Consider the following 46336-nt stretch of genomic DNA (forward strand, 5'->3'; position numbering starts at 1 on the left):
AAGGGGAATGAAGGGGCTGCCGACGGCAGCCCCTTCATTCCCCCCTTAAAATGATTATCATTCTTGTTAATGGAATAGTTTATTTTCTGGAAGTCCCTTACTGCGGTTTTTGACTTTTTTTTACACGATAGAAGAAGTCGGCAGAAAGTTACAAAGAATGGCTGCCATGCTCCATCATACTCAGTAATCCCAACTTATACTCGTTAAAATACTGGCTATAATTTCCCTGAAAAATCTGCTTTTGTAACTCTCATCGGAAATTTCGGGAATTTTTTTAGTAGAATTAAACAGATTCGTTCAGTATAAAATTTTCCGATTAGCTAGTCTGAAAATCAGTTTGCGGACAGTGAAGTAGTTACACAAGTTCACTAGATTATCAGAAAATTATGAGAACTTTATTGCAAGTTGAAGATTTCAATGGTCGTAGCTCGCGCTCTAGAGAAAGTATTCGCGAATACGTAGAAGTTTTAGTTGTTGGTCAGCCATTGCAAGTATCTTTACAAAATCTCGCTCCGGCTAACACTAAATTTGTGAATTTAGAAACTCGCGGAGAAATTGAAATTTCATCTCATGGACAGTCTGAAATAGCAATTAAAACCCTGATTCCTCTAGAACAAATTCCCGAAATTACTCTGAACGCCAGAACTTTTAGCGATGTATTAGAAGACCGTTCTTTACAAATCACCTTTCAAGATGATGCTGGTCGTTTGTTGGGTCAAGTTCTCTTCAAGCTAACTTGTCTGCGGATTTGTTTAGATGTGGATGCAGATCGAGATGGCATTATTGAAGAAAATCATCCCCATAAAGGAGATTGGCAATGGGGAATTAACGGTCATGGTGCAGTTTTATTAGTGAATAGCGATCGCGATACGGTTCATGCTGATGAACAGCACGATAGCGAAGAAAACTATATCAGAGGACTGCTGGATCTCAAAGATTTTAGCTTTGCGATCGTTCGGAAAGTTGGTTTAAAAAATTTGCCTTCTGATTACGAACTTTATTTGTCAGTTAACCGAGATACTGCTCAACGTATTCGCATTTATGACGAATTAGATAGAGATGGTTATGAGTTAATTGGGCCGGGACGAACAAAGGCCAAAATTAGGAATACAGACCGCGATATTATCCTGGCTGTTGAGGGGTTGAGTTATCCCGATTACGATTTTGATGGCATAGTTGAGATTAGTTTAAATCTCTTGAAAGAAGGAAAAACTGTCTACAGCGATCGCGTAGTTTTTCGCGTCGCTCCTTGGATCATGACTCCTAATACTTTACCCCCAAAAACTGTGTATGTTTCGCGCTTATCTAAAGGATTTAACGCAGAATTTATTGAGGAGTTAAGAAAAGTTGTCGCCCAAGCTAACGCCCAACTAGATATTGTTCCTTATGAGTTTCATCAGGACGATCCTTGGATGCAAGACGAAATTGAAATTGGTTACGCTCAAGCACCAGGACACCTGATGCATGTAGTATTTGATTCACCACGCGATCGCGGATTAGTTCATTTTCCCAAACGCAAACTTTTAGGAATTGACTTTGGTTATGTCACGCGCAAAAGCCAGCGCGAAGCCACAAAATTAGACTCTTTTGGGAATTTAGAAGTTTCTCCCCCAGTCACAGTCAAAGGCGTTCATTATCCTTTTGGTCGCATGATATTTGGCGGAACTCGTAAAGAAATAATCCACGAACAACCGCGACGGATGTTAAAAGTTTTGCGAGACTTTCTCTATGGTCAAAAAATTCAAGCACCATTGGAAATTTTTTCTGACTGGCTAAGTGTCGGACACATTGATGAATTTATGACTTTTGTACCTGCACCTACCCAGAAAGGATTTAAGCTACTTTTAGCCAGTCCTGACAAATGTTATGAAATTCTCAACCGCCTACGCAATGAAGGACATTCTCAGGTATTGTTGCGCCAAGGAAAACAACTTTTTAATCAGCCTGCTGATATTAGCGTGGCAGCTATTCTCGATAATCAAGAATTAACTAGTCAGAACCAGCGATTTCAAGAATACATTAATTGGAATCGAGAAGTTTTGCAAGAGCAATTAGAGTTAGGCGATGAAGACATTATCCACATCCCAGGTTTATTTGCAGATGATGGCTATGGGCGAGCAGAAACTTTTTTCCCCAACATGGTAAACGCCATCGTGCTCAATCAACATCTGGGTATTCCCAAACCATTTGGCCCCAAAGTCAATCAAGAATGTCAATTTGAAGCTTATGTCAAAGGTCTTTTAGAACCCTTGGGTTTAGTTTGTCACTTTATCGATGATTGGAATCCTTATTTTCGCGCTAGAGGAGAAATTCATTGCGGTACCAATACCCGCAGACAACCTTTTGCTCAAAAATGGTGGGAGATTGAGCCAATAGAATCTTAATTAAGCTAATGCGCGTCTAGATTGCATAATTACTAATAAGGGCTGTTAACTGTTGACAGTTGACTGTTGACTGTTAATTGTCATTTGTCAACAGCCCTCACAATGGATTGTGCAACTTACAGCGAATTGCAAGTTGGTGAGGTACAGATAATCGTTAATTGTAGGGGCATTGGCACTGCCATGCCCCGAAGCGCTCATTTACCTGAAATATGCTGTAAAAGCAGAATAGCTTATCAACAGCAGACGAGGTGGTAGCCCACAAATCTGCATTTCCAGCCGGAGAATGGAAACCTCTTTCCTTCTGCCTTGTCATAACAACAATTTTTAACACCAAGCTACTTAAATATACGGAAAAGAGAAAGCAAACTCCAGTTTGAGAAAGCAATATCAGCTTTTACTTGCTAAATATACCGAAATGAGAAAGCAAACTCCAGTTTGAGAAAGCAATATCAGCTTTTACTTGCTAAATATACCGAAATGAGAAAGCAAACTCCAGTTTGAGAAAGCAATATTAGCTTTTGCTTGCTAAATATACCGAAATGAGAAAGCAAACCTCAGTTTGAGAAAACAAATTGCGGTTTGAGAACTAAATTCCCGTTAGCAGAAAGTTTTTTGTGTTTGAGATTGCCTTTACGGTTGAATATCCGTTGTGCCAGAATGCGATGGCGGAACGCCTGCTTTCGGCATTCGCCCTTTGGCGGCTTCTTGAGAATATCGCCTTCCTATTTATATATATGAATTTTTCTAAACGCAGTCCCACAGAAAACTTTGCCAGAGCAACTATTATTCTACTTTTGATTTCCGTTGTCGGTGCTATTTTGTTTAATTGGCCAGACGAAATCAAAAAGGGGTTACTAGGTTTGTGGATTATTGTTCCACCTACATGGTTGTGGTTTGAATTTTGTTTCTTATTTGAGAAGGGAAAAGCCCCATTTTCTAATGATTTTGAGAAGTTCAAGTACGCTCAAGAACTTTCAAAGAACTTATGGTTGTCAATCTCAGCAATTCTGTTACTGATATATTTCGGTAAGCTACCAGGTGTTTAGTATTTTTTCTAGCGACTGGATGCCCTATACTCGCGAAATCGCAGTTCTTTTAGGGATGGGGCGAGTTTAAAGGGACTTCCAACTAAAAAAATATGCCATCGCTATTTAGGCAGGGGGTAGGGGAGCGATCGCATCTGGTGGTGTACGCCTGTCTCAATTATAACCTCTTTCCTTCTGCCTTCTGCCCTCTGCCTTCTGCCTTGTCATAATGACAATTTTTAACACCGAGCTACTTATTTAGATATGATTGCCCTATAGAGCGTGTTAGACTCGCTTTCTTCAATCTTTAGGCTTGCAGGTTGATCGAGAAATGTGAAATAGTGCTTGTACTTCAGAGGTAGGTAAATGCCATAGTAACTCTGGCTTCCATGTATCTGGGTCAAAGTTGGAGTTATGACCGCGTTTGTAAGCTGTTTGTAGTCTCTGCCAATCGCACTGTTGTAGATTTGGCATTTGTTTCCTCATCATTCGCAACAGTCCCAACCCTAGCAGCAGGTTAAATACATTAAACTTAGCTCCTAATAAAAATGCCTGTACTTCTAACTCACCTATGGAATCTGTACCATAGCCTGTCAGGGTATGAACGCCGTCATGCAATTGTTTACGGCGGGAGCCAGTGGTGAAAGGTTGCAAATTGTGTTCGTTAAGAAACTCTACCCAAGTTCTACCAAAAGTACCTGGAGGTAAAGTCCGCAATTTTTCTATATCAACAATTTGGGGAACACTCAGCCCTTGTGCGTCACTAATGCGATCTATCAAATTCAAAAACTGTTGTAAACGAGGAGCAGGATTTGAAGAATTACTAGCAGCTTGCATCATATTACAAATAGTTAAAATTCTAAATAAGCTTGATTGGCTTCTGGTTTGCTCTGTTGAGGTATCACAATTTTAAACAGCAATTCTTCCAAGCCGGATGTAGAGAAAGTCATGATTTTATCCATGACTTTCGTCTGATTGATTTTTGTACCTCATGTTTGCTCTATCAAGCGATCGCTAACTATCTAGAATCGTAAGTAATTCCACTACGTAAAGTTAAGCGATTGTTGACTACATTGAGAATGCGCAGATTTTCGGGAACAGTGAACTCTGCGTTCCCTTACACTTCTTTGGTATGAGAATAAGTATTTCTGCTAATAAATCTTTCTTTTTGATGAGGAATTATATTGCTGAGTACATTAACCTTCAAAAAGACAGATTAGTCTGGAGAATAACTGCATGACACAAGATATTGTTGAGTTATCAGCACCACCAATTAACTCAATAGTGGGACATTTAGTAGAATTGGGAGAAGATCCATTAGGTTTTCTGACTCGTTGCCGCGATTATGGTGATATTGTACCGTTACGCTTAGGATTAACACCTTGTTGTTTACTCACCAATCCTGAATATATTGAAGAAGTTCTCAAAAATCGCGAAACTTTTATTAAAAGTCGAGGCTTTCGGGTATTAAAAACTCTACTAGGTGAAGGGTTGTTAACCGCAGAAGGAGAATCTTGGTTATCGCAGCGTCGTCTAGCTCAACCCGTATTTCACCAAAGGCGGATTAATGAATATGGGGAAACAATGGTAGAGTACACCAACCGCATGTTGCAGACTTGGCAAGATGGCGAAGTTCACGATATTCATGCAGATATGATGCGGCTGACTTTGGCGATTGTGATGAAGTGTATTTTTAACACCGATGTCGATGCTGGTGAAACTAAAGTTGTTGCTAATGCTTTAGATGTAGCAATGCACTGGTTTGAAAGCAAGCGACGACAGAATTTTTTAGTTTGGGAATGGTTCCCCAGGCCGGAAAACATCCGCTATCGTGATGCTGTGGCGCAAATGGATGCAGCTATTTATCAACTAATTAGCGATCGCCGTCAGAGTGGTGAAAAAACTAACGATTTGCTTTCTATGCTGATGGAAGCACGGGATGAAGAAACCCAGGAACAAATGGACGACAAGCTGCTGCGAGATGAAGTAGCAACCTTAATGCTGGCAGGTCATGAAACCACCGCTAATACTTTATCCTGGACATGGATGCTGTTATCGCAACATCCAGAAGTTCAAGAAAAACTCTTAGCAGAGTTAAACCAAGTTCTCCAAGGAAACTTACCCACGATCCAAGATTTATCTCGCTTACCTTACACCCAGCAAGTAATTAAAGAATCTATGCGGTTGTATCCTCCAGTTTCCCTCATAGGACGAGAAGCTGTGCAAGATACCACAATTGGCGACTATGAAATTGCCCAGGGAACAACAATTATGATTAGTCAGTGGGTAATGCATCGCCATCCTCAATACTTTCCCGATCCCGAAGTTTTTCAACCAGAACGGTGGACAGAAGAATTTGAGAAGCAATTACCCAGAGGTGTATATTTTCCTTTTGGTGATGGCCCCCGTATTTGTATTGGTAAGGGGTTTGCACAAATGGAAGCTGCTTTATTATTAGCTACCATCGCCCAACGCTTCCAAATTGAATTAGTCCCAGGGTTCCCAATTATCCCCCAACCCTCAATTACACTCCGCCCAGAATACGGGATTAAGGTCAAGATTAAGCAAATTAGCAATTAATACTATTGTTGACGGTTAACGGTTGATGGTTGACGGTTGACGGTTGACGGTTGACGGTTGACGGTTGACGGTTGACGGTTGACGGTTGACGGTTAACTGTTAACTACTTGAAATTCCAGAAGAATCTTTTGATAGATTACTTTTCAACCACAGAAGCACAAAAGAAAGTTACGCGGGTTTCCCAAGTTGTAGTAACTGGCGTGAAGCAGAGAGAAAAAACAAATTTTCTGGTTTATTGGGAAAGATTTGATAACTTTTAAAACATCCTCTATTAACCGTTAACAGTCAACAGCAAACAGCTAAAACCGATATTTTTCACAACCGAAATATGATTGCCATATTAGCAATATTTGACATTATATTTTATTTTATTAACCATTTATTTTATACCTCTTAACCTAAGATATTTAAGTTAAAGCTGATGCATCAAATCTCTCAACATCATTCCTACTAATCTTAGGAGTATTATTCGATGAAATCAGCTAAAAACTTAGTTGTTGCTACTATGGCAACCGCTATATCTATTGTTGCTATTGGCGCTGCTCAACCAACACAAGCTGCAATTATTAATTACAAGTTCAAAGTAGATGCTACATCAGGAAATAATCCTGGTAGATATTTTGGGTCTTTTCGTTATGATGACTCAACTTTAACCAATACAGGTCTGGAAACTATCGGAGTGGAAAACGGATTAGCTCTGAATTTTAATTATTTGGGTAAGAATTATACAGAAAAAGATGATTTTGATTTTGACTCTTTCCCCATTCTTACTTTTAACAATGGTGCGCTTCAGGGATTAAGCTATTTTGTGGCTGACAAGTTTGCGATCGCATCTGATAATCTCAATAACCCCAATGAAGGTGGAAACAGATTTTATCTGCTGAACCAATCTGTCAATGCAACACAGGTAGGTACAGTTAGCTATCAAGTACCCGAACCACTGACTGTTGGCGGAACTGCGATCGCAACTTTAATGGGATTATGGATGAAACGCAAAAAAAAAGCTACAAAACTTGCAGCTTAGTTATCTAGAGAAATTCGAGAATATCTCGTTTTTAACTCAAAGCAAAATCCCCGTCTAGTTATAGAACGGGGATTTTCGCTAATTTTTGTTACATTCCACCAATCACACCACCATCATTGCGAGTAATCACCACAGTTGCAGAACGTGGTCTACCGGATGGGCCATAACCTTGACTAGCTGGCCAATCACTAGTTTTGGTGGGGTTCAAGGTATCCCCACTATCACCTGGATGCTGAATATTAATGAACATCGCTTTTCCGTCAGGGGTGCTAGTTATACCTGTGACTTCACAATCTGTAGGACTGGTTAAGAAGCGTCTAACCTGTTTGGTGTTGGGGTCAGCACAAGACATTGTATTGCTACCAATATTTACCAAATCACCAGTACCATCACCTGCGTGGTCGGTCTGAATCCATAAGCGACCGAAGTCATCAAACCACAAACCATCTGGTGAACTTAAGTCATCGCCTTTAATATTTCCTTGAAGATTGGATTCTGTGCGAGTTTTATCACCGGCTTCAAAGAAAATATCCCATGTGAAAGTTGTCGCTGTGACAGTACGTCCGTCTTCACGCCAACGAATGATGTGACCGTAACGGTTGTCAGGACGAGGGTTAGCATTATCCACAGGGGGACGCGCACTACCTGCGCCTGTTGATCCATCGGCATTGTTGACGGAGACTGGAGTTGTACCCCGACGGGTATTGTTGGTCAATGTACAGTAAACTTCAATCTCTTTATACCCACCAATGCGAGGGCGTACTGCTGTCCATTCTGGTCTATCCATCATGGTTGCACCGACTCGATCCGCAGCCTCACGAGTTTTGATCAGGACTTCAGCTTGGTTTTTAAAACCATTTTCGGCTCTCAGACCTGGTTGACCATGTACTAAAGGAATCCATTGGCCAGTACCGTTATCGTTAAACTTGGCAACGTATAACACCCCATTGTCAAGTAAATCGCGGTTAGCATTACGATTTCCTGGATTCAAACGCTGGGAACAAACGAACTTATAGATATATTCGTTGCGTTCGTCGTCTCCCATATAAAAAGCCACATTATTTCTGTCATCGACCACAACCTGAGCGCTTTCATGCTTGAATCTACCAAGGGCAGTACGCTTAACTGGTTTGCTTTGTGGATCGTAAGGATCAATTTCTACTACCCAGCCAAATGAATGGGATTCGAGGGGGTTGGTGCGGTTGTTGAAACGTGGATCGGCTTGATACCATTTATAGCCAGCACCAGAGGCGGAAAGACCGTAACGATTCTGTCCTGCAAGAACCTCTGCGTCTGGGATTCCGGGAGTAGAAACTAAGGCCTCTCCATTGTTTCCAAAATAGCCATTCCAATTCTCTTCACAGGTTAAATAAGTACCCCAAGGTGTGTAACCATTAGCGCAGTTATTAACTGTACCGTAGGCGGTGTAACCGTCGTTAAATCTGCCGGTGTCAACAGAACCATCAGGTCTAATATTAAACTTTTTCGATTTCAACAGTGGATCGCCAGCCGCAGGGCCAGAAATTCGCATTTCGGTGTTAGCAGTGATGCGGCGACCATAGGGTGAATTCGGATTATATTTCCATTCCTTACCTTGCCGAGAAATTTCTACAACCGATACACCATGAGCCGCCTGAGATTTCCGCACCTTAGCAATTGAGACTGGATCTAGACCATCACTATGGAGAATTGATTCTTGGGTGTACTCATGGTTGACACACAACAAACCATTATTAATTTGTTGGTTGATAAAGCCTCTTAAGGATCTGGCTTGTGAACTGACTGTACGACCTACAACGTTTCCTGGAGAGAGGGGGAAATAGTGCATACCATCGGCGTGCATCCCAAACTGTTTTTCCTGTGCAGCTGCATCTTGGGAAGCATTAGCTAGCCAAGTCGGGCCGCCAGAAGCAATGGGATCTCCCCAAGCTACGAGTACTTTAGCTGTATAACCACGAGGAACGCTGACGAGATCCTTTTCTAGCTTGTCACCAACACGCAGATTTGGTGGAATACTCTTGAAGCCAATACCAGCAAATCCTTTACTTTTGCGAATGTTCGAGGCTTCGACGGTTTGGATTAAGCCACCAATAGATATATCACCGACGACGGTTAAGGCGGCTGTGCTGGCGGCTGTTATGAGGAAGCGCCGACGGCTGACACTCATCCGATCGATGACATCACGAATTGATTCGTTAGTGGAAGGGTTGAGGCTGACATTATTTTTTGGGTGAAAGCGTCCTTTCATTACTTATTCTCCATGTTTAAGTTATTGCCGATAAATTGAGCAATTAGTTCAGAAAAACTGCATATATTTAACTCAGTCTTGTTTTTTGTACAGCTAATAACTGTTAATTAATGGCGCGTTAAACTTCATATAATCTGCTTGTCAATGCATAAAACATCATGAATATATATTTATGTGACAAACATTAACGCAAGTTTATTTAATGATTAAAATGAACTATTTATTGAGATTTCAGTGAGGAGTTGGTGGGGATCTAGGAAAGCAGCAAAATAAATAGAACAAAGCACTAAGCTATGCTTAAATTAACTTTGACAATGACATCGTTAAAATCGCCATCACCGCCATTGGCTAAGTCCTCAAATCCAAAGATATTATTTCCTAACAGGCGAATATGGTCATATTTGTCAGAATTAGCGCCTAAGAATGGGAAGTAAACGGTAGGATTATTATTCGGATTATTATCAATTACTGCATCGGGTCTGCCATTAATAATAATGAATGGCACGAATATATAACCAGGCTGAAAAATGCCGTTATAAGTTGCTGTACTTTGATTATTAGCTGTCAAGTTAATTCCAGCGACACGTCCGCGCACTGCTGCTTGAGCGTAACCCGCTTGTCCAGGCATGATATCTGCTGTACCATCGTTATTAATATCAATGCCACCATTTGCATCAATTGCTTGATAAAAGCCAACAAAGTTATCAAAAGCGGCTTCGCGATTAACTATAAATTCAGCTTTGACTTGTTGGGTCACTCCTCGTAAATCAATCAATTCTCCTTGGGTTTGGCTTTGCAGACTTGTCCCTAAAGATAATGGATTATTTGTTGTCTTAATCTTCACTACTAAATCTTGGAAACTATTGCTATTATTACCAGAACTATCTCGCCAATTTAGAGAGAAACCATCAGCACCCAAATCTGTAATTTGTTGGGTTGTAGGACTGGAAAGAAGTACATTATTTATAGAAGATATTCCTGATTTTACAGCGTCAATGGTGCTGTTTTTGACTAAGAAAAATCTCAAGTTTTCACCTGAGTTGAATTCCAGGAAACTTTGAATATTGTTAGTAGTGAAACCGTTGGGAATTTTGGCGATCGCAGAAAAAATTACCCTAGCACGTTCTAATGCAGCTTGTGCATACCCCGTAGCACCGGGAGGAATACCGTTGATTGTACCTTGAGCATCATCAACTACATATACTCCCAGTTCATTGACTAGTTGAGAACTATGTCCGGTGAGAGTAATTTGTAATCTGGCGCGATCGCTTTCACCTTTAATCGTGAAAACATCCCCACTCTTCGTCAAGGGAACATCATTATCGGTAATGCTGACACTTACAGGGTTAATCGCTATGTTGTCATAGTTAGCATCGCTACTGAACGCTGTATGTTCGATAGTTTCGTTGCGATCGCTCTCTACAATTGCATTATCTACCGCGATTACCGTTACTTCTTGTGTCAGATTCCAGTTTTCTGGGGTAAAGGTGAGACTGTTGACGCTGGTTTTAATTTGCTTTCCGTTTGTAATTGCAATTGTCACATCAGCTTGGGGTTTGCTGTTGAGTACTACAGAATAGCGATCGCCTAAACCACCCTCGCTAACTTTCGTACTACCATCTGTCTGGATGATGGTAATCCCTGCATTACTATTATCTGTACCGTCAGTGACATCAGGAAAGTCAAAGTCATCTGGTGTGAGACTATCAGCTTTGACGTTTCTTAAAATCCCTAATTCTTTTAATTCGCCATTGATAACAGCTTTAATCGATGTATCCGGCCCTGGTTGACCATTAACTAAGATTTGCTCTATTTTTAAATCCTGGAATCTCTTAACTTCTGGGATACCAGCAACGATGACTTTATCTTGGGTTTTAGTAAAATCGAATACTTCTACAGGTACATCAGGAACCCCACCACTAGTTAAATAAAAGCGGTCTAAACCAGTACCACCTGTAAATTGGCTACCGTTTATACCTGCAAATAAGGAATCATCACCAGCACCACCAAATAAGCGATCGCTATTTAATCCGCCAATTAGCAGATCGTCCCCTTCCCCACCCTCTAAGGTGTTGTTACCTGTGGAGTTGGATGCATTGAGGAAATCATTACCAGCACCACCATTGAGTAGGTTATGACTACCCTCGACAACAAAAAGGCGATCGCTATCTTCTTCACCAAAAAGGGTGTTAAAACCTAAATCGCCTACAGCAAATAAATTATCTTTGCCAATTCCACCTCTTAAGGTATCGTAATTGTTAGCAAAAAGTTGGTCATTACCAGAACCACCATCCAGTAAATTATTTCCTTGACCGTTAGAACTATCTATAATATCGTCACCCTCAAAACCAAATATTTGCTCGTTTGTTGTGGCGGATAACTCGTCTTGATTAGCAGTACCGTTAATAATCATGATGATGTGGAAATCTCAGTTAATTCAGAATTGAGGATTAATTTAATTAACAATTAAAAAATCTATAGTGCCCAGAATTAAGGCACTAAATTTAGCACCTTAATTTTGAGTGATTTTATTGAATAATTACAGGAAAAACCTGTATAGCAATGTATTGATAATTGCAGTTACATGGTTAGTTTATAATACTTGATTTTGTAAAATTATAAAATTTTTAATAAGAAATCACGAATTTAAATTTATTAACTATAGCAAATAACATCTATTATGCGACTAGTTAAAAAATAATTATTTCTAGGTTATGAGAATATTAAACTTAGGCAATTATATTTAATTCTTGACAGAACCACTAGCTATATAAATGCGATTTGATTGGGTAAACAAATATCCGTATCTGTAGATTGGGCATTACCCACCCTACTACATATAATATTTCAAAAATGAAGTATCAATCCTTTATTGCTGTCTATAAATCTCCTGTAAACAATCGCTTTATGCTAGACACAACAAAGTTTGTACTTAATTACTATGAATATTAAAGGCTGGTTAACAAAAAATGAAATATTCATATATAAAAAAGCATAATTTATTCAAACTCATCTAAAAAGACAAATGACAAGCCAAACGCAATAAAAAAGTGAGGGATAGTTACTCCCTCACATAAGACAATTAGTACAGCCTAAACAAATTCTAACTAATTTTGCTGATGAAATTTCAGCAAAATTCTATGCAAAAACAAAATTATTATCAGTTAGACTGCTAGCGGTAATTCCTAAGAATGAAACTACCTCTGTATTGCCAATTTTCACTAAAGTATCGCTACCTTGTTGTAAGAGGGTCAAGTCACTGAACTGAGTTACTCCAATACCACCTAATCCAATTACATCAATTCCTGATGTAAAGTCAGTCACGATATTTTTGTTAGTAGGAAGGCTACTATTAGCAATCCAGAATTGGTCAGCACCAGCGCCACCAGTCAAGCGATTACCACCACCAGAACCAGCAAATAACATATCATCACCATCACCACCCACTAAGGTGTCATTGCTGTTAGAGAAGAGTTTGTCATCGCCGGAACCACCATAAAGTCGGTTATTGCTACCGTTACTCGTGATGGTATCGTTACCCGAACCACCAAACAAGAATTGACGGGAACCTTCAACTACTTGCAAAGTATCAGAACCTGCGCCACCAAACAGGTTATTGCTACCACTAGCTTCAACTACGGTGATTTCATCGTTACCTGCGCCAGCATCAGCATTGGTATTGCTAACAGAATTATTAGCACCAATTACTATTTGATCGCTACCCTCACCAGTAGAAACAGCAGAGTCGCTACCCGCTAATACAGTGTCATCTCCATTACCAGTTTGAACTGTATTACCTTGATTCCCCTCAACAAAATCTGCGCCATCGCCTGTAAATACAGTTTGATTTGGCTGAGTGGTAATATCATCGCTAGCAGTAGAACCAAAATTGATATCTAATGCTGCGGGTTGACCAACACCAGGCGCAAGGTTTAGAGGTTTCTCCAACTTCAGCAGCAGAATTTCGTTGTTGTCGATTTGGGGATTTTGCGGATCGTTTCCTGGACGACCGGTGGAGAAAGGATAGTTGTTGTCGTTAGCTACCAAAATGGTATCTTTGTCAATCACTAAGACATTTTCAATGGTGACAAAGGGGAAATCAAAGGTTGTCTTACCATCACCATTTAAGTCATTGGGGTCTTGGATATTCAACAAATCGGCAATTTCTATCTTTTCTACATAGCCATCAGCATTAGTCTTCGACAAGTCTACTTTATAGACGCGCTTGAATTTAGCTGTGTCTCCTTGACCGCCATCTCTTTCAACAACGAGGTATTCATTGTCATTCACAACGGTGAAATCGCCGATCGCATTTGCGGGATTATCTAGTTTGTAGTACAGCTTTTTCTCAGTGTATTCACGGTTTTTGATGTCAAATTCATTAATCCGTAAATCACCAGGGCGATCGCCATTAACTGTACCTTCTAACAGCATATACAGCTTGGTTTTGCTGGCGTTGATTGTTCCACCTTCAAAGCCTTTCGAGCCGCCTAAGTTAGCAAATGCTTGACCAGCAAGCACATCAGGATTTTGCGGAGAGCGGACTAAATTATTCTCAGGATTGCTCAGGAAATCTCTGACTTTATCTCCTGTAATCGGGAAGTCTGTAAAGAAAGCATCAACACCAAGTTGGATGAACTGCTGAAACTCTAATTCTGGATTACCTTTGTAATCGGCGGCGAGGTATAAATCTTCATCGCGGAAGGTGTAGGGGTGAACCTGTAAACCTGCTGCATGAGCATCTTGGATTAAGGTTGTCGGTGGTAAAGTTGTTCTGTCAGCATCATTAACTGCACCATCCCCATTCACATCATCCGCCCTACCATCATTATTAGCATCAGTCCCTTTGACACTAACAATCATCCGTTTCCAAGGGCCAATACCATCAGCATATTTAGCAATTTCCGCCAAACCTTCTGGGGTGCGTAAATCGCCATAGGTGCGTTCGTCACCACTAACTTGGAAATCGTATGGCTGATTTTCAATCAGTTTACCGTTAATGTCAATGCCATCAGCATCAAAAAGTTGTACCAGTGGGATATCTACACCAGCAGCAGGCATGATGATATCATGCAATTCTTTGAGATTGCCGACTTCAAAAGACTGGATGAAAATGCGACTAGGATCGGTGAAGTTTTCAGCTTTGAGGGTATCGATGAGTATCTGACCCAAATTGCGGTTAATCTTGGTGTCAGTCCCCACATAGGTAGCTTCGCTAGCAGTATAGGTAGGATGCTTGGTTTCTGGATAAATCCCAATCTTTTTACCTGTCTGCGCTTCTACATCTTTAACTAAGTCAATGATTTCCGTTAAAGTCGGAATTTCAAATTGACCATTGTAAGATTGATCGCGGAAAGATAAACGTTCAATAGCGCGTAATTCTTTGATTTCCGCTAAGGTGAAATCTTCAGCAAACCATCCTGTAACTGTGGTTCCGTCTAAATTGACTGTTTTTTTGCGATCGCTAAATTTGGCAATCTCAGCTACATTTGTGGTTGTATTGCTAGTATTTAAAGTGCCATCAGCATTTAAAATCGCTAAAGCAGGTTCATGACGAGCAATCAATACACCATCTTTGGTCACTACCAAATCAGGTTCAATAAAATCTGCACCTTGCTCAATTGCTAGTTTATAAGCTTCGATGGTATGCTCTGGACGAAAGCCGCTTGCACCTCTATGACCAAGAACTTTTGGTGCTTTACCGTCTAAAGTCTTGAATTCGTCGGGTGTGGCGATGGGAGCTTCTAATAATTTACCAGTGCGATCAAAATGTAAGAGGTAGGGGCCAAACTCTTCCCCAATCCAGAAGCTACCGTCTTTATCAAGAATTAACGACTCAACATCAAAGTCTGCACCGGTGAGGAATCTTTCACTAGTTCCTTCATTAGTAATTTTGAAAGGAACCTTTTTATCTGGGTCAGATAGTTGAATGTAGTCTAAAACTTTGACAGTACCGTCGCCGTTTTCTGTTCCCTTGAAATTGGGATCTAAACGTTGGATACGTAGCAGAAAATCAGCACTATTATTTTTGCTACCGTAACCATTATCTGAGAGGAAATAGAAAGAATTACTGTTAGCAAATTGGACACCACTGAAACCTTGTATCGGTTGTCCGGGGAAAGGCCCAGTTCTACCATTGGCGGAAATTCCTTCACCAGATGCAGGCCCCTCACCATAGGTATCAGCCGGAAGAGAAGCAAAACCGACTAACTCAACTTTAGGAACAGCATTCGGCGCAATCAGGAAACCGAGTTGACCGCCTTCTACTAAGTTATCTGTGCGTTCAACAGTCCCATCACCATCGGTATCAATACCAGGAACAGTAATAATTGAGCCATCCCGAATGCTGTGTGCTTGGACATTAAACAGTAGCAGTTCGCCGGGATCGTAGTCAAACAGATGGGAAACATCAAGGACACCAGAAGATTCCCAGTTACCAATATCTGTAGGGCTAGAGTCAGTTTGACCGGAAGGTACAGCCGTGCGATCGATTTGCGCTATGCGGGTTGCTGTGGTTTCTGGGTTGGTAGCACTGGGATCGATGCGCCAGATGGAAGCTTCTTCTTTAGAAGTAGCACCAAACAGGTCAGCACCGATGGCGCGGTCTTCTTGGATGTAGATTTTACCATCATCAGCCCAATCTAAGTTATCAGGACTGCGTAACCCGAAATCTTTGTTACCCTCGTCATTACCATCGTAGAGAATGTTGAGGCTAGCTGTAATTTGGTTGCTGCTGAAATCAACATCAATTTTGTAAGTTGTACCCCAGGTATCAGCATTATCAAACAAACCGGTGCGACCAGTAGAAGCTAATACAGCTTGTGTACCATCTGCTGGGTTGGTGGCGACATCTTCAGGACGAGAGAACAAGAAAGCTTTAACTTCGTTAGCTAAAGCATCTTGTTGGGCTTGGGTAGCAAAACCTTGGGCATCATAACCCAATTCATTTTGAATGCTAGTATCAGCATCTGTACCATCTACGGCTGTACCGGCTAAGTCAGGGCGATAGTGCTGAATCTCGACAAACTTACCAGCGCGACTGTTACCACTACCTTGGAAATCTCTAGGATCTAGTTCAATGGAATCAGAGTTATCTGTGGGATCGTCAGCTACCCAAACGTAAAGCTTTCCTTGCGCCAAGCCATTGCGATCGAGGAAACTGCCGTCACCCTTAGCGTTTTTGTCACCGACATATAAAATTAAGGGAGCTGGGCCGCGATCGTCGCCGATTAATAAAGCTACTTTATCAGTGCTACCTGTGTTGATCTCGGTGACACTTTCCCAAGCAGCACGACCCATCCAAGGTACAGCCCAGAGTTGATTAGTGGTAGTATCTAAGGCAAACTGTGTACCACCATCGCTTTCTTCGCCTGTGAAGTAAATGCGATCGCTAAATCCAATCCCCGCGCCAAAGTGGTTAGCTTCCATCAAATTTGCCGAACAAAAACGATTAAGTCCAGCAAATTCTAAGTCAGAAGCCGCATCGACAACTTCACCAGCGCGGTTGTAAATTGTGTCAAAAGCTAAACCAGAATCAACTATTTTTAAACTGCGTTTATCAATATCAAAATAGCTAATTCTCGCACCGGGAAGAGAAGCCCCACTTTTGAGGGTGTAATTATAGCCGACATTGTTAGCGACTTCGTGGTTAACTAACAATCTCACAGTGGTGTCATTGAGTTTAAAAGCACCTGTACCATCGAGAATTCCCGGTGGCGCATAATCATCAATTTTCTCACCCACAGTAAATATAGGGTTAACAGTATAACCGCCTAAACCCTTTACTTGTGCAGGCTGATTTGTATCGAATGGTGTATTAGCCATGCCAAAATTCCCTCAATTGTGATTAGCAATATTTGTTAAGCAAACAGTTTTCTAGCAGTAGTCAAAAAAGCCAACTAATTTTTGTCTACAGCAATATAACTGAGTAGTTGGATACAACTTACAACAAGCCTGTGATACGTACTTTCTCAATTACCATAGATAGATGAGGATATTTGGTGTTAATCGCCATCAGTTTTTACTAGTTAGTTTGGTTCACTGGGAATTACTTGATAAATCATGAAAACCTTTTTAATCTAGAAACTAGAGTTAAGGGATACTCACAAATTTGGACATAATTTACATATTGCAGTTAGGTTTAATGCCAATTTTGAGTTTTTGAAGAATACATTAAACAAAACGCAATTCTCCCTGATGATGGAATTCGTCGATTTGATGATACTAACAGCTAGTTTCCAGAACATAAGGATGAAACTTCAAATTCCAAGGTTGTCGATATTGCGAACCCATGAGATTGACAAAAAGCTTCAGCGTAGATTGGCAATTCTTAACCTACGTAAGTATGAGTCATTCAGGAATTATTTAGGGATGCTATATCCGTATGGACTAACTAAACTAGTATCAGTAATATTTCCCTTGCAAGATTAAGAACAAAATAAGTTAGCTCAAACAAATCGTTAAAATATACACAACTAAAATAGTCTGGATAAAATTTTCACTATTAGGTTAAGTCAAAAATAAGATGTAGATAATAAAAGATTAAGTATTGTAGAACGTTCTAGATTGCGCCTAAGAAGATGTTTTCCTAGCTCCTTCTGCTCCCTGTCTCCTTCTCTTCTGCTTCTTCGATGACATAGTAAATCATTGATGTATTGCTTTAAAACACACCAAATTCAAAAAAGCCCAGTCATCATTTTGACTGGGCTTTTATATTAGCTATGGGGTTGCTCTAAAGCTAGCAATTACGCAGCAGGTTGTTCCAGATTTACTTTAACAACTTTGTTCTTAGCTTGCTCAGTTTTAGGCAAGGTCAAATTCAAGATACCATCTTTATAATCTGCTGTGACGTTAGTATTTTGCACTGGCGCAGGTAGAGGAATTACACGTTGGAATTTACCGTAGTTAAATTCACTTCTGGTAACACCTTTTTCTTCAGTTTTGGTTTCTGATTTGCGCTCGCCACTAACATATACAGCTTTTTCGGTAACTTGAATATCCAAGTCTTTAGCTTCTAATCCTGGTAGTTCAAGTTTGAGATGAATGGCTGTTTCAGTTTCTTGCAATTCAGCAGCCGGAACTCTCATCAAACCTTGAGAAAAAACTGTAGCTGGTACTCTTGTTTCTGCAAATAGGCTATTAAGTTGACGTTGAATAGTGTTTAATTCTTGCCAGGGGTTGTAACGAACTAACATATTGATTTCCTTTTTAGCAGTAGTCTTTGAACGTTTGAAGAATTAAAGCTTTAATTGCTTCCTTTGATTCTTATATTAGGGTTGAATAAATATCATCTAGTTCGGTTAATATCACTCAATTTAATGATGATTACCGCACTGAAATCACCCTAAAATATTGAGTGTAGAAAACCGCTATTTATGAGTTCGGTAAACTCACTAACTTGAGGCTAGGGGCTAGGGAAGTGAGATTTTTTCCTGATTAGCTGACTTGAAAAAGCAGGGGAGCAGGGAACAAGGGGGATTAATCAATTTTTCATTTGTTTTAGTGTACGCAGTTCATGACGGCTACTTAGGCTGTACTTGAAAATATACAAACCTAGCATTTATCACGCTTACCGAACTAGGGATATTATTAGTAATTAATAATACAAATAATATAAGTCTACGGTACAAAAGTTTACACTTACAAAATTTTTGATTGTTGTCTATTTATGCTTATTACGTATAGTATAAATACTGGAGTTTTAAATGATGCGTAATACCAATTTAAATAGTGTTGGCGGCACATCAATCTATTCTAGAGGTCATGGCACTGCCATACCTCTACCATCTGTCCCATTCTTTTTTCAAATTGGTGTCACAAGTTTTGATGGGCTATGCCCAATATACAGAAAGTACAGATACTTAAATGGCTGTAAATAAATATCTTCTTGCTAACAAGAATATTTTGCCAATCTAATATAGATAGAATACTAAGTTTATGGCCTTAGATTTACTGAAGTTCTTTCAAGCTACCGATCCTAGCCGCACTTTGTTTATTAATAATGAAGTGGATGCTAAGTACTATATAGATTTTTCCGGGGTGCGGGGCGGTGATATTATTAACAAGCTGCAACAAAAGATTACATTTTTCAAACCGAATGAACCGACCTGTACTTTATTTACTGGACATATTGGTTGCGGAAAATCGACGGAGTTATTAAGGTTACAGGCGGAACTGGAAAAGCAAAGCTTTCATGTTGTGTATTTTGAGTCTAGCGAAGACTTAGAAATGACCGATGTTGATATTGCTGATGTATTATTAGCGATCGCGCGCCGTGTTAGTCAAAGTCTCGATAAAATTACTCTGGCGGAAACCAGCAAGTTTAATGAATTGCTGCAAGGTGCTTGGCGAGTCTTAAACTCTGAGATTACAGGAGTTAAAGCCAAGTCTCCCCTGGGGGATGTGGGTTACTCGACAGATAAGGAAAAGGTGTCTTTATCCTTTGGGATTGGCGAAATTACCACCAAAATCAAAAACGATCCCACATTGCGGGAAAAACTCAATCAATATTTAGGGCCGCAGAAAACCCAGTTACTCGAAGCCATTAACCGCGAACTGTTAGAACCTGCGATCGCTAAACTCAAACAACAAGGTAAAAAAGGTTTAGTGGTAATTGTCGATAACCTCGACCGCATCGACAACCGCGTCAAATCTTGGGGTCGTCCGCAACAGGAATATCTGTTTGTCGATCAGGGAGAATTTTTAACTAAGTTAAATTGTCACTTAGTTTATACAATGCCCCTATCGCTGAAATTTTCTAATGATTATGGCACTTTAACCCAGCGATTCCCCGAAGACCCGAAAGTTTTGCCGATGGTTCCCGTACTGTGGCCTGATGGTAGCATCCACGAAAAGGGAATGGAATTAATGCAGCAGATGGTATTAGCCAGAGCTTTTCCTTATTTGTTACCAGCAGAGCGTTTAAGTAATATTACAGAAATATTTGACGATATTAGTAGCTTAGACCGCTTATGTCAGATGAGTGGCGGTCATGTCCGCGACTTGCTGCGACTGCTGAACACCTGGATTATGGAAGAAATGGCGCTTCCCTTATCTCGTGACACCTTAGAACAGGTAATACGTTCTCGCCGCAACGAAATGACAATGCCAATTTCTGATGATGAATGGCAATTATTACGTCATGTCAAGCAGAGAAAACGAGTTAGCGACGATCAAGGATATCAAAAATTAATTCGCAGTCGCTTTGTTTTTGAATATCGCGATCGCGGCGAGTCTTGGTTTGATGTTAACCCGATTTTGACCGAAGCCAGAGAATTAACCTCCTAACCCGTAAGCATTGCCCACCATATTATAGTTTTGGTAGGCAATGCCCAATGCCCCATGCCCAATGCCCCATACCCCATGACAAATGACCAAATAAACCACGATCGCTCTTTGCAACAACTAGCTTGGGCTATACAAGCTTCTGTAGGGCAGTTTAAGCTGATTTTGGCAAAGTGTAATTATGTGCAACAGCGCGATCGCTTAATTGCCAAATTACAAGAAATTTCTTCTGTCCAGATTAGCGTTTTAACTCTCAAACCATCCCAAAGGACGCTTTACACCGCCATTCGCGAGGAATTTGGGGATAATGTCGAAGCTTTAACGATTGTGGGGTTAGATAAATTGCACGACTTACCCCAAATGTTGATTGCGGCGAATCAGGTGCGAGAAGAATTTCGCAAAAGTTTTCCTTTCCCGATTGTGATGTGGATTAACGATGAAATTCACAAACAATTAATGCAAATTGCGCCAGATTTAGAGAGTTGGACAACTACGAAAAATTTTGCGATCGCTGTTGATGATTTAACTCAGTTTCTCCAAAATACAGCAGCGCAATTATTTGCTAATGTTTTAAATATAAATTTACAAAATATCACAGAAATTCAATCTGCTTGGCAAGAATTACAAAATCAGGGACAAGATTTAGCACCAGAGTTAAAAGCTAACTGTGATTTTGTCTTGGGATTGGTTGAATATATTCATAAAAATCTTGATGGGGCGATTGAGTATTACCATCAAAGTTTAGATTATTGGCAGACTGTTAATAATTATGAATATCAAGGAAAAATACTCGCGCAAATTACTATTTGCTATTACGAAAAAGCGAGAGCAGACGAAAGAAATCGCCCGATAAATCGCCCGCAGGCTAGAAGCCTGGGGCTATCGGAACAAAGCCTGCCTTCGCAGGCTCAAAATATTAAAGCGGATGATGGGGAAAATCGCCCGCAGGCTAGAAGCCTGGGGCTAAAAGAACAAAGCCTGCCTTCGCAGGCTGGAGATATTGAGGCTGCGAAGGCAGCCTTCGTTGATGTAGCCGCACCCTTTAGGGTGTCGGCGGTTAATCGGGAGACAATTACCAATTATCTCCAACAAGCTATAACTGCATTTCAAACCGCCCAATGCCCGGATTTAATTGCCAATTCCCTTGAGCAATTCGGGATTATCCTCAGCTATTTAGAAGATTGGCAACAACTCAAAACCCTAGCCCAACAAGCTTTAACTGTCCATGAAGCGGAGAATAATCCTTTAAAAATATCCCAGGATTATGGTTTTTTAGCAGAAACAGAATTAGCACAAAATAACTGGCAACAAGCACAAGAATTTGCACAAACAGCATTAAAATTTATCGCCGCCACTCATCAGCTAGTACGGCCCGAATTATCCCAGTTAAATATCATTGCTCACCGCCAGAAATTATTATTAATAATCGCCCAAGCCCAAGAAAATTTAGCACAACAGCCAGCAGCGATTAATTATTTAGAACAAGCTAGAGAATTAAGTATCGCAGACAACGATCCCCAGATTTATTTGATTATTCTTGATAAATTAAAAAGTTTATATTTTCAACAAAAACAATATATCCAAGCATTTGATGCCAAACTAGAAGCACGTTCCATTGAGCAGCAATTTGGTTTGCGGGCGTTTATTGGTGCAGGGAGATTACAAGCCACAAAACAGTTAGATACCCAAGTTTTAACAGCAGTACCAGGAGATAATCAAGGTAATATTGCTCCAGAAATCGCCGCATCTGGTCGTCAATTGGATGTAGAACGGTTAATAGAACGTATTGGTCGCCCAGATTATAAATTAATCGTTATTCATGGGCAATCGGGTGTGGGTAAAAGTTCCTTAGTTAATGCGGGATTAGTCCCAGCTTTGAAACAAAAAGCCATTGGCGTGCAAGATAATTTAGTTGTTTGCACTCGCGTATATACCAATTGGGTAGAAGAGTTGGGGCGCGTGTTGCTGGGAGAGAGGCAGGGGGCAGGGGGCAGGGAGCAGGGGGAGTTAAGAAGTGACAATTCTGCTTTTTTACTGGACAATTCGAGTTCTGAAGGCAACAATTCGAGCTTTTTACTCGACAATTCGAGTTCCGAACACAATAATCCGAGCTTTTTACTCGACAGTTCGAGTTCTGAAGGCAACAATTCGAGCTTTTTACTCGACAATTCGAGTTCTGAAGGCAACAATTCGAGCTTTTTACTCGACAGTTCGAGTTCCGAACACAATAATCCGAGCTTTTTACTCGACAATCCTAGTTCCGAACATAATAATCCGAGCTTTTTACTCGACAATCCTAGTTCCGAACACGATAATCCGAGTTCCGAAGGCGAAAATTCCACCTTTTCACCCGACAATCCAAGTTCCAAACCAAACAATCCAACCTCACAACCGCCCCTTGTCCCCCCACCCCCTGCCCCCTGCCCCTCACCCCTCGCCCTTCTCACTCAATTGCGAGAAAATGAACAACGCAACCTGCGAACTGTAATAATTTTTGACCAATTTGAAGAATTTTTCTTCGTTTACCCAGAACCAAAGCAAAGACGGCAGTTTTTTGAGTTCCTAGGAGAATGTCTTAACATCCTCTCTGTCAAAGTGATTTTGTCACTGCGGATAGATTACTTGCATTATTTACTAGAATGCAATCGCCTTGAGAGTCTGAAGATTATTGGCAATGATATTCTCAGCAATAATGTGCTTTATGAGTTGGGGAATTTTTCGCCCAGTGATACTAAGTCAATTATTCAGCGCTTAACCCAGAATACTAGCTTTTATTTAGAACCTGAGTTAATTGACCAACTAGTTCAAGATTTAGCCGGGGAACTGGGAGAAGTGCGCCCAATTGAGTTGCAGGTGGTAGGGGCGCAACTGCAAACTGAGAATATTACAACTTTGGCGAAGTACCAAGAATTAGGGGGTAACGCTAAAGAAGAATTGGTGAAGCGTTACTTAGCAGAAGTGGTTAATGACTGCGGTGCAGAAAATCAGCAAGCGGCGGAATTGTTGCTGTATTTGCTGACTGATGAAAAAGGAACTCGCCCCCTGAAGACTCGCGTTGAAATAGAAAGGGATTTGCAGCCATATTTCTCGTTTAGTGAGGATCAGCTTGAGGAGATCCCCCCAACCCCCCTTAAAAAGGGGGGCTATATTTCTTCTGCGATCCTGAAGCGGGGCAATAATATGATCGCTCCTTCTACCCCCTTATTAAGGGGGTCAACCCAGGCGGGGGGATCGAATTATCAAGTTTTAAACGCCAGTCGATTAAATTTAATATTAGAGATTTTTGTTAAATCTGGCTTAGTAGTTTTATTACCAGAAAAACCAGCAGACCGTTATCAATTGGTGCATGATTATTTAGCCGCCTTTATCCGTCAGCAACAAGAACCGAAGTTAAAGCAGGTGATGGCGGAACTGGAAGCAGAAAGAAAACAAAGAAAAATTAGTGAAGCCAAACTTAATAGCTTTCTCAAACGCGCCTTGATGGGTTCAGTTGCAGCCGGATTGGTATTGGCTGGGTTAGCAGTTACCGCCTGGGATGCAGCGCGTAGGGCAGAAGAGCAAAGAAAACAAGCAGATGTTAGTGAAATTAACGCCCTGACAAATTCTAGTGAAGCGTTTTTTCTTTCAGAGCAAAACTTTGATGCCCTCATAGAAGGCTTAAAGGCAGGAGGAAACCTAAAAGATGCCGAATTGGCAACCCCAAGCACCCGAAGACAGACAATTGCCGCGTTAAGACAGGCGGTGTACTTACAACCAGACGAAAATAAATTTAGAGAACTTAACAGGTTAGAAGAGCATAGCAGTGGTGTTTCTAGTGTACATTTCAGTCCCGACGACAAGACCATTGCTACTGCAAGTTATGACAGCACAGTCAAACTCTGGGACATCTCTGGCAAACTACTCAAAACTCTCCAGGGACATAGCGGTTATGTCTTAAGTGTGAGTTTTAGTACCGACGGCAAAACCATTGCCACAGCAAGTGCTGACAGCACAATCAAACTCTGGAATATCTCTGGCAAACTACTCAAAACTCTCAAGGGGCATAGCAGTTATGTCTTAAGTGTAAGTTTTAGTCCCGACGGCAAAACCATTGCCACAGCAAGTGCTGACAACACAGTCAAACTCTGGGACATCTCTGGCAAATTACTCAAAACTTTCAAGGGGCATAGCAGTAATGTCTTTAGTTTGAGTTTCAGTCCCGACGGTAAAACCATTGCCTCTGCAAGTGCTGACAACACAGTCAAACTCTGGGACATATCTGGCAAACTACTCAAAACTTTCAAGGGGCATAGCGATTGGGTCAGGGGTGTGAGTTTCAGTGCCGACGGCAAGACCATTGCTACTGCAAGTGATGACCGCACAGTCAAACTCTGGGACATCTCTGGCAAACTACTCAATACTCTCAAGGGGCATAGCAGTAATGTCTTTAGTGTGATTTTCAGTCCCAACGGCAAGACTATTGCCACTGCAAGTGCTGACAGTACAGTCAAACTCTGGGATATCTCTGGCAAACTACTCAAAACTCTCAAGGGGCATAACAGTTATGTCTTGGGTCTGAGTTTCAGTGCCGACGGCAAAACCATTGCCTCTGCAAGTTATGACAGCACAGTTAAACTCTGGGACATCTCCGGCAAACTACTCAAAATACTCAAGGGGCATAGCCGTGGTGTCAATAGTGTGAGTTTCAATCCCGACGGTAAAACCATTGCCACAGCCAGTGATGACACAACAGTCAAACTCTGGAACATCTCTGGCAAACTACTCAATACTCTCAAAGGCCATAGCGGTTCTGTTTTGGGTGTGAGTTTTAGTGCCGATGGTAAAACCATTGCCTCTGCCAGTCATGACAGGACAGTCAAACTCTGGGACATCTCCGGCAAACTACTCAAAACTTTCAAGGGGCATAGCCGTGGTGTCAATAGTGTGAGTTTCAGTGCCGACGGCAAAACCATTGCCTCTGCAAGTTATGACAGCACAGTCAAACTCTGGGACATCTCCGGCAAACTACTCAAAACTCTCAAGGGGCATAGCGGTTCTGTCTGGGGTGTAAGTTTCAGTGCCGACGGCAAGACCATTGCCACAGCAAGTGATGACAGCACAGTCAAGCTCTGGGATATCTCTGGCAAACTACTCAAAACTCTCAAGGGGCATAGCAGTGGTGTCTCTAGTTTGAGCTTCAGTGCCGACGGCAAAACCATTGCCTCTGCCAGTCATGACAGCACAGTCAAACTCTGGGACATCTCTGGCAAACTACTCAAAACTCTCAAGGGGCATAGCGATTGGGTCAGGGGTGTGAGTTTTAGTTCCGACGGCAAGACCATTGCCTCCGTCAGTTCTGACCGCACAATCAAACTCTGGGACATCTCTGGCAAACCACCCAAAACTCTCAAGGGGCATAGGGATGCTGTCAGGGGTGTGAGTTTTAGTCCCGATGGCAAAACCATTGCCTCTGCCAGTCAAGACAGCACAGTAATTTTATGGGATTTTGATTTAGATAATTTATTAGCCAGTGGTTGTCAACGGCTGAATAATTACCTAGCTATCCATCCAGATGTACTGCAAAACCTTAAAGCCTGCCAAACTCCAGCTATTAAAAAAGCAGCAGCACCAGCATTAGTTACCCAAGGTGAAGAATTAGCCCGGAATCAAGATATTAATCTTGCTATTGCCAAGTTCCGCCAAGCATTAGAATGGAATCCCAGCTTAAAATTTGACCCCCAAGCAAGAGCAAAACAATTGGCAAATGCTTCAGTCTTAGTGGAAAAAGGTGAGAGCCTAGTACAAGCAGGCAATCTTGACGGTGCAATTGCTAATTTTCAGCAAGCATTACAACTAGACTCCAGTTTAGACTTTAAACCAAAGACAAAAGTAGCTTCTATTTTAGTTGAGCAAGGAGCAAGCCTGATCAGAGAAGATAAGTTTAAGGAAGCATTAGCAGCTTATACCAAAGCTCAACAGTTAGATCCAAAAGTCGAAATCTCTGCTGATGATTGGGATAAATTATGCCGCAAAGGTAGTTTGCAAAAACAAGCAGCAGATGTGATGTTTGCTTGTAACCAAGCCGTGAAGCTTGCGCCAAGCCACGGCGATATTCGCGATCGCCGTGGCTTGGCGCGCGCTTTAACAGGCGACTATCAAGGCGCAATTGCTGACTTTGAAGCCTACATCGCCTGGACTGACGATAAAGATATCAAAACACAAAGGCAAAGCTGGGTTAAAGACCTCAAGGCTGGGAAGAATCCTATTACAGATGACATGCTGAAAAAATTGCAGGATTCGTAGTTCAAAAATGCGATCGCTTTTCCAGCTTAATTCAAAAAGTGCGATCGCTTTTTCACTACACCAATTTTCAAATGCGATCGCCATGAAAATGAATGCATTGATTGTGTAGCAACTTCAGGGTTCCCATTTCCGTGTTTTGCATACCCTGAATCAACTTCAGGGTTCTTGCAATGACTGTCAAGGTTAATGTTTAAGTGTTTTCCTCAGACATTAAAAAATGTAGCGACTGCAAAACAATCTCTACAGATTATAGGGTTGCATGAGTATAAGTAAGTCGGCGGGAAAATTTATAAGTATGTAACGAAAGGTTAACTAGACCGATTGGAGTTAAATTTAACACGTTGTGTACTGTAGTTGCCTCTTTCTCCTCTAGCTTGAACCTTTCCAAAGTGGGAATGATATTAAAAAAATGTGATAATTAATACAAACAAAATTCTACAGTGAATTATTAGTCAATAGGCGTACACATCAATAGTATGTTTCTCAAAGTTTATTTTGTTACTACATTTTTACTTGATTTTTGAGCCTCGATAAATTCGCTCCACTTGCTCTGGAGAAAGTTCTGTCATGGGAAAACGTTCAGATTCTGAATTAGAGATTTCCTGGGGTAATTGCAAAACCTGTGGTTGAATTTTATGTAAATGTACATCCTCATTATTAGTTACATTTGAATTCAGTAAATGCTCATCTATTACTGATGGAGAAAGCTGAGTTTGAGGCAAGACATAGGCATGTTTGTAGGGATCGTATGCCAAAATTTCTCCTGTCTCAATTTGATAAATCCAAGCATAAATATGGAGTTGTCCTTGATGGAGTTTAGAACGAATTACTGGATAAGTTCTGAGATTTTCGATTTGGGTGAGTACATTCTCAGCAATAATAATTTCTAAAAGTTCTTCCCCTTCGTATTGGCTGTAGTTGTCTTTTACTAATCTTCGAGTTGCTTCTGCGTACTTGAGCCATTCATATACAAGGGGCATTTCTACCCGCAAGCTGTCTAACTTCATTAACCCTTTCATAGCACCACAGTGTGAGTGACCACAGACAATAATTTGTTGAATATCTAATGCTTGAATCGCATATTCGATTGTTGCTCCTTCACCACCATTAGTAGCACCAAATGGTGGAATAATATTACCTGCATTACGAATCACAAACAATTCACCTAACCCAGCTTGGGTTATTAAGTTGGGATCGATACGTGAATCTGAGCAAGTAATAAATAGTACTCTAGGCTTTTGACCGTGCGAAAGTTGTTCAAACAATTCTTCATGTGCTTGAACGTAGCTACTTTTAAATTGGCGCAAACCTCGAATCAATTTTTTCATATGAATGCCTAATTAATCAGTAATCCTGGAAATTTCAGGAAAAATTCTTTACTTGAAAACTACTAGATACTATTAACCAAAATTTTTAACTAAATTGAGTTAGCAATATGTCTAACATATTGATGCAATTATTCGGCTTTGCCATCACACCACAGATTGAGTCAATGGGTGAATTTATTATTGTATTGTTGAAGCAATCTCACCAAGCTACTCTCTGTGGTTGCATTTTTCAGATTAAATTATTTTCGGTTAGTCAAAAAAGCTACCCACCAACAGAGTCATCATTCCCGGTTCACTGTTGTTAAAGCCGTAAAACGAAAATTTTCTTCCGCCAAAATCAAAATATCCAAAGCGATTTCCTTTTATCTATTAAGCCAGAGCTTTCTTGGATTGAGACTTTTTAGGATGGTATTGCGAGGATAAACATGACAGGTAAATGGTTGCAAAATATTGGTTTTGATATTTCTAATATTCCGATTATTGACTACTACTTTGAAGGTAGGAAATGGGGTTATATTCGCTCTCCAATACCATAAAATATTAGCGATCGCTCTGGTGGCTCTATTTTGATTTTCGTCTTGCTGACTTGGGTGGTGTTCGATGTGCGCCAAAATATTTCTCACTGCGATAGCGCAGCCATACCCGCAACACTTGTGGTATCTGCTGTTTTTCTTCTTTTGTTAATGTGTTGTAAAGTGCCAATGCGCGATCGCGCTCACCTCGACAAGCAGCGTTATTATGAGCATCCCAATAGCTGCGGGCTACTCGAATCCGACGGCAAACTTCTTTAATCAACGCTTCCCCAGTGAGTGGAGTTTCCTGCTGTGCCATAGTTTTATATGGGATAAATTCTCATTCTATCAACAAAATTTATACCAATTCAATATAAAAATGTATATAATCTAGTCTGAATTCACAGAGAATTGGTATGAGATTGCTATTAACAATTGTAGCTAAAACTCATCTCACAATTCATTTATTGAACAATTTCTTACCTACATATTCAATGCCATAATAGCCATGTCTTGGTTGTATTTTGGATGATTAACTATTGCTATACGTTTAAAACCATATCTTTGATATAAACTCTCTAATGCTGGATTAGCCATTACACAGTCTAAATATATTTGTGTAATCTGATGCTGAATAGCAGTTTTAATGATTTGGGGTATGACTTTTCTGCCAATCAGGCTAGTTTGTTGTAAATTAGTACATAAACTTTTAACCAGCCACATCTTATCATCTTTAGTTAATGATGCAGGATAATAGTCAGGCAGTAATTTACTAACTGTAAAAGTACATAGTAAAATTCCAGATTCATTTCTAACTATATAAGTCTCTCCTTGATTAATATGGTGAAATATTTTGCCTAAATCGTAATCTTTATCCCATTGTTTAATACCTTTATTTTTATAATATTCAACAGCAAATACAAATATCTGACATATTTCAGAAAAATCAGAAAATGTTGCTCGAACTGCGAATTCTCTAAAAGGATTTGCAGAATTCGGTTTTGTGATGAAACTTTCGCGATCGCTGAAGATTTTCATGCGACTGTTATAAAATCAGAGTTTTCCCAACTAGGGCTAAGGGACTTCCAAGTAAAAAAATATTCCATTGCTATTGTTCACTGTTGATGGTTGACTGTTAACTGTGAACCGTCAACTGTCAACAGTCAACGTTTAACGGAATAATTTATTTTTTGGAGTTCCCTTACTTTAAGTTTTCCCTTGGTGGTGGATGATCTAACAGCCTGGAGATGTTGAAACACCAGTTATTTCTTGCTGATAACGCTTGGGAGTTATATGCAGCATTCGTTGAAATACAGATGTCATGTGACTCTGGTTACCAAATCCGGCTTCCGCTGCGACTTGTACTAGTGAAAGCTGCTGATTGCGTAACAGTTGTTGAGCAAATTCTAATCGACACCGCAGCACATATTGATAAGGTGACATTCCAGTTGTGACTTTAAAGGCGCGTGCAAAATGATAAGGACTAAATCCAATTATGGCGGCAATTTCGTTTAGCTTAAGTTCTTGAGATAGATGCGCTCTAATATATTCGAGAACAACTTTGAGCAAGTTGGGATCTAAAAATTCTGGGGGACGTTTGAATCGCCCTGATAGGTTGGAACGTCGGTAAACGATCTGTGCCAAAACAGATGTGGCGACTGATTCTAAGTAAAATGCACCGCCAATTTGTCCATTATCAAAAAATTCTTGAATGGCGATCGCTGCACTCAAACCCCAATGAGTTTTGAGAATTTGTCCCGGCTGTAATTCAATTGTCTGTCCTTCGGCTTCAACTTTGACTATGCGCTCAAGAAAAGACTGGGAATATCCAAACACCAGGAAATTTGCAGCATCTTCCACTGAACTATAAGTAGTACCATTGGGCACAATATCAAAACCTCCTGGTAGTGCTTGGTAAGGTTGCAGGCGATCGCTATTAAAAGCAGCAATTCCCTGAGCCTCTCCAAAACTCGTAACCACAAGGTTTAGGGGTGAACGAATATTCACTTCTAAATGTCCCGGCGGAATCATGGCTACCATCATCTCTGGTGTTTCTAGCCAATGTCCCCACTGAGGTAGGGTTTCTAGGGGCGGGCGATCTAGGGGAATTTTGCATTCTGGGGGATTGAACACAAACTCTTTGAGCAAATTCATGGGTACAGACAAGCAAGCTGGAAATATTTAACCCTTATTGTCTCAAAAGCAGATTTTGATATTTCGCAAGAATTGAAAAGACAGCCACAATTGCAGCCAAGTATTTTCAAAATAAAGATTTTGCAAGCAGTAATTGTCAATGCTGGTTTTAATTCCTATTTCCACCTTTTTTATTGGCTCTCATGGGCTACTTGCTTTAGGTTTATCCTATCGAGTCGCAATTGAACGCACCCGTACTCGGATTTGGCATGGTGCATCGCCAGCAGAGGTAGCCTCGCAACCCAATTATCTCAAGCATCCTAATGCTTGGGCACAGTTTGTTGAAAAAATTACACAACAATCTATTATCACGAATAATACGGAAGATGGAGTATTACAGCGTACCATCCGAGCGCATGGTAACTTTACAGAATACGTACCTCTTGGTCTGATGTTCCTAATTGCCCTAGAGTTGATGCAGGCTGACAAAGGGCTGTTGTGGATGCTAGGTACTGTATTAATCATTGCTCGGATTGCTCACGCCTGGGGATTAATACAGACTTATGGCCCGTCACCTGGTAGAGCGATCGGTTTTTTTGGAACGTGGCTAGTTTATATAGTGGGTAGTTTGGCTTGTTTTTACTACAGCGTGCAGCAATTTTAATCATCCAGAGGCGATTTTTACTCAAAAATTATCATGATCAGAGCAATTGATACTGACCTTTGGGTTGCGGAACAACCCCTAAAATATTTTGGCTTGGAAGTAGGAACGAGGATGACTATAATTCGTCTGAGTGGCAATCAATTAATGGTGATTTCTCCGATTAAGATGGATAACGCAAATATCAACTATCTCAATCAATTAGGTGAAGTAATTTATATTATTGTTCCTAACTTATATCATCATTTATTTGTAGCCGAATTCCAGCATTATTATCCCCATGCAAAATTATGGGCAGTCTCTGGATTGGAACGCAAACGACCAGATTTACAAATTGACAAAATTATTAGCAATAATAGCATTAATCGCATTGATGGAGTTGAGTATATATTAGTAGCAGGATTCAATACCTTTGACTTGCAAGGATATTCAGCACTGAATGAATGTGTATTTTTTCATGCTAAAAGCCAGACTTTGATTGTCACGGATATAGTATTTCATTTTGATGAAAAATCTCCGCCAAAGACTAAGTTATTAGCTAAAATGTTAGGCGCTTACAACCAACTTCGTCCATCATTATTAGAGAAATTTGCAACCACAGATAAAACTAAAGTTAAAGGTTCAATGCAACAGGTTTTTAGTTGGAATTTTGAACGAATAATTATGGCACATGGCAGCATAATTGAGCAACATGGTAAATCTCAATTAAAAGCAGGTTATGAGTGGTTTTTAGAAGTAAATTTGTAACCATAGATAATTTTTAAAATGAATATGTAGATAAAAAATGCCAATATCTATTATCAGATTTTAGTTTGATTATTGATAAAGTTAGATGATTAATTACTGAGCCAAAATATGTAGCTTTACCAATTATATTATTTTGTAAAAGTTAAGTAAGTGGGTGGGAAAAAATATAATTAATCCTTATGGTGCGTTGCGCTAGATAACAACGCACCTAAAATTTAAATAATTACTTGTAACTACGCTTTAGCGAAGCGATCGCGATCGTGCTGTTCCTCAAAATTGACGATTGGCCCCTTGGGTACAATACGATTGGGATTAATATCGGTCATACTCATAAAATACGCACCTTTGGTATAGTCGAGATTGCAAGTCGCTTTGAACTCAGGACGCTGATATAGATTCTTGAGATAATTCCAGAGGTTTGGATAGTCAATAATTCGCCGCAAATTACACTTAAAGAGAAGGTAATAGACTGAATCGAAGCGATACAGGGTTGTAAATAGACAAATATCAGCTTCGGTGAGGCGATCGCCACATAAATAGCGTTGCTTACTGAGAATAATTTCCCAGCGATCCAAATTCTCGAAGAGTTCAGTTACAGCATTTTCATAAACTGTTTGCTCCTGCGCAAAACCAGCACGATATACACCAGCATTGATGGGTAGAATTGCATCAATGGTTTGATCAATTTGCTGTTGCAGATCCCTTGGGTATAAGTCGATTTTCTGCGTTGCGAAAGCAGCAAAATCTACGTCAAACATGCGCATGATTTCGCGAGATTCGTTGTTGACAATGGTTTGAGTTTGCCGATCCCACAACACCGGGACTGTAACTCTTCCCGTATATCTGGGATGAGCTTTGAGATAAATCTCTTGCAAATATCGAGCATGATTTACCGAGTCTGGTGTTTGGGAAAACATCCACCCGCGATCGCTCATAATCATATCAGCATTAGCAACTGAGATAACATTATGCAATCCTTTAAGTTCTCGCATAATTAAGGTGCGATGCGCCCAAGGACAAGCTAAAGAAACATAGAGGTGATAGCGTCCTGGTTCGGCTTTAAACCCGCTAGATCCATCTGCACTCACGCGATCGCGGAATGTTGTGGGGATATCATGTAAATCTTGGTTGCCTTCTTCCCCATAAATTATCCATTTACCTGCAACCATCATTCCAGATGCCATTATTTTCTCCTAATTGTGATAGCTGTAGGGGCACGGCACCAGTAAAATTATCGTATGTACCAAAAGATTGTCGGTGCCGTGCCCCTACTTTGTTGACTGCAAAGATCAGGTAATAAATGTAATCCCTGGAGTTGTCGCCGTTAAATTCACATCCTCAGCCACAGCAATTACATCACCGAAAGCAGGCGCACCATAGAAAATGACTGTATCTAAAGTAGATGAGTTATTAGTTAAAGTACCAGTTGTAAACTTTTGCTGCACAAACGTGTAATCGCTAGCTACACCGCGCAGAATTAGTTTTTCGCCATCGATGACAGAGAAGTCTGTGATAATTGCATGACCGGCTTGTTTATAGGAATCATTAATAGAGAAGGTATCAACAGATTGAACTCCGTTTAATGCAGAACCGCCAGATAAGGTATCTATCTCTCCGGTATTAAAGCCACCGCTACCAAGCAGGGTATCATTACCCACACCACCAGACAAGCGGTCATTGCCAAAATGGCCATCTAAGCGATCGTTACCTGCACCACCATCGAGATTATCATTGCCTAATCCACCGGATAGCATATCGTTACCGCTACCGCCTATGAGAACATCATTGCCATCGCGACCATTAAGAATAACATCTTGCTTGGCGCGATTAGCATCAAGTCGATTGCCGCTATTTCCTCCGTGAATTTCCACGGTTTCAATGCCTTCTAGGGTATCAGTACCTGTGGCTGAGTCATCTAGGTTTGTACCTATGGCAAACTTACCACCTTTGAGTTGGCTTTTACTTGGCTCATTAACAAATGAGAACAGCTCAAAGTTATTATCACCATCTATGAATAGATAATCATCTCCTGCACCGCCAATGTAGCGATCGTCACCTGCTCCATCAAAAGCACTATCGACAAAAGTATCTCTACCTGTTCCACCTTGAACTAAGTCATTTCCCGCGCCACCTTCTAAATTATTATTGTCATTCCCGCCTATGAGAGTGTCATTACCATCGTTACCGCGTAGGAAATTAAATCCTGCACCACCGACGATGCTGTCGTTACCGCTACCACCGTAAATCTGGTCAAGACCGCGACTACCAATAATGGTATCGTTACCTTCATTACCAAATAAAAATGTTCGGTCTGTCAACAAAGCTTGAGAGGCGTTAATTACATCGTTACCAGAAGTACCAGTTAACCTAACTCTCTCAATCTCAGAAAATTGATGGGCTAAATTACCCACAAATAGCTGATTACTAGTCAAGAAATAATTAGTTGCTCCGGTGACACGCAACTCATCACTACCAGCACCGCCAATTAAGGTATCGCCAACATCACCTATACCGGGAGATTGTCCGTTTTGGGCGATGAGAATATCGTTACCAGCACCACCATTGACAAGATTGTTTCCAGTTCCACCAGAAAGGGTATCGTTATCATCGCCACCGTTGAGAGTGTCGTTACCCGCGCCACCATCAAGGGTGTCTCTGTTGAATCCGCCATCAAGGGAATCGTTACCCAATCCCCCTAATAAAGAATCATTGCCAAAATTGCCAATAAGAGTGTCGTTACCTCCACCACCATTAACAGTATCGTTACCAGCTAAAGCGTCAATTATATCGTTAGCTGCATCAGCAACAATTTTATCGTCGGCTGGGGTAATACTTCCACTAATAATCGCCATAATGTTTTATTTCCTTGAGTTTGCTTAAAATATGTCTCTAACTTTTTTGGAGTTTGGATATTATTAGATTGGCTCTGGCTCAATAAAAGGTAAATGTGGATAATTTAAGGAGTTTGATTATCGAAGATTAAAGACTAAAAAATATTAAGTAAGGTTAATTAACAATATTTAAGGAGACTCATCTGTGGAAAAATAGGTAACGTCTGGATTTCAGCTATTTAAATATGGTTGAGGAAAAAATCTGGAAAGTTAAAAATTCGAGTTGTAGCTAAATAAGCAAATAGTTGTAATTCATCCCTGAGCAATGGACTTTGAAACAGCATTCAAAATTTTAGATGCAGCGGTTGTTGCCCAGACTAAAAGACATCTCAAAGATATTGAAGTGGCAATACTTCGTAGTTCTTGGCAAGGGAAGAAATATGATGAGATTGCCCAAACTCATGGCTACACAACCGAGTACCTACAACATGACGTAGGCCCTAAGCTATGGCAGATGTTGTCAGAAGCATTTGGCGAGAAGGTCAGTAAAAAGAATTTTCAAACAGCAGTGGAGCGACAAAGACTTTTACGCAATGGGGCAGTAACAAAGCAGTTAGAGATAGTTACACAATCTGATATAATGTTATCTTCACAGTTAACAGTGGAGAAACCGACATCAAATTATTTAGATTCTCCCAGCAATGCACCAGAATTAATAGCTGTAAGTAGCAATGCAGAAACCCAATTAAATCCAGAGCTAGAATTTCCAGCAGGGCAAGTACCTTTAGCTTCTAAATTTTATATTGAACGCCCTCCTATTGAAGAACGTTGTTATCAAGAAATTTTCCAACCAGGGGCTTTAGTTCGCATCAAAGCACCGGGACAGATGGGCAAAACTTCCCTGATGGCGAGGATGTTAGATGAAGCGAGAAAGCACGGCTATCAAACAGTATCTTTAAGCTTTCATTTAGCAGATAAAGCAGTTTTTACCAACTTAGATATATTTTTACGCTGGTTTTGTGAAAGCGTGGGACGGAAATTAAAGCGATTGCAGCAATTAGATGATTATTGGAGTATTTATGGCAGTAAAGATAAAGCCACCGCTTATTTTGAAGAATGTTTGTTAGAAGAAATTGATAGCCCCTTAGTTATTAGTTTAGATGGTGTCGATCGCATTTTTCCCCATCGCGACATAGCCGAAGACTTTTTTAGCTTGTTACGCGCTTGGTATGAGTATGCTAAATATGGCGATCGCAGTAGCGAACTCTGGCAAAAACTCCGCTTAGTTTTGGTACATTCTAAGGAAGTATATATCCCCTTAAATATCAATCAATCGCCGTTTAACGTCGGCTTGAGCGTGGAATTACCAGAATTTACTCCTGAACAGGTAAAAATTTTAGTTGAGCGGCATCAGAGGCTAAATTGGACGGATGCCCAAGTGACAAAACTGATGGAAATGGTAGGCGGACATCCTTATTTAGTCAGGCTAGCCCTTTATCACCTGCAACAGCAAGACATTACCCTGGAACAATTGTTACAAACAGCCCCAACAGAAGCAGGAATTTATAGCGATCATTTGCGATCGCATTTATGCAATCTTGAACCCCATCCCAATTTAGCCACAGCCTTTAACCAAGTTGTTAACAGTTCGTTACCAATGGAACTAGATTCAGAATCAGCCTTTAAATTGCATAGTATGGGTTTGGTAGTATATTCTCATGAAAATAAAGTCATACCAAGTTGCGACTTGTACCGCCAGTATTTTCAGAATCGACTCAGTTAGTTAGGGGCAGAGTAGGCAGGGGTGCAGGGAGAAGGAGAAGGGGGACAAGGAGGACAAGGGGGATATAAAATACCAATGCCCAATGCCCTATGCCCTATGCCCAATCCAGAAAACTCAGCTTATAAATATCAAGTTGGTGGGAGTTTACAAATTGATGCTCCCAGTTATGTGCAGCGCCAAGCGGATCGGGATTTTTATGCAGCGCTGAAGGCTGGGGAATTTTGTTATGTGTTTAATTCGCGCCAGATGGGTAAGTCTAGTCTGCGCGTGCAAACAATGCGCAAGTTGCAAGCAGAAGGTGTGGCTTGTGGTGTGATAGATATTACAGCTATCGGCAGTCAGGATATTACTCAATCTGAGTGGTATTTAGGGGTGTTGCGGCGACTGGCGCGGAGTTTTATTCCGAAATTTAAAGTATTAAATTGGTGGAGCGATCGCACTGGACTTTCACCAATAGAGTGCTTAAGTGAATTTATCGAGTCGGTGCTGTTGGTGGAAGTTGCGCAAAATATTGTGATTTTTGTAGACGAAATCGATAGCATTCTCCAAATCAGCTTTAAAGATGATTTTTTAGCTTTGATTCGCGCTTGTTATAACAAACGCGCCGATCATCCTGCTTACCAACGCCTGACTTTTGCTTTGTTAGGGGTAACTACCCCCTACGATTTAATTCAAGATAAACACCGCACACCTTTTAATATTGGACGCGCAATTGAACTCAACGGTTTTCAATTTTCGGAAGCACAACCATTAGTTAAGGGATTAGCGGGTAAATTTGCTAGTCCTGAGAGGATTTTACAAGAAATTTTAGCTTGGACTGGCGGTCAACCTTTTTTGACGCAAAAGCTGTGTCAATTAGCGATTGCATCTCCTGGGATGATTCCCCTAGATAATGAAGCAGATTATGTTGCGAAACTGGTGCGATCGCAAATCATTAACAACTGGGAATCTCAAGATGAACCGCAGCATTTAAGAACAATTCGCGATCGCTTAGTTTATCGCCGCAGTGATGGTAATGATAGCTGGAAAAATCAACAGCACATTTATAAGTTACTCAAACTTTATCAGCAAATTTTACACAGAGGACAAATCACAGCCAATAACAGCCCTGAGCAAATGGAATTACGCCTATCAGGATTGGTAGTCAAGCAGCAGAGTTGTTTAAGGATTTATAACCGGATTTATGCTGCTGTTTTTAATGAAAATTGGCTAAATAAAGCTTTATTTAGCTTAAAACCAGACGATAAACCGCTGCAAACTTTATCCAGCAAGCGCCAATTGCAAACTGTGTTAATTTTACCTGCGATTGTCACCGCTTTAGTATTAGGCGTGCGCCATCTAGGATTATTACAGGGTGCGGAGTTAAAAGCTTTCGATCAAATAATGCGCTTGCGTCCTCAAGAACAAGTAGATTCTCGGCTGTTAGTCATAGCGATCGCAGAAAATGATTTTAAGCTACCAGAACAGCAAGACAGAAAAGGCTCCCTAGGCGATCGCGCAATGGCTTTATTGGTGGAAAAACTCGAAAAATTGCAACCACGCGCCATTGGTTTAGATATTTACCGAGATTTCCCTGTTGATTCCCAAGAAGCACCTTTAGGTGATTGGATACGGCGCAGTGATAAATTTTTTACGATTTGTCGAGCGAGTGAACCGGAGATTAACGAACCAGGTATTGCAGCACCGCCGGAAACTCCTGTAAAACGTCAAGGCTTTAGCGATTTTACCCAAGACACAGATAGTATCCTCCGCCGCCAGTTAATTGTAATACAACCTAGCAAATCATCCCCTTGTACTACACCCTACAGTATTAGTATGCAATTGGTATTTCGTTATTTAAAAGCTGAGGGTATCTCTGCAAATTACACCAAAAATCAGGAATTGCAGATTGGTAAAGTGATATTTAAACGTTTGCGATCGCGCATGGGTGGGTATCAGCAATTAGATGATAAAGGCTATCAAATCTTACTAAATTACCGTTCCTCTGGTTCTCCCTTAAAAGCGATAGAGCAAATTACCCTGAAAGATGCGCTTCAAGGTGCGATCGCTCCCCATAAAGTCAAAAATCGCATCATCCTTATCGGTATTACTGCTCAAAGTGCTGGTGATTATTTCCCCACACCTTACACCACACAGCAAAAGCAAGAAATTCCTGGTGTAATTATTCATGCACAAATGGCGAGTCAAATTCTCAGTGCAGTCTTAGATGGGCGAACTCTATTAGGGGTTTGGCCGATTTGGGGCGAAATTTTATGGATTTTTTCCTGGTCTATTTTAGGCGCAATTATCGCGTTGCGTATTCGTAATTACCTAGTTTTAGGATTAGCCGGAATTGTTGTAATTGTCGTTATTTCAGCAATCAGCATGATTATGTTATTAAAAGGGATTTGGATACCGCTAATTCCTGCTGCCCTAAATTTGGTATTGACAGGCACTAGCGTATTAGTAGTAATGCTTAAATTAGCCCAATACGAAGACAGAAATAATTGCGCAAACATATCTCCTGATGGTGATTATTTAAAAGAAAACATAGATTAATTCTGACTTAATTAAGAATCTTGACAAATCAGCGATTCACGAGAAAATCACACAAATCTTGCCATGAAAATCTCTCTTAAGAATCAACCGTCAACACTTCGACAAGCTCCCTTCGACAAGCTCAGGACATCGCAGTGCGCCGCCGTCAACCGTCAACAGTCAACCGTCAACGCTCTTTACAAAACAGGTAAAATAGCTTGTGCGATCGCTTTATTATCACTTTGCTGCACCCTAGTACCAACAAAACCGGTAAAATCGCAAATCCCCCCAACAGAAATATTTAACGCACCCCCACCACCACCAGGACTTGGCGCACCCGGTAATCGCACAGCCGGCGGAAAACGCGGTTGCTCAGTGATGACAGAACAGCTTGCTACAGGCGAAGAAAAGCAGCTTACAGCTTTAGTTCCGGTTTATGGTTCTGCAAATCCACAAGTAGTCTTTGGATTAACAACTCTTTCCCATCCCACCTTCTGGTTTTACGTTCCATATGTAACCACAGCTAATGCAGAGTTCAGTTTACAGAATGAAGCTGGAGAAACTGTATACAAAAAACCAGTGTCACTATCAGGAAAACCAGGAATTATTAAGCTGTCTGTGCCATCAACAGATTACTCCCTAGAAATTGGCAAGCGTTATCACTGGTATTTAGATATTTACTGCGATCCTAAACAACCACCTGTTTATGTTGATGGTTGGATCAAAAGAGTAGAACTCAACGCATCTGCGAAAAATCAGTTAAATAAAGCAACACTCAAGCAACGCGCCGCTATTTATGGTACTAACGGTATTTGGTTCGATTACCTGAATGCTTCAGCAGAACTTCACCGCCAAGAACCCAAACAAAATAATTGGGCGAAAATCTTACAATCCGTCGGCTTAAATAACATTACTTCAGAACCGCTAATAGATTGTTGTAATTGAATGGGCATAGGGCATGGGGCATGGGGCATTGATGATCTTTTTCTGTTATCTCCCTTGTCCCCTTTCTTTAGATCCTTACCTTTCCTTACCTAACCTTACCTCAGATTTTTACCACCAAAATTTAGCAAAAAAACTCCTTAAATTATCCACATTTATCTTTTTGAAGATATAGGAGATTCTAAATAATAACAACTGCGCAAAGAACGCTTGGTATCAAGTAATCAACTCAACTTTGTGCAACAAACACATTAATTACAACATTACATTCTATTGAGAAACTTTTATGGCTACTAAAAACGGTACTATTTACAACGACAACGGCACTACTCAAAACGGAACATTCTACCCTGTTCTCACTGGCACTGATGGTGACGATAAAATCTCTGGATTGGCAGGTAACGATATTCTAGATGGTGGCGCTGGTAACGACAGCCTCTATGGTGATGCAGGTAAAGACACATTGCTCGGCGGTGACGGTAACGATTATTTATCCGGTGGCGATGGTAACGATACCATAGTCGGTAATCGCGGTGCAGACAGATTCCTTGGTGGTGCAGGTAACGACTTGCTAATTTGGAACAACGGCGACGGTTCCGATAGAATCAGCGGCGAAACAGGCTATGACACAGTTCAAGTCAATGGTGCAGGCGTTGGTGATAACTTCCGCTTACAACGCAATGACCAAGGACAAGCCGTTTTTGACCGCCTCAACTTGGTACCATTCACTTTAACCGTAGACTCAGCAGAGAAATTCCAAATTAACGGTTTAGGTGGCGATGACATCTTAGATGTCAATAGCCTTGCCGGCACTGGTGTGAATTTAGTAGAGTTCACAGGTGGTGCAGGTAATGATTGGCTTGATGGTAGTGGTACAGAGACAGCTTTGCGCGGTTATGGTAATGATGGTCATGACACCCTGACTGGTGGTTCTGCTCATGATACTCTCTACGGCGATAAGGGGAATGACCTATTACGCGGCGGTGACGGTAACGACAACCTCTACGGTGGTGATGGTAACGATACCATAGTCGGCAATCGTGGTGCAGACAGATTCCTTGGTGGTGCAGGTAACGACTTGCTAATTTGGAACAACGGCGACGGTTCCGATAGAATCAGCGGCGAAACAGGCTATGACACAGTTCAAGTCAATGGTGCAGGCGTTGGTGATAACTTCCGCTTACAACGCAATGACCAAGGACAAGCCGTTTTTGACCGCCTCAACTTGGTACCATTCACTTTAACCGTAGACTCAGCAGAGAAATTCCAAATTAACGGTTTAGGTGGCGATGACATCTTAGATGTCAATAGCCTTGCCGGCACTGGTGTGAATTTAGTAGAGTTCACAGGTGCTGCAGGTAATGATTGGCTTGATGGTAGCGGTACACAAACAGCTTTGCGCGGTTATGGCAATGATGGTCATGACACCCTAACTGGTGGTTCTGGCAACGACAGCCTCTACGGTGATGCTGGTAATGACTGGTTACGTGGTGGTGCAGGCAAAGATACCCTCTCTGGTGGTACTGGCAACGATTATATTGTAGGTGGTTACGGTGCTGATGTACTGTTTGGTGGTAGTGGTGCTGATAAATTCGTCTTCAACTACGTAGCTGAAGGCATTGATATCATCAAAGATTTCCAGAAAAACTGGTCGCAACCAAACTTATCAGACAAAATTGAGATCAGCAAAATTGGATTTGGTGCTAGTTCCCTTTCCCAGTTCCACTATGACAGTTCTTCTGGTGGGTTATCCTTCCAAGGTACTCAGTTCGCTATTCTCGAGAACAAGCCAACTGGCTTCTCAACTAATACTGACATTGTATTGGTGTAGAAATCTGTTGTATTTAGGATGAATATGTAAGACTGATACAAGGGCGTACAGCTAACTGTATGCCCTTAATTTTTAAGCTTTAAACAAGGCAAGTTTGAAATCAATCACGTTCGTCTATTTATTATGGAAACAAGCTATTTGTAGCGGAATACAATACTAATCTAAATCGCTCAAACCTGGATTCAAGGCATTTATAAACCAGGATTAAATGCAACTATAAAAGTCAAAACAACGATTTATTGAAACTTCCCTGTTTCAAACATATCTTACCCCTGAAGGGGATTGAAATAAGTAGCAGAATCGGCTTTAGCGATCGCACTCTTGTAACTCTGATATGTTTGGCAGTTTACACAAAATTTTCCCCGCAAAGGGATTAAAACAAGCTACTTCCTTACAGATCAAAAAGCAAACTTAACTCTAACTCTCTTTCCTTCTACCATCTGGACACTGAGCGCAGCGATGCACTGAGACTCACTCGAAGTGTCGAAGTGTGCCATCTGTCTTCATGAAAAAATCTCCTTAAAAAAGGAAGCACCTGATAACTGTGGAGTTCTGGAAGGAATTAAATAGTTAAATTAAGCAGATTCAAACACGCCTGGTGGAATTGGTACCAGTTGCGGAGACGACAAACAAGTTCCTTGGCGATACCAAATTCCTTCAGCCTCAAAGGTTTCAAATTGAGTGGTCAAAATTGCCCACGCTTGTTCATTGAGTCCGGCTGAATAAGTCCAAGTAAATTCCTGATGACGGTGTAAGCGCTTTTCCAATTCATGTAAATCTTCTGGTAGCCAGAATTGTGTCATTACCCTTTGAGTTGCAACCTCTGGAGGAGTTTGCAGCATCTCAATCATCGGCTGATTTACAATGATTTGTTTACGAGTATCTTGTCTGACAATGCTGACAGGAAGTTCATTATCCGCAGCAGCCACCATCCGATATAACAACTCATCAGGAAGATGCAGTTGGCTACAAAATACTTTACCTCCATTCTGTAATATACGTTCGGCAGTTTCGGAAGCTGCGGGTGGTTGCTGGCTAGCCATCCATGCGAAAAACTCGATAGGTTGCTTACAGCCACGCCATTTAATCCGTACTTTTCCGTTAATTTTTAACGCAGTCTCACTGAGGGCATCCCCGTAGTTTTGAGCTAGTTGTGTAGCATCGCGTTTAGTTGGAGCCAAAATGGATAATCCTTCATAGGACATTTTATAGTTCCAACCTGGTAAGTTAAGGATTTTCAGAATACTCACACTCATCTGTTTTGACACCTTCAGAAACTCTATATACTTTTACACCCCTAGGATCTGGATACACGGACGGTTTATACGTTCCTTGCCAAATCTTCATCCTTTCTTGTTCTGGAATACCTAAAACCGAAGTGATGATTGCAAAATCTCCTGGTGTAGGTAGCACTTCTCCTTCAGCTAATGCTTGTAAGTTCTTAATGCCACAACTTTTCAGTTTGATTATGTTCAGTCTGACTAAATCGGCAATTGTTTCTGGTGCTTGTTTGGGTGTATTTTTACCACCAGAACCTGTAGTTTTGCCAATCCAATCCTGAATCATCTCTTCTACCGCATCGCCTTGAGATATTCCCAAGCGCGCACAGATGCTTTTGAATTCTAAAGCTAGTTCCAGTGGGATATAACCACTAACCTGCTTGTAATTTTCAGAACGCCTTCGGTCAGTCATATCTTCATGCTTTTTAAGATACTTTTCATTCTCTCCTAGTCACTCGTAAAAACAAGACATTTTTTTGTGTCTTTTTTAAATGACAAGTAAAGAATTCAAGAAGTATTTTTTTACCGAAGTAATACTAAGTCAGTTTTAATACAAAGAAATGCTGATTAATTCTCCTGTATCAAAAGCTAGTAACTAGATAAGACGCAATATTTATCACTATGTAATAAAAATCTCACCATATACACTGGATTTAAATTTTACTCTTGGCTTACTGTGATTTGTTTTTTTCACTTTTTTGCTTGTGCTATGACAATTAAGCCAAAATAAGTAGCCGTCCTGAATTGCTTACACCAGAACGGATGAAAAAACTTTCTTCTCAGTCAACCGTCAACTGTCAACGCTATTGAGGATTTGAGCATGATACGCCTACAGTATTGTTACCAAAGGCTAATTTTTGGCACTAATGACTCGGCTTCAACCCATAAAGTACTTTGTTCGGCAAAAGCTACCCAGTTATTGCTGGATAAAGGTTCCGAGGCGATAGTCAGGCTTTGGTTATTCACACTGTCACAAGACCAGTAAAGAGTCGGTGCTTCTGTATTATAAGCATAGCGAATTGCCGCAACTGCTTGACCATCAGTAACAATGATATTGGTGCTCAAGGTGGTATCGTATTTTTGTGCTAAATCAGTTAATTCTTGTACCGTTTCCTGTAAGGCTGACAAAAGATGACTCTCTGGAGATGACTGCAATATATCTACCAATAGAGCGAAGATATGTTCAGAATCAGTCATACCTTTAATTAAATGGTATGTGGAATCAGAAAGGCGATCGCGTATTGGTCTATAGAGTGTCTGTTTAAAGTTGGCAATTTCGCCATTGTGAACAAACAACAGCTTTCCACTACGAAATGGTTGACAGTTACTAATGTCAAGTGATTCGCCTATTCCCGCTAGTCGGGCATAGCCCAAAGTACAATTAGACTGTACATATTGGCTTAATTCTTCTAGATTTGGATCGTTCCACAATGGGATAGTGTTACGGTAAATAAATGACTTTCTTGCTTCATCGTACCAGCCAACACCAACACCGTCTGCACACACTACACCGGACTTTAATTCCAAAGGTTGATAACTTTGTTGATAAAGAGAATGTTCTTGTTGATACAATAATTCATGCAAGCGAATGTTGTCACCAAGATAGCCAATTAATCTACACATACAACACAGAATTAATGCACGACTAATAAAATTTAGTTAGCAGCTTTTATCTCAATGATTTTTGATTATCAGCTTTGTTAACTATTATTAAGTTAGCAGTTAATTTATATATTGTGTAAGCTTTAAGTATGACTAAAGTCATAAATATAGGATTTATATTGAATTTTTGAAATATGGGTAGGGGAGCCACTAAGTTAGACGAATTCTCTAGCGATCGCCCAGGTGACATTGGGAAATTACCACAGAAAATCATATAAGGTGAGAATTGCCCACCCTATATATAAAGATATTTTTTCTTTACTTGTTGTTGAATATTGCTACTATTTACAGATACCCATTTAACGAAACATGGTATATATTTATCAGAATTATTCATCAGAACTTAGAAACAGTTACCTTAATGCCAGAGTCTAGAGGCGGTACTTTTAAATATTCAATTGGTTCAGAAAGTTGAGCAGTTGTTCTAGTTGATGGCTGTTGACAAGGCGTAAATAAAATATTTGGATTTTTGAGAATCTCAAAGGGATTAAGATTGTTACATCCTTTATTCTGCTCTAGGGTAATTGAATTGGCAGTTGTGGGAAAATTATTATCTTGGTTGATACTATAACCCCATTTACCAAGTAATGTTACTGGTTTAGTAGCTAAAACCGCAGACCTATCGCCTGGAGTGCTTGCAGTAGTCGGAGCATTTTTTTGGTTAGCATAGGCACTCTGGCTGATAGTAAGCGCACCAATGATAATAGCTAAGGTGAGGGGAACAGATTTCATAAATGCTAGGTTTAGCTTCTAATGTATTTCTGTTGTATTACTACATCAAAGGCTTCCTAGTTTTCGGAAGATCAGAGAGAAACCTCAGCATTGCTGAAGTTACAGTTTCTGGTGTCTCAATCAAGAAACCATGTCCACCACGTTCCAGAACAATCAGTTCGGCGTTGGGTATACCTTGGGCTAATTGCTCAGAAAATTTTACTGGGGTGAGAATATCTTGTTTCCCTACTAAAATTAGGGTTGGACAGCGAATATCTTTGAGGCGTTGGCTAGTATCGCCGCCCAAGATAGCGCGGCTTTGATGATAGAGTCCATGAGGAGTGAGAGAAAATGGGTAGTTAATTGCCAGATTGACGATCGCATTAATCATCCCTGGAATTGAGTAGAATTCATCAGTAAATATCCAAGGTAATATCACCTGCTGGTAAAATTTAAGGTCGAGGGTGTAGGTAGGGGAAACGCATCTTATTTCCTAATAAAAACTAAGAGAGATTTCAAAATGACATTGATAATTGTAAAAATTCCGGCAATGATAAATAAAACAAATAAAA

The 46336-nt window shown here is 40.6% G+C and carries 28 protein-coding genes and 1 pseudogene; 13 read left to right on the forward strand and 16 right to left on the reverse strand.

All coding sequences use genetic code 11. The features are described from left to right. Positions 1-386 precede the first annotated feature (386 nt). On the forward strand, positions 387-2384 hold the full coding sequence (locus tag H6G41_RS27475; RefSeq protein WP_190750565.1) for a protein-arginine deiminase family protein: 1998 nt from the start codon (positions 387-389) through the stop codon (positions 2382-2384). A 614-nt stretch (positions 2385-2998) separates the two neighbouring features. Beyond that, positions 2999-3430, forward strand: a complete 432-nt coding sequence (locus H6G41_RS27480; protein ID WP_190750568.1) for a hypothetical protein — start codon at positions 2999-3001, stop codon at positions 3428-3430. Positions 3431-3709: 279 nt separating this feature from the next. Here the strand turns inward: H6G41_RS27480 and H6G41_RS27485 are convergent, their stop codons facing one another. Further along, entirely contained in the window at positions 3710-4249 is a 540-nt protein-coding gene (locus H6G41_RS27485; protein WP_242038071.1) for a ubiquinone biosynthesis protein COQ4, read from the reverse strand. A 396-nt stretch (positions 4250-4645) separates the two neighbouring features. On the opposite strand from H6G41_RS27485, the gene H6G41_RS27490 reads away from it, so the two are divergent. Together H6G41_RS27490 and H6G41_RS27495 are read left to right on the forward strand one after the other, a co-directional pair. After that, entirely contained in the window at positions 4646-5989 is a 1344-nt protein-coding gene (locus tag H6G41_RS27490; RefSeq protein WP_190750570.1) for a cytochrome P450, read from the forward strand. Between the two features lie 472 nt (positions 5990-6461). After that, entirely contained in the window at positions 6462-7013 is a 552-nt protein-coding gene (locus tag H6G41_RS27495) for a PEP-CTERM sorting domain-containing protein (protein ID WP_190750572.1), read from the forward strand. An 88-nt stretch (positions 7014-7101) separates the two neighbouring features. Here the strand turns inward: H6G41_RS27495 and H6G41_RS27500 are convergent, their stop codons facing one another. From H6G41_RS27500 to H6G41_RS27520, 4 genes are all read right to left on the reverse strand, one after another. After that, positions 7102-9261, reverse strand: a complete 2160-nt coding sequence (locus H6G41_RS27500; RefSeq protein WP_190750574.1) for a PhoX family phosphatase — start codon at positions 9259-9261, stop codon at positions 7102-7104. A 286-nt stretch (positions 9262-9547) separates the two neighbouring features. Next, positions 9548-11674 (reverse strand): DUF4114 domain-containing protein, encoded by a 2127-nt coding sequence (locus H6G41_RS27505; protein WP_190750576.1) that lies wholly within the window; start codon positions 11672-11674, stop codon positions 9548-9550. A 725-nt stretch (positions 11675-12399) separates the two neighbouring features. After that, positions 12400-17085: an esterase-like activity of phytase family protein gene (locus H6G41_RS27510; protein WP_242038072.1), complete on the reverse strand. Its 4686-nt coding sequence runs from the start codon at positions 17083-17085 to the stop codon at positions 12400-12402. Positions 17086-18005: 920 nt separating this feature from the next. Beyond that, positions 18006-18455 carry an Hsp20/alpha crystallin family protein gene (locus H6G41_RS27520; RefSeq protein WP_190750579.1) on the reverse strand — a complete coding sequence of 150 codons (450 nt, stop codon included), beginning with the start codon at positions 18453-18455 and terminating at the stop codon, positions 18006-18008. Positions 18456-19197: 742 nt separating this feature from the next. Here H6G41_RS27520 and H6G41_RS27525 point away from each other — a divergent pair. Both H6G41_RS27525 and H6G41_RS27530 read left to right on the forward strand, forming a co-directional pair. Beyond that, on the forward strand, positions 19198-20547 hold the full coding sequence (locus H6G41_RS27525) for a P-loop NTPase fold protein (protein ID WP_190750580.1): 1350 nt from the start codon (positions 19198-19200) through the stop codon (positions 20545-20547). A gap of 54 nt (positions 20548-20601) precedes the next feature. Next, entirely contained in the window at positions 20602-26826 is a 6225-nt protein-coding gene (locus H6G41_RS27530; RefSeq protein ID WP_242038073.1) for a tetratricopeptide repeat protein, read from the forward strand. Between the two features lie 509 nt (positions 26827-27335). Here H6G41_RS27530 and H6G41_RS27535 read toward each other — a convergent pair. Further along, positions 27336-28154, reverse strand: a complete 819-nt coding sequence (locus tag H6G41_RS27535; RefSeq protein ID WP_190750582.1) for a carbonic anhydrase — start codon at positions 28152-28154, stop codon at positions 27336-27338. 107 nt (positions 28155-28261) lie between these two features. Here H6G41_RS27535 and H6G41_RS34815 point away from each other — a divergent pair, with 107 nt between their 5' ends. After that, positions 28262-28459 (forward strand): hypothetical protein, encoded by a 198-nt coding sequence (locus H6G41_RS34815; RefSeq protein WP_206756953.1) that lies wholly within the window; start codon positions 28262-28264, stop codon positions 28457-28459. 256 nt (positions 28460-28715) lie between these two features. Here H6G41_RS34815 and H6G41_RS27540 read toward each other — a convergent pair whose 3' ends face one another. The 3 genes from H6G41_RS27540 to H6G41_RS27550 all read right to left on the reverse strand — a co-directional run bounded on the left by H6G41_RS27540 (position 28716) and on the right by H6G41_RS27550 (position 30820). Next, complete coding sequence (locus H6G41_RS27540) at positions 28716-28985, reverse strand: Precorrin-3B methylase (RefSeq protein WP_190750584.1); 270 nt, start codon at positions 28983-28985, stop codon at positions 28716-28718. A 164-nt stretch (positions 28986-29149) separates the two neighbouring features. Further along, entirely contained in the window at positions 29150-29704 is a 555-nt protein-coding gene (locus H6G41_RS27545) for a GNAT family N-acetyltransferase (protein WP_190750586.1), read from the reverse strand. Positions 29705-29899: 195 nt separating this feature from the next. Further along, positions 29900-30820, reverse strand: coding sequence for a helix-turn-helix domain-containing protein (locus H6G41_RS27550; RefSeq protein ID WP_190750588.1), 921 nt, complete (start codon positions 30818-30820; stop codon positions 29900-29902). Positions 30821-30959: 139 nt separating this feature from the next. On the opposite strand from H6G41_RS27550, the gene H6G41_RS27555 reads away from it, so the two are divergent. Both H6G41_RS27555 and H6G41_RS27560 read left to right on the forward strand, forming a co-directional pair. Then, positions 30960-31463, forward strand: a complete 504-nt coding sequence (locus H6G41_RS27555; RefSeq protein ID WP_190750590.1) for an MAPEG family protein — start codon at positions 30960-30962, stop codon at positions 31461-31463. 33 nt (positions 31464-31496) lie between these two features. Further along, a complete protein-coding gene (locus H6G41_RS27560; RefSeq protein ID WP_190750592.1) occupies positions 31497-32207 on the forward strand; it encodes a DUF4336 domain-containing protein in 711 nt (236 codons plus the stop codon). 233 nt (positions 32208-32440) lie between these two features. On the opposite strand, the gene H6G41_RS27565 is transcribed toward H6G41_RS27560, so the two are convergent. After that, a complete protein-coding gene (locus H6G41_RS27565) occupies positions 32441-33391 on the reverse strand; it encodes a glutathione S-transferase family protein (RefSeq protein ID WP_190750594.1) in 951 nt (316 codons plus the stop codon). A gap of 105 nt (positions 33392-33496) precedes the next feature. Then, positions 33497-35059, reverse strand: a complete 1563-nt coding sequence (locus H6G41_RS27570) for a calcium-binding protein (RefSeq protein ID WP_190750596.1) — start codon at positions 35057-35059, stop codon at positions 33497-33499. A gap of 304 nt (positions 35060-35363) precedes the next feature. Here H6G41_RS27570 and H6G41_RS27575 point away from each other — a divergent pair, with 304 nt between their 5' ends. The 4 genes from H6G41_RS27575 (at position 35364) to H6G41_RS27590 (ending at position 42111) form a co-directional block, all read left to right on the forward strand. Further along, entirely contained in the window at positions 35364-36821 is a 1458-nt protein-coding gene (locus H6G41_RS27575; RefSeq protein ID WP_190750598.1) for an AAA-like domain-containing protein, read from the forward strand. Positions 36822-36917: 96 nt separating this feature from the next. Further along, entirely contained in the window at positions 36918-39359 is a 2442-nt protein-coding gene (locus H6G41_RS27580) for a CHASE2 domain-containing protein (protein ID WP_190750600.1), read from the forward strand. Between the two features lie 63 nt (positions 39360-39422). Next, positions 39423-40283, forward strand: a complete 861-nt coding sequence (locus H6G41_RS27585) for a DUF928 domain-containing protein (RefSeq protein ID WP_190750603.1) — start codon at positions 39423-39425, stop codon at positions 40281-40283. A gap of 283 nt (positions 40284-40566) precedes the next feature. Then, positions 40567-42111 carry a calcium-binding protein gene (locus H6G41_RS27590; RefSeq protein WP_190750605.1) on the forward strand — a complete coding sequence of 515 codons (1545 nt, stop codon included), beginning with the start codon at positions 40567-40569 and terminating at the stop codon, positions 42109-42111. Positions 42112-42686: 575 nt separating this feature from the next. Here H6G41_RS27590 and H6G41_RS27595 read toward each other — a convergent pair. The 5 genes and pseudogenes from H6G41_RS27595 to H6G41_RS27615 all read right to left on the reverse strand — a co-directional run. Then, positions 42687-43367: a PAS domain-containing protein gene (locus tag H6G41_RS27595; RefSeq protein ID WP_190750607.1), complete on the reverse strand. Its 681-nt coding sequence runs from the start codon at positions 43365-43367 to the stop codon at positions 42687-42689. After that, entirely contained in the window at positions 43339-43803 is a 465-nt protein-coding gene (locus tag H6G41_RS27600; RefSeq protein WP_190750609.1) for a hypothetical protein, read from the reverse strand. Before H6G41_RS27600 ends, H6G41_RS27595 begins: the two co-directional genes overlap by 29 nt. 428 nt (positions 43804-44231) lie before the next feature. Then, entirely contained in the window at positions 44232-45014 is a 783-nt protein-coding gene (gene egtC / locus H6G41_RS27605; protein WP_190750611.1) for an ergothioneine biosynthesis protein EgtC, read from the reverse strand. A 375-nt stretch (positions 45015-45389) separates the two neighbouring features. After that, on the reverse strand, positions 45390-45785 hold the full coding sequence (locus tag H6G41_RS27610; RefSeq protein ID WP_190750613.1) for a hypothetical protein: 396 nt from the start codon (positions 45783-45785) through the stop codon (positions 45390-45392). Between the two features lie 40 nt (positions 45786-45825). Next, positions 45826-46227 (reverse strand): annotated as a pseudogene (locus H6G41_RS27615) (alpha/beta fold hydrolase); the annotation flags it as partial. Between the last annotated feature and the right edge of the window lie 109 nt (positions 46228-46336).

It is taken from the genome of Tolypothrix sp. FACHB-123, from assembly GCF_014697075.1.
GTDB lineage: Bacteria > Cyanobacteriota > Cyanobacteriia > Cyanobacteriales > Nostocaceae > Aulosira.

Coding starts and splice junctions, on each gene's coding strand:
- H6G41_RS34815 (WP_206756953.1), top strand. CDS start 28,262: ATGTCTAACATATTGATGCAATTATTCGGCTTTGCCATCACACCACAG.
- H6G41_RS27590 (WP_190750605.1), top strand. CDS start 40,567: ATGGCTACTAAAAACGGTACTATTTACAACGACAACGGCACTACTCAA.
- H6G41_RS27600 (WP_190750609.1), bottom strand. CDS start 43,803: ATGACTGACCGAAGGCGTTCTGAAAATTACAAGCAGGTTAGTGGTTAT.
- H6G41_RS27475 (WP_190750565.1), top strand. CDS start 387: ATGAGAACTTTATTGCAAGTTGAAGATTTCAATGGTCGTAGCTCGCGC.
- H6G41_RS27525 (WP_190750580.1), top strand. CDS start 19,198: ATGGCCTTAGATTTACTGAAGTTCTTTCAAGCTACCGATCCTAGCCGC.
- H6G41_RS27570 (WP_190750596.1), bottom strand. CDS start 35,059: ATGGCGATTATTAGTGGAAGTATTACCCCAGCCGACGATAAAATTGTT.
- H6G41_RS27505 (WP_190750576.1), bottom strand. CDS start 11,674: ATGATTATTAACGGTACTGCTAATCAAGACGAGTTATCCGCCACAACA.
- H6G41_RS27535 (WP_190750582.1), bottom strand. CDS start 28,154: ATGAAAAAATTGATTCGAGGTTTGCGCCAATTTAAAAGTAGCTACGTT.
- H6G41_RS27490 (WP_190750570.1), top strand. CDS start 4,646: ATGACACAAGATATTGTTGAGTTATCAGCACCACCAATTAACTCAATA.
- egtC (WP_190750611.1), bottom strand. CDS start 45,014: ATGTGTAGATTAATTGGCTATCTTGGTGACAACATTCGCTTGCATGAA.
- H6G41_RS27495 (WP_190750572.1), top strand. CDS start 6,462: ATGAAATCAGCTAAAAACTTAGTTGTTGCTACTATGGCAACCGCTATA.
- H6G41_RS27485 (WP_242038071.1), bottom strand. CDS start 4,249: ATGATGCAAGCTGCTAGTAATTCTTCAAATCCTGCTCCTCGTTTACAA.
- H6G41_RS27575 (WP_190750598.1), top strand. CDS start 35,364: ATGGACTTTGAAACAGCATTCAAAATTTTAGATGCAGCGGTTGTTGCC.
- H6G41_RS27545 (WP_190750586.1), bottom strand. CDS start 29,704: ATGAAAATCTTCAGCGATCGCGAAAGTTTCATCACAAAACCGAATTCT.
- H6G41_RS27555 (WP_190750590.1), top strand. CDS start 30,960: ATGCTGGTTTTAATTCCTATTTCCACCTTTTTTATTGGCTCTCATGGG.
- H6G41_RS27595 (WP_190750607.1), bottom strand. CDS start 43,367: ATGAGTGTGAGTATTCTGAAAATCCTTAACTTACCAGGTTGGAACTAT.
- H6G41_RS27540 (WP_190750584.1), bottom strand. CDS start 28,985: ATGGCACAGCAGGAAACTCCACTCACTGGGGAAGCGTTGATTAAAGAA.
- H6G41_RS27585 (WP_190750603.1), top strand. CDS start 39,423: ATGAAAATCTCTCTTAAGAATCAACCGTCAACACTTCGACAAGCTCCC.
- H6G41_RS27610 (WP_190750613.1), bottom strand. CDS start 45,785: ATGAAATCTGTTCCCCTCACCTTAGCTATTATCATTGGTGCGCTTACT.
- H6G41_RS27510 (WP_242038072.1), bottom strand. CDS start 17,085: ATGGCTAATACACCATTCGATACAAATCAGCCTGCACAAGTAAAGGGT.
- H6G41_RS27560 (WP_190750592.1), top strand. CDS start 31,497: ATGATCAGAGCAATTGATACTGACCTTTGGGTTGCGGAACAACCCCTA.
- H6G41_RS27580 (WP_190750600.1), top strand. CDS start 36,918: ATGCCCAATCCAGAAAACTCAGCTTATAAATATCAAGTTGGTGGGAGT.
- H6G41_RS27500 (WP_190750574.1), bottom strand. CDS start 9,261: ATGAAAGGACGCTTTCACCCAAAAAATAATGTCAGCCTCAACCCTTCC.
- H6G41_RS27520 (WP_190750579.1), bottom strand. CDS start 18,455: ATGTTAGTTCGTTACAACCCCTGGCAAGAATTAAACACTATTCAACGT.
- H6G41_RS27530 (WP_242038073.1), top strand. CDS start 20,602: ATGCCCAATGCCCCATACCCCATGACAAATGACCAAATAAACCACGAT.
- H6G41_RS27565 (WP_190750594.1), bottom strand. CDS start 33,391: ATGGCATCTGGAATGATGGTTGCAGGTAAATGGATAATTTATGGGGAA.
- H6G41_RS27550 (WP_190750588.1), bottom strand. CDS start 30,820: ATGAATTTGCTCAAAGAGTTTGTGTTCAATCCCCCAGAATGCAAAATT.